The sequence below is a fragment of the Streptomyces sp. NPDC096048 genome, assembly GCF_044763415.1.
Taxonomy (GTDB): Bacteria; Actinomycetota; Actinomycetes; order Streptomycetales; family Streptomycetaceae; genus Streptomyces.
Map to the genome: position 1 here is coordinate 55450 of NZ_JBIWGG010000003.1, position 57040 is coordinate 112489.

The 57040-nt window shown below is 73.3% G+C and carries 52 protein-coding genes, 1 pseudogene and 1 riboswitch (2 of these 54 running past the window's edge); of the genes and pseudogenes, 29 read left to right on the plus strand and 24 right to left on the minus strand.

Annotated elements, in window-relative coordinates; genetic code table 11:
- The 9 genes from ACIQ6R_RS08265 to cobI all read left to right on the plus strand — a co-directional run.
- A protein-coding gene (locus ACIQ6R_RS08265) for an anion permease (RefSeq protein WP_404185281.1) crosses the window boundary here: on the plus strand, positions 1–1226 show its 3' portion. It extends 13 nt beyond the left edge of the window; only the last 1226 of its 1239 coding nucleotides appear in the window; the start codon falls outside the window, past its left edge; the stop codon is at positions 1224–1226.
- A gap of 34 nt (positions 1227–1260) precedes the next feature.
- Positions 1261–1482, plus strand: a complete 222-nt coding sequence (locus ACIQ6R_RS08270; protein WP_404185284.1) for a hypothetical protein — start codon at positions 1261–1263, stop codon at positions 1480–1482.
- 138 nt (positions 1483–1620) lie between these two features.
- Positions 1621–1762: riboswitch (cobalamin riboswitch) on the plus strand.
- 173 nt (positions 1763–1935) lie between these two features.
- Positions 1936–2901 carry a cobalamin biosynthesis protein gene (locus tag ACIQ6R_RS08275; protein WP_404219695.1) on the plus strand — a complete coding sequence of 322 codons (966 nt, stop codon included), beginning with the start codon at positions 1936–1938 and terminating at the stop codon, positions 2899–2901.
- Positions 2902–2932: 31 nt separating this feature from the next.
- Positions 2933–4459, plus strand: coding sequence for a cobyric acid synthase (locus tag ACIQ6R_RS08280; protein WP_404219697.1), 1527 nt, complete (start codon positions 2933–2935; stop codon positions 4457–4459).
- Positions 4456–8109: a cobaltochelatase subunit CobN gene (gene cobN / locus ACIQ6R_RS08285; protein WP_404219699.1), complete on the plus strand. Its 3654-nt coding sequence runs from the start codon at positions 4456–4458 to the stop codon at positions 8107–8109. The genes ACIQ6R_RS08280 and cobN overlap by 4 nt, the downstream gene beginning before the upstream one ends.
- Positions 8106–10127: a putative cobaltochelatase gene (locus ACIQ6R_RS08290; RefSeq protein WP_404219701.1), complete on the plus strand. Its 2022-nt coding sequence runs from the start codon at positions 8106–8108 to the stop codon at positions 10125–10127. Before cobN ends, ACIQ6R_RS08290 begins: the two co-directional genes overlap by 4 nt.
- On the plus strand, positions 10127–10726 hold the full coding sequence (gene cobO, locus ACIQ6R_RS08295) for a cob(I)yrinic acid a,c-diamide adenosyltransferase (protein ID WP_404219703.1): 600 nt from the start codon (positions 10127–10129) through the stop codon (positions 10724–10726). Before ACIQ6R_RS08290 ends, cobO begins: the two co-directional genes overlap by 1 nt.
- Complete coding sequence (locus tag ACIQ6R_RS08300; RefSeq protein WP_404219705.1) at positions 10720–12105, plus strand: cobyrinate a,c-diamide synthase; 1386 nt, start codon at positions 10720–10722, stop codon at positions 12103–12105. The genes cobO and ACIQ6R_RS08300 overlap by 7 nt, the downstream gene beginning before the upstream one ends.
- Positions 12102–12851: a precorrin-2 C(20)-methyltransferase gene (gene cobI, locus ACIQ6R_RS08305; RefSeq protein WP_404219707.1), complete on the plus strand. Its 750-nt coding sequence runs from the start codon at positions 12102–12104 to the stop codon at positions 12849–12851. The genes ACIQ6R_RS08300 and cobI overlap by 4 nt, the downstream gene beginning before the upstream one ends.
- An 11-nt stretch (positions 12852–12862) precedes the next feature.
- On the opposite strand, the gene ACIQ6R_RS08310 is transcribed toward cobI, so the two are convergent.
- Entirely contained in the window at positions 12863–13591 is a 729-nt protein-coding gene (locus ACIQ6R_RS08310; RefSeq protein ID WP_404185308.1) for a ZIP family metal transporter, read from the minus strand.
- 86 nt (positions 13592–13677) lie between these two features.
- On the opposite strand from ACIQ6R_RS08310, the gene cobM reads away from it, so the two are divergent.
- The 6 genes from cobM to cobC are packed head-to-tail and all read left to right on the plus strand — an operon-like array spanning position 13678 to position 20007.
- Complete coding sequence (gene cobM / locus ACIQ6R_RS08315; protein WP_404219709.1) at positions 13678–14523, plus strand: precorrin-4 C(11)-methyltransferase; 846 nt, start codon at positions 13678–13680, stop codon at positions 14521–14523.
- Positions 14520–15752 carry a precorrin-6y C5,15-methyltransferase (decarboxylating) subunit CbiE gene (gene cbiE / locus ACIQ6R_RS08320; protein ID WP_404219711.1) on the plus strand — a complete coding sequence of 411 codons (1233 nt, stop codon included), beginning with the start codon at positions 14520–14522 and terminating at the stop codon, positions 15750–15752. Before cobM ends, cbiE begins: the two co-directional genes overlap by 4 nt.
- On the plus strand, positions 15749–17446 hold the full coding sequence (cobJ, locus tag ACIQ6R_RS08325) for a precorrin-3B C(17)-methyltransferase (RefSeq protein ID WP_404219713.1): 1698 nt from the start codon (positions 15749–15751) through the stop codon (positions 17444–17446). Before cbiE ends, cobJ begins: the two co-directional genes overlap by 4 nt.
- Complete coding sequence (locus ACIQ6R_RS08330; protein WP_404219715.1) at positions 17443–18039, plus strand: precorrin-8X methylmutase; 597 nt, start codon at positions 17443–17445, stop codon at positions 18037–18039. The genes cobJ and ACIQ6R_RS08330 overlap by 4 nt, the downstream gene beginning before the upstream one ends.
- Positions 18036–18953 carry a sirohydrochlorin chelatase gene (locus ACIQ6R_RS08335; protein WP_404185324.1) on the plus strand — a complete coding sequence of 306 codons (918 nt, stop codon included), beginning with the start codon at positions 18036–18038 and terminating at the stop codon, positions 18951–18953. Before ACIQ6R_RS08330 ends, ACIQ6R_RS08335 begins: the two co-directional genes overlap by 4 nt.
- Positions 18925–20007, plus strand: coding sequence for an Rv2231c family pyridoxal phosphate-dependent protein CobC (cobC, locus tag ACIQ6R_RS08340; RefSeq protein WP_404219717.1), 1083 nt, complete (start codon positions 18925–18927; stop codon positions 20005–20007). Before ACIQ6R_RS08335 ends, cobC begins: the two co-directional genes overlap by 29 nt.
- A 202-nt stretch (positions 20008–20209) precedes the next feature.
- Here cobC and ACIQ6R_RS08345 read toward each other — a convergent pair whose 3' ends face one another.
- The 3 genes from ACIQ6R_RS08345 to ACIQ6R_RS08355 form a co-directional block, all read right to left on the minus strand.
- Positions 20210–21166 (minus strand): SCO1860 family LAETG-anchored protein, encoded by a 957-nt coding sequence (locus ACIQ6R_RS08345; protein WP_404219719.1) that lies wholly within the window; start codon positions 21164–21166, stop codon positions 20210–20212.
- 186 nt (positions 21167–21352) lie between these two features.
- The gene (locus ACIQ6R_RS08350) at positions 21353–22450 is read right to left on the minus strand and encodes an amidohydrolase family protein (protein ID WP_404185333.1); all 1098 of its coding nucleotides are present in this window, start codon (positions 22448–22450) and stop codon (positions 21353–21355) included.
- Positions 22451–22494: 44 nt separating this feature from the next.
- Positions 22495–22995: a hypothetical protein gene (locus ACIQ6R_RS08355; protein WP_404219721.1), complete on the minus strand. Its 501-nt coding sequence runs from the start codon at positions 22993–22995 to the stop codon at positions 22495–22497.
- Positions 22996–23163: 168 nt separating this feature from the next.
- Here ACIQ6R_RS08355 and ACIQ6R_RS08360 point away from each other — a divergent pair, with 168 nt between their 5' ends.
- The 5 genes from ACIQ6R_RS08360 (at position 23164) to thpD (ending at position 27939) form a co-directional block, all read left to right on the plus strand.
- Positions 23164–24294 carry a pyridoxal-phosphate-dependent aminotransferase family protein gene (locus ACIQ6R_RS08360; RefSeq protein WP_404220304.1) on the plus strand — a complete coding sequence of 377 codons (1131 nt, stop codon included), beginning with the start codon at positions 23164–23166 and terminating at the stop codon, positions 24292–24294.
- Between the two features lie 329 nt (positions 24295–24623).
- On the plus strand, positions 24624–25139 hold the full coding sequence (gene ectA / locus ACIQ6R_RS08365) for a diaminobutyrate acetyltransferase (protein WP_404185339.1): 516 nt from the start codon (positions 24624–24626) through the stop codon (positions 25137–25139).
- A 133-nt stretch (positions 25140–25272) separates the two neighbouring features.
- Entirely contained in the window at positions 25273–26544 is a 1272-nt protein-coding gene (gene ectB, locus ACIQ6R_RS08370) for a diaminobutyrate--2-oxoglutarate transaminase (protein ID WP_404185342.1), read from the plus strand.
- A gap of 90 nt (positions 26545–26634) precedes the next feature.
- Entirely contained in the window at positions 26635–27033 is a 399-nt protein-coding gene (locus ACIQ6R_RS08375; protein ID WP_404185345.1) for an ectoine synthase, read from the plus strand.
- Positions 27034–27039: 6 nt separating this feature from the next.
- On the plus strand, positions 27040–27939 hold the full coding sequence (gene thpD / locus ACIQ6R_RS08380; RefSeq protein WP_404185348.1) for an ectoine hydroxylase: 900 nt from the start codon (positions 27040–27042) through the stop codon (positions 27937–27939).
- 124 nt (positions 27940–28063) lie between these two features.
- Here thpD and ACIQ6R_RS08385 read toward each other — a convergent pair whose 3' ends face one another.
- From ACIQ6R_RS08385 to ACIQ6R_RS08405, 5 genes are all read right to left on the minus strand, one after another.
- Complete coding sequence (locus ACIQ6R_RS08385; protein WP_404219723.1) at positions 28064–29149, minus strand: aminotransferase class V-fold PLP-dependent enzyme; 1086 nt, start codon at positions 29147–29149, stop codon at positions 28064–28066.
- A 59-nt stretch (positions 29150–29208) separates the two neighbouring features.
- Positions 29209–29922, minus strand: a complete 714-nt coding sequence (locus ACIQ6R_RS08390; RefSeq protein ID WP_404219725.1) for a DsbA family oxidoreductase — start codon at positions 29920–29922, stop codon at positions 29209–29211.
- Positions 29923–29997: 75 nt separating this feature from the next.
- A complete protein-coding gene (locus tag ACIQ6R_RS08395) occupies positions 29998–30282 on the minus strand; it encodes a hypothetical protein (RefSeq protein ID WP_404219727.1) in 285 nt (94 codons plus the stop codon).
- A 37-nt stretch (positions 30283–30319) separates the two neighbouring features.
- Complete coding sequence (locus ACIQ6R_RS08400; RefSeq protein WP_404185359.1) at positions 30320–30928, minus strand: DUF1349 domain-containing protein; 609 nt, start codon at positions 30926–30928, stop codon at positions 30320–30322.
- A 126-nt stretch (positions 30929–31054) separates the two neighbouring features.
- Positions 31055–32584 carry an aldehyde dehydrogenase (NADP(+)) gene (locus ACIQ6R_RS08405; protein WP_404219729.1) on the minus strand — a complete coding sequence of 510 codons (1530 nt, stop codon included), beginning with the start codon at positions 32582–32584 and terminating at the stop codon, positions 31055–31057.
- A gap of 112 nt (positions 32585–32696) precedes the next feature.
- On the opposite strand from ACIQ6R_RS08405, the gene ACIQ6R_RS08410 reads away from it, so the two are divergent.
- The 8 genes from ACIQ6R_RS08410 to ACIQ6R_RS08445 all read left to right on the plus strand — a co-directional run bounded on the left by ACIQ6R_RS08410 (position 32697) and on the right by ACIQ6R_RS08445 (position 40021).
- On the plus strand, positions 32697–33470 hold the full coding sequence (locus ACIQ6R_RS08410) for an IclR family transcriptional regulator (protein WP_404185365.1): 774 nt from the start codon (positions 32697–32699) through the stop codon (positions 33468–33470).
- A 3-nt stretch (positions 33471–33473) separates the two neighbouring features.
- Positions 33474–33944 (plus strand): GNAT family N-acetyltransferase, encoded by a 471-nt coding sequence (locus ACIQ6R_RS08415; RefSeq protein ID WP_404185368.1) that lies wholly within the window; start codon positions 33474–33476, stop codon positions 33942–33944.
- A gap of 78 nt (positions 33945–34022) precedes the next feature.
- On the plus strand, positions 34023–35027 hold the full coding sequence (locus ACIQ6R_RS08420) for a hypothetical protein (protein WP_404219731.1): 1005 nt from the start codon (positions 34023–34025) through the stop codon (positions 35025–35027).
- Positions 35024–36289, plus strand: a complete 1266-nt coding sequence (locus ACIQ6R_RS08425; protein ID WP_404219733.1) for a sensor histidine kinase — start codon at positions 35024–35026, stop codon at positions 36287–36289. Before ACIQ6R_RS08420 ends, ACIQ6R_RS08425 begins: the two co-directional genes overlap by 4 nt.
- The gene (locus ACIQ6R_RS08430) at positions 36286–36969 is read left to right on the plus strand and encodes a response regulator (protein ID WP_404219735.1); all 684 of its coding nucleotides are present in this window, start codon (positions 36286–36288) and stop codon (positions 36967–36969) included. The genes ACIQ6R_RS08425 and ACIQ6R_RS08430 overlap by 4 nt, the downstream gene beginning before the upstream one ends.
- 53 nt (positions 36970–37022) lie before the next feature.
- The gene (locus ACIQ6R_RS08435) at positions 37023–38474 is read left to right on the plus strand and encodes a peptidoglycan D,D-transpeptidase FtsI family protein (RefSeq protein ID WP_404219737.1); all 1452 of its coding nucleotides are present in this window, start codon (positions 37023–37025) and stop codon (positions 38472–38474) included.
- Positions 38475–38612: 138 nt separating this feature from the next.
- Positions 38613–39179: a SigE family RNA polymerase sigma factor gene (locus tag ACIQ6R_RS08440; protein ID WP_404185383.1), complete on the plus strand. Its 567-nt coding sequence runs from the start codon at positions 38613–38615 to the stop codon at positions 39177–39179.
- Positions 39176–40021, plus strand: a complete 846-nt coding sequence (locus tag ACIQ6R_RS08445) for a hypothetical protein (RefSeq protein ID WP_404219739.1) — start codon at positions 39176–39178, stop codon at positions 40019–40021. The genes ACIQ6R_RS08440 and ACIQ6R_RS08445 overlap by 4 nt, the downstream gene beginning before the upstream one ends.
- Here the strand turns inward: ACIQ6R_RS08445 and ACIQ6R_RS08450 are convergent.
- From ACIQ6R_RS08450 to ACIQ6R_RS08520, 15 genes and pseudogenes are all read right to left on the minus strand, one after another.
- A complete protein-coding gene (locus ACIQ6R_RS08450) occupies positions 40008–41162 on the minus strand; it encodes a dienelactone hydrolase family protein (RefSeq protein WP_404219741.1) in 1155 nt (384 codons plus the stop codon). The genes ACIQ6R_RS08445 and ACIQ6R_RS08450 overlap by 14 nt on opposite strands.
- Positions 41146–42267, minus strand: a complete 1122-nt coding sequence (locus ACIQ6R_RS08455; protein ID WP_404219743.1) for a pectinesterase family protein — start codon at positions 42265–42267, stop codon at positions 41146–41148. The genes ACIQ6R_RS08450 and ACIQ6R_RS08455 overlap by 17 nt, the downstream gene beginning before the upstream one ends.
- An 83-nt stretch (positions 42268–42350) precedes the next feature.
- A complete protein-coding gene (locus tag ACIQ6R_RS08460) occupies positions 42351–43682 on the minus strand; it encodes a polysaccharide lyase family 1 protein (RefSeq protein WP_404219745.1) in 1332 nt (443 codons plus the stop codon).
- A gap of 34 nt (positions 43683–43716) precedes the next feature.
- Positions 43717–44517, minus strand: a complete 801-nt coding sequence (locus ACIQ6R_RS08465) for a rhamnogalacturonan acetylesterase (RefSeq protein WP_404219747.1) — start codon at positions 44515–44517, stop codon at positions 43717–43719.
- A gap of 84 nt (positions 44518–44601) precedes the next feature.
- Positions 44602–45966, minus strand: coding sequence for an ABC transporter substrate-binding protein (locus tag ACIQ6R_RS08470; protein WP_404185401.1), 1365 nt, complete (start codon positions 45964–45966; stop codon positions 44602–44604).
- Positions 45967–46056: 90 nt separating this feature from the next.
- Positions 46057–47100, minus strand: a pseudogene (locus tag ACIQ6R_RS08475) (polysaccharide lyase family 1 protein); the annotation flags it as partial.
- 33 nt (positions 47101–47133) lie between these two features.
- A complete protein-coding gene (locus ACIQ6R_RS08480) occupies positions 47134–48711 on the minus strand; it encodes a family 43 glycosylhydrolase (protein WP_404219749.1) in 1578 nt (525 codons plus the stop codon).
- Positions 48708–49553: a PmoA family protein gene (locus ACIQ6R_RS08485; protein WP_404219751.1), complete on the minus strand. Its 846-nt coding sequence runs from the start codon at positions 49551–49553 to the stop codon at positions 48708–48710. Before ACIQ6R_RS08485 ends, ACIQ6R_RS08480 begins: the two co-directional genes overlap by 4 nt.
- Positions 49550–50707, minus strand: coding sequence for a Gfo/Idh/MocA family protein (locus tag ACIQ6R_RS08490; RefSeq protein ID WP_404219753.1), 1158 nt, complete (start codon positions 50705–50707; stop codon positions 49550–49552). The genes ACIQ6R_RS08485 and ACIQ6R_RS08490 overlap by 4 nt, the downstream gene beginning before the upstream one ends.
- Positions 50704–51603, minus strand: a complete 900-nt coding sequence (locus tag ACIQ6R_RS08495) for a carbohydrate ABC transporter permease (protein ID WP_404185413.1) — start codon at positions 51601–51603, stop codon at positions 50704–50706. The genes ACIQ6R_RS08490 and ACIQ6R_RS08495 overlap by 4 nt, the downstream gene beginning before the upstream one ends.
- Positions 51600–52535, minus strand: a complete 936-nt coding sequence (locus ACIQ6R_RS08500) for a carbohydrate ABC transporter permease (RefSeq protein WP_375923626.1) — start codon at positions 52533–52535, stop codon at positions 51600–51602. The genes ACIQ6R_RS08495 and ACIQ6R_RS08500 overlap by 4 nt, the downstream gene beginning before the upstream one ends.
- 95 nt (positions 52536–52630) lie before the next feature.
- Entirely contained in the window at positions 52631–54361 is a 1731-nt protein-coding gene (araD, locus tag ACIQ6R_RS08505) for an L-arabinonate dehydratase (protein WP_404219755.1), read from the minus strand.
- Positions 54349–55257, minus strand: a complete 909-nt coding sequence (locus ACIQ6R_RS08510; protein WP_404219757.1) for a dihydrodipicolinate synthase family protein — start codon at positions 55255–55257, stop codon at positions 54349–54351. The genes araD and ACIQ6R_RS08510 overlap by 13 nt, the downstream gene beginning before the upstream one ends.
- Positions 55254–55922 carry a GntR family transcriptional regulator gene (locus ACIQ6R_RS08515; protein WP_404185424.1) on the minus strand — a complete coding sequence of 223 codons (669 nt, stop codon included), beginning with the start codon at positions 55920–55922 and terminating at the stop codon, positions 55254–55256. Before ACIQ6R_RS08515 ends, ACIQ6R_RS08510 begins: the two co-directional genes overlap by 4 nt.
- A 194-nt stretch (positions 55923–56116) precedes the next feature.
- On the minus strand, positions 56117–56758 hold the full coding sequence (locus tag ACIQ6R_RS08520; RefSeq protein ID WP_404219759.1) for a TIGR03086 family metal-binding protein: 642 nt from the start codon (positions 56756–56758) through the stop codon (positions 56117–56119).
- 140 nt (positions 56759–56898) lie between these two features.
- Between ACIQ6R_RS08520 and ACIQ6R_RS08525 the strand changes: the two genes are divergently transcribed.
- A protein-coding gene (locus ACIQ6R_RS08525; RefSeq protein ID WP_404219761.1) for an MFS transporter crosses the window boundary here: on the plus strand, positions 56899–57040 show its 5' portion. Its footprint extends 1106 nt past the window's final position; the window shows 142 of its 1248 coding nt (coding positions 1–142); its start codon is at positions 56899–56901; its stop codon lies off the right edge, out of view.

A 57040-nucleotide genomic window follows, 5' to 3' on the forward strand; every position in this document is an offset into this window, starting at 1 on the left:
CGCTGATCCTCGCGATTGTGGTGGTAACCGCACTCGCGTTCGATTTCACGAACGGTTTCCACGACACCGCGAACGCGATGGCAACGACCATTTCGACCGGTGCGCTCAAGCCCAAGGTGGCGGTGGCGATGTCCGCCGTCCTCAACCTTGTCGGCGCCTTCCTCTCGGTGGAGGTCGCCAACACGATCTCCAAGGGTCTCGTCGACGAGACCGGCATCCGTCCCGAGGTCATCTTCGCCGCCCTGGTCGGCGCGATCCTCTGGAACCTGCTGACCTGGCTGGTCGGGCTCCCGTCCAGTTCCTCGCACGCCCTCATGGGCGGTCTGATCGGTGCCGCGGTCGCTTCGGCGGGCATCGGCGCGGTCAACGGCGACGCGCTCGTCACCAAGGTGCTCATCCCGGCGATCGCCGCCCCGCTCGTCGCGGGCGTCGCGGCGCTGCTCGGCGCACGGCTGACGTACAGGCTCGGCCGCAAGGCCGACGGCAAGGCCGCCGCCAAGGGCTACCGCGCCGGGCAGATCGCCTCCGCCGGGCTGGTATCGCTGGCCCACGGCACCAACGACGCCCAGAAGACGATGGGCATCATCACCCTGGCCCTGATCGCCGGCGGCGCCCTCGCCCCCGACTCCGACCCGCCCATGTGGGTGATCCTGTCCGCGGGTATCGCCATCGCGCTCGGCACCTACCTCGGCGGCTGGCGCATCATCCGCACCATGGGCAAGGGCCTGACCGACCTCCAGCCGCAGCAGGGCTTCGCCGCCCAGACCAGCGCCGCGACGGTCATCCTGGCCTCCTCCCACCTCGGCTTCTCCCTCTCCACCACGCACTCGGTCTCCGGCGCGGTGATGGGCGCGGGCCTCGGCCGCAAGGGCGGCGTGGTCCGCTGGTCCACGGCCACCCGGATGTTCGTCGCCTGGGGCCTGACCCTGCCGGCCGCGGCCCTGGTCGCCGCGATCGCCGAGTGGGTCTGCGGCCTGGGCGACTGGGGCACCGCGCTCGTCGCCGTCTTCCTGGTCGCCTCCAGCGCCGCCATCTGGAAGATCTCCCGGCGCGAGGTCGTCGACCACACCAACGTCGTCGACGAGCCCGAGCAGGCCGGTGTGGTGACCACGGCGATGGCCGCCGTGTCCCCGCCCCCGGCGGGCGTGACCGAGGACCTGGCCGCGGCCGGTGCCCCGGGCTCCGCGTCCGACTCCAAGGCCCCCTCGGCCACCACCTCCGTCTGAACCCGCGCCCGGGTACGAAGGAAAGCGAACCTCCATGAGCATCGACTGGGCAGCTCTCGGCTCCGTCTTCGGGGTCAGCCTCGTGGCCACCGTGGCCCTGGTGGGCCTGTTCACCCTCGGCATCGTCGGCCTCTCCCGCCAGGAGCGGGCGGCCGGCCAGGGCGGCTCCGCGGCCCTCGCGGTCACCGGCGCGTACGCCTGCTTCGCGGCCTGCGCGGCGGCGGTGGCGTACGGCATCTACCTGATCGTCGCCTGAGCGACCGCGCACACCCCTGAGGCGGGGCGCGGGACGGACTCCGACCGTCCCGCGCCCCGCCTCTTCCCGTGCCGGCGCACACCGCCCGCGTGTGGGGCTTCGCACACTCCCCCGTTGCAGGTCAACGCCAGGTTGACGGGTGTTCGCGGGCCGTGGTGGACTGCCGGAGCCAATACGGCGGCAGGAGAGGAAGCCCGGTGCGAATCCGGCGCGGTCCCGCCACTGTGACCGGGGTACTGCCCCCGGGAGCCAGGAACTCTCACCGCCGGTCTCTTCTAACCAGGGCGCGGACACCCTGAGTGAGGACATATCGCCATGCGCGGCCGCCGTTCCAGGTTCAGCGGTTCCGGACACACCTCTTCCGGACACATCACTTCCGGACGCACCGGTACCGGACGCACCGGTTCCGGGTACACCGGCGACTCGCTCTCCCGCCCCGCGGCCGGTTGAGCCGTGCGCGCCGAACGCGTCTTCGCGTACGGCGCCGCCGCCGGCCTTCTCGGTGACCTCCTCCTCGGCGACCCGCGCCGCGGACACCCGGTCGCCGTGTTCGGCCGTGCCGCCGGTGCCGTGGAACGAGTGCTGTGGCGGGACCACCGGGGCTGGGGCGCGGTGCACACCCTCGTGTGCGCCGGTGGCGCCGCCGCCCTCGGCACCGCCGCCGCGCACGCCGTACGCCGCTCCCCCGCCGCCTCCGTCGCGCTGACCGGCGCGGCCACCTGGGCCGTCGTCGGCGGCACCTCGCTCGCCCGCGAGGCCCGGGCCGTCGGCCGTGCCCTGGAGGCCGGCGACATCGAGGCGGCCCGCGCCCGGCTGCCGCACCTGTGCGGGCGGGACCCGCAGGCGCTGGACGCCGACGGGATCGCCCGGGCCGTCGTGGAGTCCGTTGCCGAGAACACCTCGGACGCGGTGGTGGGCGCCCTGGTGTGGGGCGCCGTGGGCGGGGTGCCCGGACTGCTCGGCTTCCGGGCCGTGAACACCCTGGACGCCATGGTCGGCCACAAGTCCGCCAGGTACCGGCGGTACGGCTGGGCCTCGGCCCGCCTCGACGACCTCGCGGGCTGGCCGGGCGCCCGTCTGACCGCCGTACTGACCACCGTGGCCGGCGGCGATCCGCGCGGCGCCGTACGGGCCTGGCGCGCCGACGCCGCTCGGCACCCGAGCCCCAACGCCGGGCCCGTGGAGGCCTCGTTCGCGGGCGCCCTGGGCGTGCGGCTGGGCGGGACGCTCTCCTACGGCGGCCGGGTGGAGCACCGGCCCGTCCTCAACGGGGCCGCCGGGCGCGCCGTCCGGGCCGGTTCCGGCGACATCGACCGGGCCGTTCGGCTCTCCCGGCGCGTGGGCTGGCTGGCGCTCGGCGTGTGCGCGGGCGTGCGGCTGTTCGTGCGCGGGGCCGTCAGGAAGGGACGTACGACGTGAGCGGTCGCCTCCTCGAGAAGGGACGTACGTCATGAACGGTGGCCTGCTCGTCGCCGGCACCACCTCCGACGCCGGCAAGAGCGTCGTCACCGCCGGGATCTGCCGCTGGCTGGTGCGGCGGGGCGTCAAGGTCGCGCCCTTCAAGGCGCAGAACATGTCGCTCAACTCCTTCGTCACCCGCGAGGGCGCCGAGATCGGGCGGGCGCAGGCCATGCAGGCCCAGGCGTGCCGCGTGGAGCCGACCGCGCTGATGAACCCGGTGCTGCTCAAGCCGGGCGGCGAGCGCAGCAGCCAGGTCGTGCTGCTCGGCAAGCCGGTCGGTGAGATGAGCGCCCGCGGCTACCACGGCGGTCGGCAGCGGCAGTTGCTCGGCACGGTGCTCGACTGTCTGGCCGAGCTGCGGGGCACGTATGACGCGGTGATCTGTGAGGGGGCGGGCAGTCCGGCCGAGATCAACCTGCGCCGGACCGACATCGTGAACATGGGGATCGCCCGGGGTGCCGGGCTGCCCGTGGTGGTGGTGGGCGACATCGACCGGGGCGGGGTCTTCGCCTCGTTCTTCGGGACGGTGGCGCTGCTCGCGCCCGAGGACCAGGCGCTGGTCGCCGGGTTCCTCGTCAACAAGTTCCGCGGTGACGTCTCGCTGCTGGAACCGGGTCTTGAGATGCTGCACGGGCTCACCGGGCGGCACACGTACGGCGTGCTGCCCTTCCGGCACGGGCTCGGCATCGACGAGGAGGACGGGCTGCGGCCCGCTTTCAGATCAAACACAGCCCTGCGCGGGACGGTGCGGGAGTCCGTCGTCGCGCCGCCGGTCGGCGAGGACGTGCTGCGGGTCGCCGTCTGCGCCGTCCCGCTGATGTCCAACTTCACGGACGTCGACGCGCTCGCCGCCGAACCCGGTGTCGTGGTGCGGTTCGTGGACCGGCCGGAGGAGCTGGCGGACGCGGACCTCGTGATCGTGCCGGGGACGCGCGGGACGGTCCGGGCGCTCCGGTGGCTGCGGGAGCGGGGGCTCGCGGACGCCATCGCGCGCCGGGTCGCCGACGGCCGGCCCGTGCTCGGCATCTGCGGCGGTTTCCAGCTGCTCGGCGAGCACATCGAGGACGAGGTCGAGTCGCGTGCCGGGCACGTCGACGGGCTCGGACTGCTGCCCGTGCGGGTGCGGTTCGCCCGCGAGAAGACCCTCACCCGACCGGTCGGCGAGGCCCTCGGCGAGCGCGTCGAGGGGTACGAGATCCACCACGGGGTCGCCGAAGTCACGGATGGTGAAGCCTTCCTGGACGGCTGCCGGGTCGGCCAGACCTGGGGCACGCACTGGCACGGCTCGCTGGAGTCGGACGGCTTCCGGCGGGCGTTCCTGCGCGAGGTGGCCGCCGCCGCGGGCCGCCGCTTCGTACCGGCCCCCGACACCTCCTTCGCCGCGCTGCGCGAGGAGCAGCTCGACCGGCTCGGCGACCTGATCGAACAGCACGCGGACACGGACGCGCTGTGGCGGCTCATCGAGTCCGGCGCGCCACGAGGTCTGCCTTTCATTCCACCGGGAGCGCCCGCATGAGCACAGTGTTGTTGTTGTCGACCGCCGACACGGACCTGCTGGCGGCCCGAGCGTCCCAGGCCGCCTACCGGATCGGCAACCCGACCCGGGTCGACGTACGGGAGGAGCTGCCGGGGCTCGTCGAGGGCGCGGACATCGCCGTCGTACGCCTGCTGGGCGGCAAGCGCGCCTGGGAGGACGGGCTCGCCGCGCTGAAGGCCGCCGGTGTCCCGACCGTCCTGCTGGGCGGCGAGAGCGTGCCGGACGCGGAGCTGATGGCCGAGTCGTCGGTGCCGGCCGGGGTGGTGGCGGAGGCGCTGCGGTACCTGGTCGAGGGCGGGCCCGCCAACCTCACCCAGCTCGCCCGGTTCCTGTCCGACACCGTGCTGCTGACCGGCGAGGGCTTCGACGAGCCGGAGAAGATGCCGGAGTACGGCGTCCACGGCTCCCGGGCCGTCGTGGAGGGGCGCCCGACGGTCGGCGTGCTCTTCTACCGCGCCCACCAGCTGAGCGGCAACACCGCCTTCGTCGACACGCTGTGCGACGCGATCGAGGCGCACGGCGCCAACGCGCTGCCCGTGTACTGCGGTTCGCTGCGCGGCGCGGATCCCGGGCTGTACGAGCTGCTGGGCCGGGCCGACGCCCTGGTCGCCACCGTCCTCGCGGCCGGCGGCACGCACGCCTCGCAGGCCTCGGCCGGCGGCGACGAGGAGGCCTGGGACATCGGCGCGCTGGCCGACCTGAACGTCCCGGTGCTGCAAGGGCTCTGCCTCACCTCCTCCCGCGCCGCCTGGGAGGCGTCCGACGCCGCCCTCTCCCCCATGGACGCGGCGATGCAGGTCGCGATCCCGGAGTTCGACGGACGCCTGGTCACGGTGCCGTTCTCCTTCAAGGAGCAGGGGCCGGACGACGTACCGGTCTACGTCGCCGACCCCGAGCGGGCCGGGCGGGTCGCCGGGATCGCCGTACGGCACGCGGTGCTGAAGCACAAGGCGAACGCCGACAAGAGGCTGGCGCTGGTCTTCACCGCGTACCCGACCAAGCACTCCCGCGTCGGCAACGCGGTAGGGCTGGACACCCCGGCGTCCGCGGTCCGGGTCCTGGACGCGCTGCGGGACGCCGGGTACTCGCTCACCGAGTACCCCGCCGGCGGCGACGAGTTGATCCACCGGCTCATCGAGGCCGGCGGCCACGATGTCGAGTGGCTGACGGAGGACCAGCTGGCGGCGGCGCCCGCGCGGGTGCCGCTGGCCGACTACCGGGCGTGGTTCGAGAAGCTGGACCCGGAGCTGCGGGAGGGCATGCGGGAGGCGTGGGGGGAGCCGCCGGGCTCGCTGTACGTCGACGGGGACGACATCGTGCTCGCGTCCCTCCGGTTCGGGAACGTCGTCGTGATGATCCAGCCGCCGCGCGGCTTCGGCGAGAACCCGATCGCGATCTACCACGACCCGGACATGCCGCCGTCGCACCACTACATGGCGGCGTACCGCTGGCTGGACAGCAGTTTCGGCGCCGACGCGATCGTGCACATGGGCAAGCACGGCACGATGGAGTGGCTGCCGGGCAAGGGCCTCGGGCTGAGCGCGGGCTGCGCGCCGGACGCGGTGCTGGGCGACCTGCCGCTGATCTACCCGTTCATCGTCAACGACCCCGGTGAGGGCACGCAGGCCAAGCGGCGCGGGCACGCGACGGTGGTCGACCACCTCGTCCCGCCGATGGCGCGCGCCGACACGTACGGCGACCTGGCCAAGCTGGAGCAGCTGCTCGACGAGTACGCGCTCGTCTCCGACCTGGACCCGGTCAAGGCGCCGGCGGTGCGCGCGCAGATCTGGACCCTGGTCAAGGCGGCCGAGCTCCATCACGACCTGCACGTGGACGACCAGCCGGACGACGACGCGTTCGACGAGTTCGTCATGCACATCGACGGCTATCTGTGCGAGATCAAGGACGTGCAGATCCGCGACGGCCTGCACATCCTGGGCGGCGGCCCGGTCGGCGAGCCGCGCGTGAACCTGGTGCTGGCGGTGCTGCGCGCCTCGCAGGTGTGGGGTGGGCAGGCGAACGCGCTGCCGGGCCTGCGGGCGTCGCTGGCCGAGCACTTCGGGCTGGTGGAGAAGGAACTGCTGGCCGAGCCGGGCGCACCGGTGAAGGTGCCGGTGGAGCTGACCGACCTGGTGGAGGGGCCGGCGCGCTCGGCCGCCGACGCGGTCGATCTGCTGGAGCAGTTGTGCCGGCGGTTCGCGGAGGGCATGGAGTCCCGGGACTGGGCCGTCACGGCCGTCCCCGCCCTGGTGCGGGAGGTGCTGGGCGCCGAACTCCCCGAGGCCGTCGCGGTGCTGGAGTTCGCGTGCCGGGAGGTCGTACCGCGGCTCGCCCGGACGACGGACGAGATCGGGCACATCCTGCGGGCCCTGGACGGCGGTTACGTCCCGGCCGGGCCGTCCGGGTCGCCCACGCGCGGGCTGGTCAACGTGCTGCCGACCGGCCGGAACTTCTACTCCGTCGACCCCAAGGCGATCCCGTCCCGGCTGAGCTGGGAGGTCGGCCAGTCCCTGGCGGACTCGCTGATCGCCCGTTACCTCCAGGACACCGGCGAGTACCCGAAGTCCGTCGGCCTCACGGTGTGGGGCACGTCCGCCATGCGCACCCAGGGCGACGACATCGCCGAGATCCTGGCGCTGCTCGGCTGCCGTCCGGTCTGGGACGACGCCTCGCGCCGCGTCACCGGCTTCGAGATCGTGCCCCCGGCCGAGCTGGGCCGGCCGCGCGTCGACGTCACGGTGCGCATCTCGGGCTTCTTCCGGGACGCGTTTCCGCACGTCGTGGGGCTGATCGACGACGCGGTGCGGGCGGTGGCGGAGCTGGACGAGACCGCCGAGCAGAACTACGTGCGCGCGCACGCCGACGCGGACACCGCCGAGCACGGCGACCGGCGCCGGGCCACGGCCCGCATCTTCGGCTCCAAGCCGGGCGCGTACGGCGCCGGTCTGCTGCCGCTGATCGACGCCCGCAACTGGCGCTCCGACGCGGACCTCGCCGAGGTGTACGCGGTGTGGGGCGGCTACGCCTACGGGCGGGGGCTCGACGGGCGCGCGGCGCGCGGGGACATGGAGACGGCGTTCCGGCGGATCGCGGTCGCGGCGAAGAACGTGGACACCCGCGAGCACGACCTCGTCGACGCCGACGACTACTTCCAGTACCACGGTGGCATGGTCGCCATGGTGCGGCACCTGACGGGGACGAGTCCGGAGGCCTACGTCGGCGACTCGGCCACCCCCGACCAGGTGAAGACCCGGACGCTGGGCGAGGAGACCCACCGGGTCTTCCGGGCCCGGGTGGTCAACCCGCGCTGGATGGCGGCGATGCGGCGGCACGGCTACAAGGGCGCCTTCGAGATGGCGGCCACCGTGGACTACCTCTTCGGGTACGACGCCACGGCCGGGGTCGTGGACGACTGGATGTACGAGAAGCTCAGCGCCGAGTACGTCTTCGATCCGGAGAACCGGGACTTCATGAAGAAGTCCAACCCGTGGGCGCTGCGGGGCATCACGGAGCGGCTGCTGGAGGCCGCCGACCGCGGCCTGTGGGCCGAACCGGACGCGGAGACGCTGGAGCGGCTGCGCGCCACCTATCTGGAGCTCGAGGGCGACTTGGAGGGCGACGAGAAGTGAGCACCCCGTTCCCGTTCACGGCCGTGGTCGGCCAGGACGACCTGCGCCTCGCGCTGCTGCTGAACGCCGTCTCCCCGGCCGTCGGCGGCGTGCTGGTGCGCGGCGAGAAGGGCACCGCCAAGTCCACGGCGGTGCGCGCGCTGTCGGCGCTGATGCCGGAGGTGGACGTCGTCTCCGGGTGCCGGTTCTCCTGCGATCCGGACGCGCCCGACCCCGGCTGCCCGGACGGCCCGCACGAGCCGGGGGCGTTCGCGTCCCGCCCGGCGCGCATGGTGGAACTGCCCGTCGGCGCCTCCGAGGACCGGCTGGTCGGCGCCCTCGACATCGAGCGGGCGCTCGCGGAGGGCGTGAAGGCCTTCGAACCGGGCCTGCTGGCCGACGCGCACCGCGGGATCCTGTACGTCGACGAGGTCAACCTGCTCCACGACCACCTGGTCGACCTGCTGCTGGACGCCGCCGCGATGGGCGCCTCGTACGTCGAGCGCGAGGGTGTGTCGGTGCGGCACGCCTCGAAGTTCCTGCTGGTGGGGACCATGAACCCCGAGGAGGGCGAGCTGCGGCCGCAGCTGCTCGACCGGTTCGGGCTGACCGTCGAGGTAGCGGCCTCGCGCGAGCCCGACCAGCGGGTGGAGGTCGTACGGCGCCGGCTCGCCCACGACGACGACCCGGCCGGCTTCGCCGCGCGCTGGGCCGACGAGGAGGCCGCCGTACGGGCGCGGATCGTGGCGGCGCGGGAACTGCTGCCGTCGGTGCGGCTCGGCGACGGGGCGCTGCGGCAGATCGCGGCGACCTGTGCCGCCTTCGAGGTGGACGGCATGCGGGCCGACATCGTGATGGCCCGGACGGCGACCGCGCTGGCGGCCTGGGCCGGGCGGACCGACGTACTGGCGGAGGACGTACGGCAGGCCGCTCTGCTGGCCCTCCCCCACCGGCGGCGGCGCAACCCGTTCGACGCCCCGGGTCTTGACGAGGACAAGCTCGACGAGACGCTGGAGGAGTTCGGCGGGCAGGACGGTGGCGGGGACGACGGGGACGGTGGCGGGGACGACGACCCCGATCCCGGTCCCGGTGGTCCCGGTGGGCAGCCGGAGCCCGACGACGCCCCGCGGGGTGACGGTGACGCCGCCGCGCGCCCCGAGGCCGGGGAGGGCGGGGAGCCGCAGCCCTCCGGTGGTGCCGGTGAGCAGTCGCCCGCACGGGCCGCCGAGCCGTTCCGTACGAAGGTGCTGAGCGTGCCCGGACTCGGCGAGGGCGCCGCCGGGCGGCGTTCGCGGGCGCGGACCGAGCACGGGCGGACCACCGGGGCCCGCCGGCCCGAGGGGGCGCTGACCAAGCTGCACCTGGCGGCGACGGTGCGGGCGGCGGCGCCGCACCAGCGGGCGCGGGGCCGGTCGGGGCGCGGTCTGGTGGTGCGCCGGGACGACCTGCGGCAGGCGACGCGTGAGGGGCGTGAGGGCAACCTCGTGCTGTTCGTCGTGGACGCCTCCGGGTCGATGGCGGCGCGGCAGCGGATGAGCGCCGTGAAGGGCGCCGTGCTGTCGCTGCTGCTCGACGCCTACCAGCGGCGGGACAAGGTCGGGCTGGTGACGTTCCGGGGTTCGGCCGCCGAGGTCGCGTTGCCGCCGACCTCGTCGGTGGACGCGGCGGCGGTCCGGCTGGAGTCGCTGCCGACGGGTGGGCGTACGCCGCTGGCGGCCGGGCTGCTGCGCGCCCATGAGGTGCTGCGGGTGGAGCGGCTGCGGGATCCCGCGCGGCGGGCGCTGGTCGTGGTGGTGACGGACGGACGGGCCACGGGTGGCCCCGAGCCCGTCGCGCTGGCCTCGCGGGCGGCGCGGCTGTTCGCCGCCGAGGGCGTGGCGTCGGTGGTCGTGGACTGCGAGTCGGGTCCGGTGCGGCTGGGGCTGGCCGGGCACCTCGCCGGTGAGCTGGGCGGCACGGCGGTGACGCTGGACGAGCTGCGGGCCGACTCGATCGCCGGTCTGGTGAAGGACGTGCAGAGCGACAGGAGGGCCGCGTAGTGCCGCAGGGAAAGCCGTCGGTAGTACCCGACGATGGACTGACGACCCGTCAGCGCCGCAACCGGCCGCTGGTGGTCGTGCACACCGGCATCGGCAAGGGCAAGTCCACCGCCGCCTTCGGGCTGGCGCTGCGGGCCTGGAACCAGGGGTGGCCGATCGGGGTGTTCCAGTTCGTCAAGTCGGCGAAGTGGAAGGTCGGCGAGGAGAACGCGCTGCGGGTGCTGGGCGCCAGCGGCGAGGGCGGGTCCGTCGACTGGCACAAGATGGGCGAGGGCTGGTCCTGGGTCCAGCGCGACGCGCAGATGGACAACGAGGAGAAGGCCCGGGAGGGCTGGGAGCAGGTCAAGCGGGACCTGGCCGCCGAGACGTACAAGCTGTATGTCCTGGACGAGTTCGCCTACCCGATGCACTGGGGGTGGGTCGACACCGACGAGGTCGTGTCCGTGCTGCGGGAGCGGCCCGGGACCCAGCACGTCCTGATCACCGGGCGGAACGCCCCGGAGAAGCTGGTGGGGTTCGCCGACCTCGTCACCGACATGTCCAAGGTCAAGCACCCGATGGACGCGGGACAGAAGGGGCAGAGGGGCATCGAGTGGTGACCTCGCCCTCCGTTCCCCGGCTGGTCCTCGCCGCGCCCTCCTCGGGCAGCGGCAAGACCACCGTCGCCACGGGGCTGATGGCCGCGCTCACCGCGCGCGGGCTCGCCGTGTCGCCGCACAAGGTCGGGCCCGACTACATCGACCCCGGGTACCACGCACTCGCCACGGGGCGGGTGGGGCGGAACCTGGACGCCTACCTGTGCGGGGCGGAGCTGGTGGCTCCGCTGTTCCTGCACGGGGCGCGCGGCTGCGATCTCGCGGTCGTCGAAGGTGTGATGGGGCTGTACGACGGTGCCGCCGGGGAGGGTGAGCTGGCGTCCACCGCGCACGTCGCCAAGTTGCTGCGGGCGCCCGTCGTGCTGGTCGTGGACGCGTCGTCGCAGTCACGGTCGGTGGCGGCGCTGGTGCACGGGTTCGTGTCCTGGGACCCGGAGGTGCGGGTCGGGGGCGTGATCCTCAACAAGGTCGGGTCGGATCGGCACGAGGCGCTGCTGCGGGAGGCGCTGGACTCCACCGGGGTGCCGGTGCTGGGGGTGTTGCGGCGGGCCGCGCGGGTGGAGACGCCGTCGCGGCATCTGGGGCTGGTGCCGGTCGCCGAGCGGGGTGCTGAGGCGGTCGCGGCCGTCGCGGCGATGGCGGCGCTGGTCTCCGACGGATGTGATCTTGAGGCGTTGGTCCGGTTGGCGCGGGCTGCCGGGCCGTTGCCAGGGGGCGCCGCCCCCTGGACCCCCGGGCCTTCGCCCAGCCACCGCCCGGCCCGGCCCGCTGAGAAGTCGCCGCCGCGTATCGCCGTTGCCGGCGGGGCCGCGTTCACGTTCTCCTACGCGGAGCACTCCGAGCTGCTCGCCGCCGCCGGGGCCGAGGTCGTCACCTTCGACCCCCTGCGGGACGAGGGACTCCCCGACGGGACCGCCGGGTTGGTCGTCGGGGGCGGGTTCCCCGAGGTGTACGCCTCCGAGCTGTCCGCCAACGAGCCGCTGCGCGAGGCCGTCGCCGAACTGGCGCTGAGCGGTGCTCCCGTCGCCGCCGAGTGTGCGGGGCTGCTCTACCTGTGCCGGGAGCTGGACGGGATGCCGATGTGCGGGGTGCTGGACGCGTCCGCGCGGATGGCGGAACGGCTGACGCTGGGTTACCGGGACGCCGTGGCCGTCGCCGACAGTGCGCTGGCCGTCGCGGGGACGCGGATGCGGGGGCACGAGTTCCACCGGACCGTGGTGGAGCCGGGGGCCGGGGCCGCGCCGGCGTGGGGGATGCGGGCGCCCGAGCGGCGCGTCGAGGGATTTGTGGAGCGCGGTGTGCACGCGAGCTATCTGCACACGCACTGGGCGTCCGAGCCCGGTGTCGCCCGTCGGTTCGTGGAGAGGTGCCGGACGTCATGAGCAGCAGGCTGATCGGGGTGGGGGTCGGGCCCGGGGACCCCGAGCTGGTGACCGTCAAGGGGGTCAACGCGCTGCGGGCCGCCGAGGTCGTCGTCGTGCCCGTCATGGCCGCGTCCGACGGAAAAGACGGCGGGGAGCCGGGACGTGCGGAAGCCACCGTGCTGCACTACGTGGGCGCCGAGAAGGTCGTGCGGGTCGTGTTCGCGCTGAACGAGCGCACCGACCGGGTCCGGCGCGAGGCCGCCTGGGACGCGGCCGGGGAGCGGGTCGCCGCGCTGCTCAGGGAGCACGGCAGCGTCGCCTTCGCCACCATCGGCGACCCCAACGTGTACTCGACCTTCACCTATCTCGCGCAGACCGTCGGCGAGCTGGTGCCGGGCACCGTCGTGGAGACCGTGCCGGGGATCACCGCCATGCAGGACCTCGCGGCCCGGTCGGGTGCCGTGCTGACGGAGGGCACCGAGCCGTTGACGCTGGTGCCGGTGACGGCGGGCGCGGCCGTGCTCAAGGACGCGCTGAACGGCCCCGGCACGGTCGTCGCCTACAAGTTCGGCCGGCAGGCCGCCGAGGTCGCCGAGGCGCTGCGGGAGACCGGGCGGCTGGACGACGCCGTGTGGGGGTCGGCGCTGGGGCTGCCGGAGGAATCCGTACAGGCGGCCGCCGAGCTGGACGGCGGGCCGCTGCCCTATCTCTCGACGCTCATCGCGCCCGCGCGGCGCGAGGGCGGGCGGGGCGGCAAACTGTGAACCAGGGCTCGTCACTCCGCCACACCCACCACCAGCCAGATGAACGCCGCGCCCGCCACCGTGCACAGCAGGGTCGAGCGGGCGGGGTGCTCGTGATGGGCCTCGGGGAGGATCTCGGCGGCGGCGAGGTAGAGCAGTACGCCGCCGAACAGGCCGAGATAGGCGCCGAGTACGCCCTCCGGGATCGAGAAGAGAAGGGTGGAGGCGGCACCGGCCACGGGCGCCACGGCGTCGGCGAACAGCATCGCGATCGCGCGACGGCGGGCGTTCCCGTACAGGCTGGTGAGCGTGTAGGTGTTGAAGCCGTCCGCGAAGTCGTGGGCGATCACGGCCATCGCGACCGCCGTGCCCATGCCGCCGCCGACCTGGAAGGCCGCGCCGATCGCCACGCCGTCCATCGCGCTGTGCCCGACCATCGCGGCGGCGGCCGTCAGGCCCACCTGGGGCGAACGCTGCCCGTGCTCGTCGGCGCCGTGCGCGGCGCGGCGGGCGGCCAGCAGGCGTTCCACGAGGTGCGCGAGCAGGAATCCGGCGACGAAGAGCAGCAGTGCCTCGGGCACGCCGAACACCTCGTCGCCCGCCGCCTCCAGGGCCTCGGGCAGCAGGTCGAGGCCGACCACGCCCAGCATCAGGCCGCCGGCCAGGCCCAGGACCAGGTGGCGCCGGTCGGTCACGCGCTGTGCCGTCCAGCCGCCGGCCAGCGTCATCAGGAACGCGCCGAGCGCGACGAAGACCGCCATGGGCCCTTGCTATCCGATCAGAGCGCGCATCCGCGCGCACGACAGCGGCAACCGCAGTAAATATGCGTAGGAAAGGACCCCATCCCATGGCTTCCGTGGCTTCCGAGGCTTCCGCGGCCGACGTATCCTCCGGCAAGGTGACCTTCGTCGGTGCCGGTCCCGGCGCCGCCGACCTGCTGACGTTCCGCGCCGCGCGTGCCATCGCCGAGGCCGATGTCGTGATCTGGGCGGCGAGCCTGGTCCAGGCGGAGGTCCTCCAGCACGCGCGCGAGGACGCGGAGGTCCTGGACTCGGCGACGATGTCGCTGGAGGACGTCGTCGCCGTCTACCGGCGGGCACGCGAGGAGGGACTGCGGGTGGCCCGCATCCACTCCGGCGACCCGGCCCTGTGGGGCGGCACGCAGGAACAGATCGACCGGTGCGCGGAGATCGGTATCGCGACGGAGATCGTGCCCGGCGTCTCCGCCTTCTCCGCGGTCGCCGCGCTCGCACAGCGGGAGCTGACCATCCCGGAGGTCGCGCAGTCCGTCGTCCTCACCCGGCTCGGCGGCGGCAAGACGCCGATGCCGCCCGGGGAGGAGGTGCGCGAGTTCGCGAAGCACGGCACGACCATGGCGATCTTCCTGTCCGCGGCCCGCAGCGGCCAGCTGGTGCGGGAGCTGCTGGAGGGCGGCTACCCGACCGAGACCCCGGTGGTCGTCGCCTATCAGGCCACCTGGCCGGAGGAGTTGGTCGTGCGGTGCACGATCGGCACGCTGGAGGAGACGGTCAAGGAGCACAAGCTCTGGAAGCACACCCTCTTCCTGGTCGGCCCGGCCCTCGACGCGCACGGCACCCGCTCGCACCTGTACCACCCGGGGCACTTCCACGGGTACCGGAAGGCCGACCCTCAGGCTCGCAGGGAGCTGCGCACGCGGGGTGCGAGCACGTGATCACGGTGGTGGGCATGGGGGCCGGGACGCCGCCTTTCGAGGACGTCGCCGCCGGGGCCGAGCTGGTCGTCGGCGGGCGGCGCCATCTGGACGCCGTACGGCTGCCGGAGGGGGCCGAGCGGCTCGTGCTCGGGGCGTTGGCACCCGCCCTCGACACGGTCGCGGAGTACGTCGCCGAGCGGCGGCCGGTCGTCGTACTGGCCTCCGGGGACCCGGGGTTCTTCGGCATCGTGCGGGCGCTGGCCGAGCGGTTCGGGCCGGAGCGGCTCGATGTGCGGCCCGGTGTCTCCTCCGTGGCCGCCGCGTTCGCGCGGGCCGGGCTGCCGTGGGACGACGCCGTGGTGGCCAGCGCGCACGGGCGGGACCTGCGGACGGCGGTGCACCTGTGCCGGTCGCATCCGAAGGTCGCCGTGCTGACCGGCCCCGGGGCGGGGCCGGCGGAGCTGGGCGCCGCGCTCGGGGACGATCCGCGGGTCCTCGTCGTCGCCTCCGCGCTGGGCTCGGCCGAGGAACGCGTGGAGCGGGTGACGCCCGCCGAGGCCGCCGCCCGGGACTGGGGGACGGCGGTGAGCGTGGTGCTGTGCCTGGACGAGGCGCGAGCGCTGGGACCGGTACGGACCGTCGCCGGGCCGCGTCCGGGGCCCGCCGGGTGGGCGCTGGAGGAGGCCGAGTTCGCCCACCGCGACTCGATGATCACCAAGTTCGAGGTGCGGGCGCTGGCGCTGGCGCGGCTCGGTCCGCGGCCCGGCGACCTGGTCTGGGACGTCGGGGCGGGCTCAGGGTCCGTGGCCGTGGAGTGCGCGCGGCTGGGTGCCGCCGTCACGGCCGTCGAGAAGACACCGGACGGAGTGGAGCGGGTCCGTGCCAACGCCGCCGCGCACGACGTCGACGTCCGGGTCGTGCACGGGGCGGCGCCCGCGGTGCTGTCCGGGCTGGACGACCCCGACGCCGTGTTCGTCGGCGGCGGCGGGCGGGAACTGCCCGCGATCGTCGCCGCCTGCGCGCGGCGCGCCCGGCGGATCGCGGTCGTCGCCATGGCCGCGCTGGACCGGGTGCCGGCGGCCCGTGCGGCGCTGCTCGACGCCGGACTGGAGTGCGACGGGGTGCTTTTGCAGTCCTCGCGCCTCGCGCCGCTGCCGGGGGACGTGACCCGGCTGGCGGCGACCAATCCCGTTTTCCTGCTGTGGGGCACCAGGCCCCGCACCCGTACCGAAGGAGTGGGCCAGTGATCGGCCTCATTTCCGCCACCTCGGCGGGCGCGGCCGCGCGGGACCGGCTGGCCGCCGCGTGGCCGGACCGCACGCGCGTGTACGGGGGTCCCGTCGCGGACGCCGTACGGACCGCGTTCGCCGAGTGCGAGCAGCTCGTGTGCTTCCTCGCCACGGGGGCCGTGGTCCGGCTCGTGGCACCGCTGCTGGGCGACAAGCGGACCGACCCCGGTGTGGTGTGCGTCGACGAGGGCGGGCGGTTCGCCGTGTCGCTGGTCGGCGGCCACGGCGGCGGCGCCAACGAACTCGCCGTCGCGGTCGGCGGGGTGCTGGGTGCCGAGCCGGTGGTGACGACGGCGACGGACGCCGTGGGGCTGGCCGGGCTGGACACGCTCGGGCTGCCCGTGGAGGGCGATGTCGCCTCCGTCTCGCGGGCTCTGCTGGACGGCGAACCGGTGGCGCTGCGGGCGGAGGTGCGGTGGCCGCTGCCGCCGCTGCCGGTCGCCGAGGACGGGGCGTACACGATTCGGCTGACGGACCGTGTGGTGGAGCGGGCCGAACGCGAGGCCGTCCTGCGTCCGCCGTCCCTGGTCGTCGGCGTCGGCGCCTCCAAGGGCGCGCCGGTGGACGAGGTGCTCGCACTGGTCGAGGCGGCGCTGCGGGACGCCGGGCTGTCCGCCGCGTCGGTCGCCGAGCTGGCCACCGTGGACGCCAAGGCGGAGGAGCCCGGGATCGTCGGGGCGGCCGAGCGGCTGGGCGTGCCCCTGGTGACGTACTCCGCCGGGGAGCTGGCGGGCGTGGAGGTGCCCAACCCCTCCGACGCCCCGCTCGCGGCCGTCGGCACCCCGTCGGTCGCGGAGGCGGCGGCACTGGTGCGCGGCGGCGAACTGCTCGTGCCCAAGCGGAAGTCGGCGGCGAGCCCCGCCATGGCGACCTGTGCCGTCGTACGGCGGCCGGGGCGCGGGCGGCTCGCGGTGGTCGGGCTCGGGCCGGGCGCCCGGGACCTGGTGACTCCGCGCGCGCAGGCCGAGTTGCGGCGGGCTTCGGTGCTGGTCGGCCTCGACCAGTACGTCGACCAGATCCGCGACCTGCTGCGGCCGGGCACGCGCGTCCTGGAGTCGGGGCTCGGCGCCGAGGAGGAGCGGGCCCGGACGGCCGTCGAACAGGCCCGGCGCGGGCACGCCGTGGCGCTGATCGGCAGCGGGGACGCCGGGGTGTACGCCATGGCCTCGCCCGCGCTGGCGGAGGCGTCCGACGACATCGACGTGGTCGGGGTGCCGGGCGTGACGGCGGCGCTGGCGGCCGGGGCGATCCTGGGCGCGCCGCTCGGCCACGACCACGTGTCGATCAGCCTGTCCGACCTGCACACGCCGTGGGAGGTCATCGAGCGGCGGGTGCGGGCGGCGGCCGAGGCGGACATCGTCGTGACGTTCTACAACCCGCGCAGCCGGGGCCGGGACTGGCAGCTGCCCAAGGCGCTGGCGATCCTCGCGGAGCACCGGGAGCCGGTGACTCCGGTCGGGGTCGTGCGCAACGCGTCGCGCGCCGACGAGTCCAGCCGCCTGACCACGCTCACCGCTCTCGACCCGGCGACGGTCGACATGATGACCGTCGTGACGGTGGGCAACACCGCGACCCGTCGGATCGCCGGGCGCATGGTGACGCCGCGCGGCTACCGCTGGCAGGAGACGTCGTCCCAGGAGGAGCCGAAGTGAGCCGTGTCGTGCACCCCATCGAGCAGGAGTCCTTCCGGCGGCTGCGCGCCCGGCTGGACACCTCGCACTTCCCGCCGCTGACCCGGGCGGTGGTGGAGCGGGTCATCCACTCCGCCGCCGACCTGGAGTACGCGTCCGACCTCGTCATGGGCGAGGGCGAGCTGGCGAAGGCGCATGCCGCGCTGCACGCCGGGGCGCCGGTCGTCGTGGACGTGGAGATGGTCGCGGCGGGGATCACCCGGCGGGAGACCGTGTGCCGGCTGAAGGACGCCGTCGCGGGCCCCGGGCTGACGCGTTCCGCGCACGCGATGCGGCTGGCGTACGAACAGGTCGGGCCCGGTGCGCTCTGGGTGATCGGCTGTGCGCCGACCGCGCTGGAGGAGCTGCTCACCCTGGACGCGTCGCCGGCGCTCGTCATCGGTCTGCCCGTCGGCTTCGTCGGCGCGGCCGAGTCCAAGGCCGCGTTGCGGGAGAGCGGGCTGCCCGCCGTCAGCAACGTGTCCGAGAAGGGCGGGTCGGCGGTCGCCGCGGCCGCGCTGAACGCCCTGCTGTACCACCCCATTCCGTCCGAGGAACCCGAGGAGAAACTGTGACGACCCCGCCCGCCCTGCTCATCGCCGGACACGGCACCCGGGACGAGGCCGGAGCCGAGGCGTTCCGCGACTTCGTGCGCGAGCTGGGCCGCCGCCACCCCGAACTGCCCGTCGCGGGCGGCTTCATCGAGCTGTCCCCGCCACCGCTGGGCGAGGCGGTCGCCGAGCTGGTCGAGCGCGGTGTGCGCCGGTTCGCCGCGGTGCCGCTGATGCTGGTGTCCGCCGGGCACGCCAAGGGCGACATCCCGGCGGCGCTGTCCCGCGAGAAGGAGCGGCACCCCGGCATCTCGTACACGTACGGGCGTCCGCTGGGCCCGCACCCGGCGCTGCTGCGGGTGCTGGAGCGGCGGCTGGCGGAGGCGGTCGACCCGTCCTGGGACCCCGCCGAGGTGACCGTGCTGCTGGTCGGGCGCGGTTCGACGGACCCGGACGCCAACGCCGAGGTGTTCAAGGCGGCGCGGCTGCTGTGGGAGGGGCGCGGGTACGCGGCCGTGGAGACGGCGTTCGTGTCGCTGGCGAAGCCGGACGTGCCGGGCGGCCTGGACCGGTGCGTGCGGCTGGGGGCGCGGCGGGTCGTGGTCCTGCCGTACTTCCTGTTCACCGGCATCCTCCCGGACCGGGTCCGGCACCAGACCGAGGAGTGGGCCGCCGCGCATCCGGAGACCGAGGTGCGGTCGGCGGACGTCATCGGGCCCGAGCCGGAGCTGCTGGACCTGGTGTGGGAGCGGTACGAGGAGGCCGTCAAGGGCGATCTGCGGATGAACTGCGACTCGTGCGTGTACCGGATCGCGCTGCCGGGGTTCGAGGACAAGGTGGGACTGCCGCAGCAGCCGCACTTCCACCCCGACGACGACGGCCACCACCACCACGGGCACCATCACGGGCATGGACACGCACACTCCCATGCGCACTGAGGCCGACGGTCCTGATCTGCGGCACCACGGGGACGCCGAGGTCCGCGACGGCGGCTCGGCCCTGGTGGACCTCGCGGTGAACGTCCGCGCGGACACGCCCCCCGCCTGGCTGCGCGAGCATGTCGCCGCCTCGCTCGGCTCCCTCGCGGCCTACCCGGACGGGCGGGCCGCGCGGGCGGCGGTGGCGGCGCGGCACGGGCTGCCGGTGGAGCGGGTGCTGCTGACGGCGGGTGCCGCGGAGGCGTTCGTGCTGCTGGCGCGGGCGCTGAAGGTGCGCCGGCCGGTCGTGGTGCACCCCCAGTTCACGGAGCCGGAGGCGGCGCTGCGGAACGCGGGGCACACGGTCGACCGGGTGCTGCTGCGGGAGGCGGACGGCTTCCGGCTGGACCCGGCGGCCGTCCCCGAGGACGCCGACCTGGTGGTGATCGGCAACCCGACGAACCCGACGTCGGTCCTGCACCCGGCGGCCACGGTCACGGAACTGGCCCGTCCCGGGCGGACGCTGGTCGTGGACGAGGCGTTCATGGACGCGGTGCCGGGCGAGCGGGAGGCGCTGGCCGGGCGTACGGACGTGCCCGGGCTGGTGGTCCTGCGCAGCCTCACCAAGACGTGGGGGCTGGCCGGGCTGCGCATCGGCTACGTCCTGGCGGCCCCGGAGACGATCACCGACCTGGAGCGCGCGCAGCCGCTGTGGCCCGTGTCCACGCCCGCGCTCGCGGCGGCCGAGGCGTGCGTGGCTCCTCAGGCTCTGGCGGAGGCCGCCCACGCCGCCCACCGCGTCGCCGCGGACCGGGGCCATCTCGTCGCCGGGCTGGCGGAGTTCACCGACGCCGGGGTACGGGTCGTCGCCCCCGCCGAGGGCCCCTTCGTCCTCGTCCGCCTCCCGGACGCCGCCGCGGTGCGCCACCGGCTGCGCGCTCTCGGGTACGCGGTACGACGCGGGGACACGTTCCCGGGGCTGGGCGAGGAGTGGCTGCGCCTGGCGGTACGCGACCGGACGACGACGGACGGCTTCCTGCGCGCGCTGCGGCGGGCGGTGGCGGAACCGGCCTGAGGCGGCCGGCCCCGCCCCGGAGTACCGCCGGCCCGGCGTCCCCGCCTCCCCCCGGCCCCCCCGACCCCCGGCCGCGCCCATCCGCACCCCGTCCGGCCCCTGCCGCCGCCCGCGCGAGCCCCCTGGCCGCGTCCGCGCCGCCCCCCTACGGTCAGCTTCCGCGGTCAGCCCCCACGGTCAGCCCCGCGGTCAGCCCCCGCGGTCAGCCGCGCCTGCGGCGGGCCAGGACGAGGGATCCGCCGCCCGCCAGGACCAGCGCGGCGGCGCCCGCGGCGATGTACGGGGTCGCCGAGCTGCCGCCCGTCTCGGCGAGGTCCGCCTCGGCGCGGGCGCCCTGGGCCTTCACGTCGGCCGCCGGTTCGGCGTCCTGCTCGGTGTCCTGCTGCGCGGGCGGCTCCTCGGCCTTCGCCGGCGGCTGCCCGGTCTCGGCCGCCGGGGCCGCCGGGGCCTCGCAGGTCGCCTTCGCCAGGGTCAGGGTGCCGTCGACCTCGGCGACGTTCAGGTCGAGGGGGTTGACGGACACCTTGAGTTCGAGCGCGGTGGCGGCGGCCGTACGGGATGTGGTCTCCGTCCTGGAGAGGTCGAGCCGCACCTCCCCGACGCCGGGCACCTTCACCTGCGTCGTCCCGCCCGTGGTCAGCGTGACCTTCTTGCCGAGGACCGTCACCGCGCCCAGCAGGTTCGCGTCGGCGACCGGCTTCTTCCCGGCCTCGCAGGTCGCCACGGAGGTGACCTGCTCGACCTCGACCACCGACAGCAGCGGCAGACCGGGGACGTGGAGCCTCGCGCGGGCCAGGTTGGTGTACCCCTCGCTCTTCGCCGCGGTCGCCGTCGCCTTGGCCTCGGCCACGTCGGCGCGCAGGACGCTGAAGGGCTTGCCGCCGTCGACGCCGTCCAGCCGTGCGGTCAGCGCGGTCTTCTGGGCGGTCTCGGGCGCGTGCACCTCGTTGAGGGTGACCGCGAGCGGGACGTTCACGGTCTTGTTGAGCAGGGACACGTCGAGCCCGGTGCGCAGGACGGTGGCGCTCGCGCGGCCGTGGTCGCCGGTCGCGTGTGCGGTGCCCGCGCCGGCCAGCACGGCGGGGCCGGCGGCCAGCGCCGTGGCCGCCGCGACGGTGACGAGGCGGCGTGCGGGCATGCGGAAGGTGTTGCCGTTCAAGGTGGTGGGACCCCCAGTGAGACATGCGTGCGGGACACGCATGAGCGACATGCTTGGGACCCGGAAAGAATGTCCCCGCGCACGCCGAACCGTCAGCGATCCCGGGGCACTTCACCCCTTCGTGGGGTTTCCGCGTGCCCATTCGAATCTCCGCGCACGGGCGTTCCCCGGCCTCACCCGCGTCGGCTAACCGACGACCCGCCCGTTCAGCACCACCCGGCGCGGAGCGGCGAGCACGCGCACGTCCGCGCGCGGGTCCGCGTCGAACACCACCAGGTCCGCCGGCGCGCCCTCGTCCAGCCCGGGACGCCCGAGCCAGCCGCGGGCGGCCCAGGTCGTCGCGGCGAGGGCCTCGACGGGCGGGATGCCGGCGGTGACCAGTTCCGCGACCTCCGCCGCCGCCAGGCCGTGGGCCAGGGAGCCGCCCGCGTCGGTGCCGACGAAGACCGGGATGCCGGCGTCGTAGGCGTTGCGCACGGTGTCGTAGCGGCGTTCGTGGAGTCGGCGCATATGGGCCGACCAGCGCGGGAACCTGGACTGGCCGCCGTCGGCGAGCGCGGGGAAGGTGGCGATGTTGACGAGGGTCGGCACGATGGCGACGCCCCGCTCGGCGAAGAGCGGGATGGTGTCGTCCGTCAGGCCCGTGGCGTGCTCGACGCAGTCGATGCCGGCCTCGACCAGGTCGCGCAGGGAGTCCTCGGCGAAGCAGTGCGCGGTGACGCGGGCGCCGAGCCGGTGGGCCTCGGCGATCGCGGCCTCGACGGCGCCGCGCGGCCAGCACGCGGACAGGTCGCCGAGGTCGCGGTCGATCCAGTCGCCGACCAGCTTCACCCAGCCGTCGCCGCGCCGGGCCTCCTGGGCGACGTACGCGACGAGGTCCTCGGGCTCGACCTCCCAGGCGTAGTCGCGGATGTAGCGGCGGGTGCGGGCGATGTGCCGCCCGGCCCGGATGATCTTCGGGAGGTCCTCGCGGTCGTCGATCCAGCGGGTGTCGGAGGGGGAGCCCGCGTCACGGATGAGGAGGGTGCCCGCCTCGCGGTCGGTCAGCGCCTGCTTCTCGGCGACGTCCTCGGGGACGGCCCCGTGCCGGTCGAGGCCGACGTGGCAGTGCGCGTCGACCAGACCGGGCAGTGCCCAGCCCTCGACGGTGCGGACGTCGGCGGCCCCGGCCGGGCGGTCGTACGAGACCCGGCCGTCGATCACCCACAGCTCGTCGCGGACGTCCTCGTCCCGCGGTCCGACGAGCACCCGACCCTTCACGTGCAGCACCGTGCGATCGCTCATGCCCGCACCTTAGACCGGGCTGCGGGGGTGTTCGAAGGCCCGGTCTACCGGCCGTCGCTCCGTGCTGCCGCGCGGGCGCGGAGCTCGGTCGCGTACCCGGCCGCGACGGCGCCCGCCACGGCCGTCAGGGCCAGGGCGGCGACGCCGGGGTTGACGTAGCCGGGGACGTCGTCGGAGTCGTATCCGTCGCCGTCGGCGGTCTCGCAGCGGAAGCGGAGGGGCAGGTAGGAGGCCGAGTAGTCGACGACCCGGGCGGACAGCTCCGGATGCTCGCTCGTGCGGCAGGGCCGCGACGGCGCGGATCCCGTGCCGCCGTCCTCCGCCTCCATGACCGCGAGAGCCACACACAGCGCGCCCCAGACGTACAGCAGGGCGGCCGCCGCACCGGCACACCCCGCCAGTACGCGGAACCCCCCACCGGGGCGGACGGGCGCGGAAGCGGCACCGCCCGCCCCGGGGGCAGGGCTGACGTACGTGCCGGGGCGGCGGGCGAGGACGACGGCGGTCACGACCGCCACGAGGACGAGCAGCAGGAGAGCGGACACGGCCCGAGTCCACCAGGCGGACGATCACCACCGCTGTGGCGGAAGCCACAATTCCGGGCGTGGGGGTGTCGCAACGGATGCCCTCCGACGCGAGTGGCGCCAGGGGCCGTGGTTACTCTCGACTCCGTACGTGCCGTACACCTGCCCGTGAGCGAAGAGAGCAGCACAGTGACCCACCCCTTCCTGGACCTCGCCCCGCTGAGCGCCGGCCGTTTCGCCGCGATCGAGGACCGGGTCGCGCGCCTGCTCGGCACCGGCCAGGACGTCGTGATCATGCAGGGCGAGGCGCTGCTGCCGCTGGAGGGCGCCATCCGCGCCGCAGCCGGGCCGGGCACCGTGGCACTGAACGTCGTCACGGGGCCGTACGGGCAGACCTTCGGGAACTGGCTGCGGGACTGCGGCGCGACCGTGCACGACCTCTCCGTGCCGTTCCACACGGCCGTGTCCGCCGGGCAGGTCCGCCATGCCTTCACCGAGCACCCGGAGATCGACTTCGTGTCCCTGGTGCACGCCGAGGCGGCGACCGGGAACACCAACCCGGTCGCGGAGATCGGCGAGGTGGTCCGGGCGCACGGCGCGCTGTTCTACCTGGACGCCGTGGCCTCCGTGGGCGCCGAGCCGGTGCTGCCGGACGAGTGGGGCGTGGACCTGTGCGTGATCGGCGCGCAGAAGGCGATGGGCGGTCCGGCGGGCGTGTCGGCGGTGTCGGTGAGCGAGCGGGCGTGGGCGCGGATGGCCGCGAATCCCGGGGCGCCGCGCCGGTCGTACCTGTCGCTGCTGGACTGGAAGGAGCGCTGGACCGACGGTGGGCGCAAGGCGCTGCCGCACGCGCCGGCGCAGCTGGAGATGCTCGCGCTGGAGGCGTGCGTGGAGCGCATCGAGGCGGCGGGCCTCGGGACGGTGATGGGGCGGCACGCGTCGGCGGCGGCGGCCACACGGGCCGGCGCGCTCGCGCTGGGCGGCGGTCTGGAGCCGTACGTGTACGAGGCCACGGACGCGGCGCCGGTGGCGACGACCCTGCGGGCGCCGGCGGACGTCGACGCGTCCGAGCTGGTGGCCCGGGCCCTGGAGTCCGACCCGGCGCTGCCGCTGGCCGCGGGCGGGGGCGCGCTCGCGGCGGAGATGATCCGCGTCAACCACTACGGTCCGGACGCGACGCGGGGGGCCGTGCAGGGGTGTCTGGCGGCACTGGGTGCCGCGCTGGCCGAGAGAGGCCTGAAGGCCGATCCGGAGGCGGCTCGGCGGGCCGCCGAGGACGCCTGGGACCGGCCGGCCGGACCCAACCTTTCGGAAGCATGAATTCAGGGGAATTCCCGACGCTCACACAAACAGAATTAAGTAATTACACTCAGCACAGCTTCCCGTATTCTTCTGCCCGCTTTTCCGAGACCTAAACACGCGGATTCCACGAGCCCCGATCTTCACATTTCGGGCACGTCTCGCACGGGTTACGCGATTGTGACCCGATCCACATGCTGCCCGTTTTGTGGCCTATGGGCGGGTCAAACTCTGACATACCGCCGCCAGCTCGCGCGGAAGCACGCGCCCGCGTGATAACACATGACGCGCCCATACGTAACCCCATGCGGCGATGCAATTTCGAATTTCGCTGGGTAAATTCAATTCGCATGACTGCCGCGCAAGCAGACCTGCAAATCGACCGTCCGAGAGTGGCCGACGGGGCCGCCCTGTGGCGGATAGCGAGGGATTCGAAGGTCCTCGACCTGAACTCGTCCTACAGCTATCTGCTCTGGTGCCGGGACTTCGCCGCCACGTCGGCCGTCGCCCGGGACGGGCACGGTGTGCCGGTCGGCTTCGTCACCGGGTACGTACGCCCGGACCGGCCGGACACGCTGCTCGTGTGGCAGATAGCGGTGGACGAGGCGTACCGCGGGCGCCGGCTCGCCGCCTCCCTGCTCGACGGGCTGGCCGCCCGGACCGTCGCGGAGCTCGGCCTGACCACCGTGGAGACCACCATCTCACCCGACAACACCGCCTCGCAGCGGCTGTTCACCTCGTTCGCCGAGCGCCACGGCGCCCGGCTGGAGCGCGAGGTGCTGTTCGACACGGGCCTGTTCCCCGACGGGCCGCACGAGCCCGAGGTGCTGTACCGCATCGGACCCCTGACCGCGGCCGGCCGCTGACGCCCGGCTCCCGGGCGATCCGGCCACCCCGGACCGTCCGGCTCCCCAAGACTTCCCGGCCGGGACCGCACCGGTTCCGCCGGATTCGTACGACCTTCCTCTCCCACCCTCACCCAACGAGGAGCGATTCGTCGTGACCATCACCCAGCCCGACCTCAGCGTCTTCGAGACCGTCGAGTCCGAGGTGCGCAGCTACTGCCGCGGCTGGCCCACCGTCTTCGACCGTGCGCTCGGCAGCCGCATGTACGACGAGGACGGCCACGAGTACCTCGACTTCTTCGCCGGAGCGGGCTCGCTCAACTACGGGCACAACAACGCCGTCCTGAAACGCGCGCTGATCGACTACCTGGAGCGGGACGGCGTCACGCACGGTCTCGACATGTCGACCACCGCCAAGCGCCGCTTCCTGGAGACGTTCCAGAACCTGGTGCTCCGGCCGCGTGACCTGCCGTACAAGGTCATGTTCCCGGGCCCGACGGGCACCAACGCCGTGGAGTCCGCGCTGAAGCTGGCGCGGAAGGTGAAGGGGCGCGAGTCGATCGTGTCGTTCACCAACGCCTTCCACGGCATGTCGCTGGGCTCGCTCGCCGTGACCGGCAACGCCTTCAAGCGGGCCGGCGCCGGCGTCCCGCTGGTGCACGGCACGCCCATGCCGTTCGACAACTACTTCGACGGCACGGTCGAGGACTTCATCTGGTTCGAGCGGCTGCTGGAGGACCAGGGGTCCGGCCTGAACAAGCCGGCCGCCGTGATCGTCGAGACGGTGCAGGGCGAGGGCGGCATCAACGTCGCCCGGGCCGAGTGGCTGCGGGCCCTGGCCGACCTGTGCGCGCGGCAGGACATGCTGCTCATCGTCGACGACATCCAGATGGGCTGCGGCCGTACCGGCGCCTTCTTCTCCTTCGAGGAGGCGGGCATCACGCCGGACATCGTCACCGTCTCCAAGTCGATCAGCGGCTACGGCCTGCCCATGGCGCTGACCCTGTTCAAGCCCGAGCTGGACGTCTGGGAGCCGGGCGAGCACAACGGCACCTTCCGCGGCAACAACCCCGCGTTCGTCACGGCGACCGCCACGCTGGAGGCGTACTGGGCCGACGGCTCGGCGATGGAGAAGCAGACCCGCGCCCGCGGTGAGCAGGTCGAGCAGCACATGATCGCCATCACCGAGGAGAACCTCGCCGACGTCAAGGAGTACCGCGGCCGCGGCCTGGTCTGGGGCCTGGAGTTCCACGACAAGGACCGTGCGGGCCGGATCGCCAAGCGCGCCTTCGAGCTGGGGCTGCTCATCGAGACGTCCGGCCCCGAGAGCGAGGTCGTCAAGCTGCTCCCGGCGCTCACCATCACGCCCGACGAGCTGGACGAGGGCATGAAGACCCTCGCGCGGGCCGTGCGCGAGACCGCCTGACCGCACCACTGCTTCCGGCGCCTTCGGCCCGTGCGGCCGAAGGCGCCGGGGACCCTTGCACACCCTTCACCTAGGAGGCATCGCAACACCGTGATCGTCCGTTCGTTCAAGGAGATCGAAGGCACCGACCGGCACGTGAAATCGGCGTCCGGCACCTGGGAGAGCAAGCGCATCGTCCTCGCGAAGGAGAGGGTCGGTTTCTCCGTCCACGAGACGATTCTGTACGCGGGTACGGAGACGTCCATGTGGTACGCGAACCACATCGAGGCCGTCGTCTGCACCAAGGGCGACGCCGAGTTGACCGACCGCGAGACCGGGAAGACGTACCACATCACCCCGGGCACGATGTACCTCCTCGACGGCCACGAGCGGCACACGCTCAAGGTCAAGGAGGACTTCCACTGCATCTGTGTCTTCAACCCGCCCGTGACCGGACGGGAGGATCACGACGAGAACGGCGTCTACCCGCTGCTCACCGAGGAGGTGTGAGTCACCGTGACCATCACGACCACGAACGTCACCGATCTCTATCCCACCCGCGGCGCCACCGAGGTGGCGACTCCCCGGCAGGACCCGGTCGTCTGGGGCTCCCCGGACACGCCCGGTCCCGTCTCGGCCGGTGACCTGCAGGCGCTGGACCGCGACGGCTTCCTCGCCATCGACCAGCTCATCGGACCGGACGAGGTCGACGTCTACCGGCGCGAGCTGGAGCGGCTCACCACCGACCCGGCCATCCGCGCGGACGAGCGCTCGATCGTGGAGCCGCAGTCCAAGGAGATCCGGTCCGTCTTCGAGGTGCACAAGATCAGCGAGGTCTTCGCCAAGCTGGTGCGCGACGAGCGGGTGGTCGGGCGGGCCCGGCAGATCCTCGGCTCGGACGTCTACGTCCACCAGTCGCGGATCAACGTCAAGCCCGGCTTCGGAGCCAGCGGCTTCTACTGGCACTCGGACTTCGAGACCTGGCACGCCGAGGACGGCCTGCCGAACATGCGGACGATCTCGGTCTCGATCGCGCTCACCGAGAACTACGACACCAACGGCGGTCTCATGATCATGCCGGGGTCGCACAAGACGTTCCTCGGGTGCGCGGGGGCCACGCCGAAGGACAACTACAAGAAGTCCCTGCAGATGCAGGACGCGGGGACGCCGTCCGACGAGGCGCTGACGAAGATGGCCTCGGAGTACGGCATCAAGCTGTTCACCGGCAAGGCCGGCTCGGCGACCTGGTTCGACTGCAACTGCATGCACGGGTCGGGCGACAACATCACGCCGTTCCCGCGCAGCAACGTGTTCATCGTGTTCAACAGCGTGGAGAACACGGCCGTCGAGCCGTTCGCGGCACCGATCCGGCGGCCGGAGTTCATCGGCGCACGGGACTTCACTCCGGTGAGGTGACCCGCGGCTGAACCCGGGCAGGGGCCTCTCCGTGTGGGACGGGAGGCCCCTGCCCGATGCTGTCCCGGCCCGGCTGTCCCGGCCCGGTTTTCCCGGCCCCGGCGTCCCGGCCGTCCCGGTCGTCTCAGCCCGCCAGCACGTCCAGCAGCCGGTCGACGTCCGCCGCCGTGTTGTACAGGTGGAAGGCGGCCCGCAGATTGCCCGCCCGGTCCGAGACCTGCACGCCGGCCCGGCTCAGCCCGCCCTGCCGGTGGCCGAGTCCGGGCACGGACACGATCGCGGAGCCCGGCGCGGGCACCGGCTCGTGGCCGAGCGAGCGCACCCCCTGCCGGAACCGGTCGGCGAGGGCGGTGTCGTGGGCGTGCACGGCGTCCACGCCCAGCTCCTCGACCAGGGCCAGGGAGTGCCGGGCGCCGGTGTAGGAGAGGACGGCCGGGCTCTCGTCGAAGCGCCGTGCGGAGTGCGCGAGTTCCTCGACGGGCCCGTAACAGCTGTCCCAGGGACGCTCGCCCGACGCCCACCCGGCGAACAGCGGCGTGAGTCCGCCGAAGTCCTCCGGTACGACGAGGAAGGCGACGCCCCGGGGGCAGAGCACCCACTTGTAGGCGACGGCGGCCACGTAGTCGAAGTCGTCGGCGGCCAGCGGCAGCCACCCGTTGGACTGGGAGGCGTCGACCAGCGTCCGCGCGCCGTGCGCCCGGGCGGCGTCCCGCAGCGCCGCGAGGTCGGCGATCCGCCCGTCGGCGGACTGGACGGCGCTGACCGCGACGAGCGCGGTGTCCGGGCCCACCGACTCGGCGATCCGCTCCAGCGGCACGCTGCGCACCTTCAGGTCACCGCGCGTGTGCAGGGGATTCACCAGGGAGCTGAAGTCGGCTTCAGCGGTGAGGACTTCGGCGCCCGCGGGCAGCGAGGCGGCGACGAGCCCGCTGAACGTGGCGACCGAGGCGCCGGCCGCGACCCGGGTGGCGGGCACCCCCACGAGCCGGGCGAAGGCGGACCGGCACGCCTCGACGTCCGCGAACATGTCGAGCGGCTGCCCCTGGGCCGCGGACGCCGCCGCGTCACGCATCGCGACGAGGGTCCGGGCGGGAAGCAGGCCGGTGCTGGCGGTGTTCAGGTACGTGGTCTTCGGGGCGAACTCGGTGCGGACGAGGTTCTCGAAGCTCTCCATGGCACCATCGTGCGGCTCCGCGACCTCCCCGTCCATCGCGTATTTCTACGCGGTTCCTCCAAGCGTCGCTTATGCGACCGTCCCCACCTGCGGTTTCAGTCCTGCGGGACCGCGCACCCGTCCGGGCCGCACGCCTCGGCGCCCCCGTCGTCGATCACCTTCAGCGGCGTGCGCCCGCCCCACGCCCGGGTCAGCGCCTGGGCGAAGACCTCGGCGGGCTGGGCGCCGGAGACGCCGTACGCCCGGTCGAGCACGAAGAACGGCACGCCCGTGGCCCCGAGCCGCGCGGCCTCGTCCTCGTCGGCACGCACCTCGTCGGCGTAGGCGGCGGGGTCGGCGAGCACCTCGCGGGCGGCGTCCTCGTCCAGGCCGACGGCGACGGCCAGCTCCACGAGCCGCTCGTCGTCGTCGAAGACGGAGCGCTCGTCGGCGAAGTTGGCCCGGTAGAGCGCGTCCAGCAGCGCCTCCTGCCGACCCCGCTCCTTGGCCAGGTGCAGCAGCCGGTGCATGTCGAAGGTGCTGCCGTGGTCGCGGCCCCGGGTGCGGTACTCCAGACCCTCGGCGGCGGCCTGCGTTCCGAGATGGTCCTCACCGGCGTGCGCCTGCGCCTCGCTCATGCCGTACTTGGCGGTGAGCATCGTCAGCACGGGCTGGACGTCGTCCTTGGCCCGCCCCGGGTCCAGCTCGAACGACCGGTGGACCACCTCGACGCCGTCACGGTGCGGGAAGGCCGCCAGCGCCTTCTCGAAGCGGGCCTTGCCCACGTAACACCACGGGCAGGCGATGTCGCTCCAGATCTCGACGCGCATGTCTCGGCTCTTCTCCAGGTCGTACGGGTGCGGAGGACTTCCCCGCCCCGTACGTGAACCTTCAACCAGTCGGTCTCATTCCCCGGGCACGTCGAAGCGCAGGACCAGGTGGTGGTCGCCCTCGGCGGGCGGGTTCTCCGGGTCGGGGACCCGGCCCCGGTGAGCGTAGAAGGCCCGGGCTCGTCCGTTGTCGACGTGTACGTCCAGGACGGGCTCCCCGACCCGGTCGAATCCGTCGTCGGGGAGCCCGTCCGGGCAGTACGTCGCCCGGGCCCGGGCGGGCAGGGCGGCCACGGCCTCCGCCTGGGCGGGCAGGACGGTACGGATCACCCGGCTCCCGGTCACACGTTCGTCGATCATGCAACGCAGGACGCGGGAGCCGGGTCTTCCGGTCGCGTCAGCCGCCGTCGCGCAGGTCCGCCGGCCAGGCCGGCCGGAACTCCAGGTGGTCGTACGTCACCTCGCACCCCTCCCCCGTGGGCGCCTGCGCCAGGAACCCCACCAGGGCCGCGCCGGTCTCCTTCTCGTCGCCCAGGGTGAACAGCCGGACGAAGGTCCAGCGTTCGCCGTCGAGGGAGGCGTGGAAGGCGAAGGCCCGTCCGGTCCGGCTGACCCGCAGCCAGACGGAACCACCCTCCACCGTGAAGGAGTTGCAGTCGTCGGAGTGCCCCCGGGTGACCACCGTGCAGACGGTGGGCACGTCCGGGGAGTACTCCAGGCACAGCTTGGCCCAGGCCCGCTCCCCGACGTGGACGTAGAGGACCCCGGCGTCGAAAGCGCCGTTGAACCCGACCGTGACGCGGGCGATCAGCTGGAAGTCGCCGTCGGGAGCGCCCAGCAGCCGGGGCGCGTCGGAGGCGGACTCCAGCACCTCACCGGTGGGCGGCACGAACCGGTCCTGCCGGGGGCCGGCCGACCCGGTGAGCACACCGTCCTTGTAGGACCAGTTGCCGTCGGGACCATAGGGACGGAGGGAGAAGGGCAGTTCGGATATCTCGATGTCCATCTGCGAATGATCTCCGGTCCGTGCGGATACGCAGGGGCGCGGGGCCGCATCGACTCGCGGCCCCGCCGCGTGGGCGCGACCGGCCGAGTCGGCGCCGCGGCGGCGGACCGACCCGCGCCCGCGGTGCTATCGCTCCAGAACCCCGTTGAACCGCCGAGGCAGCCCCAGCGGATTGTCATCCCGCAGCTCCGGCGGCAACAACGCCTCAGGCGCCCCCTGATAGGCGACCGGCCGCAGCCACCGCTCGATGGCCGCGCCCCCCACCGACGTGGACGTCGACGTCGTGGCAGGGTACGGCCCCCCGTGCTGTTGAGCCGCGGCGACCGCGACCCCCGTCGGCCAGCCATTGACCAGCACCCGCCCCGCTAGCGGCGTCAGCTCCGCGAGAATCTCCGCCCCGCGCCCCCGACCCGCCGCCTCCTCGGCGGACAGCTGAACCGTCGCCGTGAGGTTCCCCGGCAGCCGCGACAGCACCCCCCGCACCTCGGCCTCGTCCTCGTAGCGGGCCACCACGGTGACCGGCCCGAAGCACTCCTCCAGGAGCAGGTCGTGCTCGCCCTCCGCCGCCAGCCGCCCGGCCGGCACCGTGAGGAACCCGGCGGCGACGGTGTGCTCGCCGCCCGAGCCCGGCGTCACCGGGGAGTCCACGTCGGGCAGCGCGGCGCGCTCGGCGACGCCGGCGACGAAGTTGTCCCGCATGCGGTGGTCGAGCAGCACGCCGGCGTCGGTGTCGCTGACCGCGTCCGTGAGGGACTTGACCAGGCCGTCACCGGCGGCGCCCGACGGCACCAGGACCAGGCCGGGCTTCACGCAGAACTGGCCGACGCCCAGCGTCATCGAACCGGCCAGCCCCGCGCCGATCGCCTCCGCCCGCTCGGCGGCCGCCGCCTCGGTGACGACGACCGGGTTCAGCGAGCCCAGCTCGCCGTGGAAGGGGATCGGGACGGGGCGCGCCGCCGCCGCGTCGAACAGCGCGCGGCCACCGCGCACGGATCCGGTGAAGCCGGCCGCCGCGACCAGCGGGTGCCCGATCAGTTCGACGCCCGCCTCGAAGCCGTGCACCAGGCCGACGACGCCTTCCGGGAGGTCGTGCCGGGCGGCGGCCCGGCGCAGCACCTTGGCGACCAGCTCGGACAGGGCCGGGTGGTCGGGGTGGGCCTTGACGACGACGGGGCAGCCGGCCGCGAGGGCGCTCGCTGTGTCGCCGCCGGGGACGGAGAAGGCGAAGGGGAAGTTGGAGGCCGAGTAGACGGCGACGACGCCGAGGGGCACCTTGTAGCGGCGCAGGTCCGGGATCGGCGGGGTCGCGGTGTCGTCGGGGTGGTTGACGACGACACCGAGGAACTCGCCCTCGTCGACGATGCCGGCGAAGGCCCGCAGCTGGTAGCAGGTGCGGGCGAGTTCGCCGGTGAGCCGGACCGGGCCGAGCGCGGTCTCCGCGTCGGCCACCTCGACGAGGGTGCTCTCGGCCGCCTTCAGCTCGTCGGCGGCGGTGCGCAGGAAGGCCGCGCGCACCCTCCGGTCGGCGAGGGCGTCCCGGGCGGCGTGCGCGGCGCGGACGGCGGCGTCCACCTCCTGGGCCGTGGCTTCCACCGCGACCTGTTCACGCTGCTTCCCGGTACGGGGGTCGACACTCCAGACTGGTGCTGCTGCCACCGCGGGTCCCTTCACGTGCTGTACCTGGAACTCGTTCGATATACTGAACGCTGTCTCTACTGATGAATATGCTGTCGAGACTATTTCCCGTCGAACGAAGGGGTCAAGGGCGATGTCGGCTGTCGAGACGGGGGGCGGAGCGCAGGTCAAGTCCGCGGTGCGGACGGTTGAACTGCTCGAGTACTTCGCCGGACGCCCCGGTATGCATTCCCTCGCGTCGGTCCAGGAGGCCGTCGGCTATCCCAAGTCCAGCCTCTACATGCTGCTGCGCACGCTGGTGGAGCTGGGCTGGGTGGAGACGGACGCGACCGGCACGCGGTACGGCATCGGCGTACGGGCGCTGCTGGTCGGCACGTCGTACATCGACGGCGACGAGGTGGTCGCGGCGGCGCGGCCGACGCTGGACCGGCTCTCCGACGACACGACCGAGACCATCCACCTCGCGCGGCTGGACGGCACGAACGTCGTCTACCTCGCCACCCGCCAGTCGCAGCACTACCTGCGGCCGTTCACCCGGGTCGGCCGCCGGCTGCCCGCGCACTCCACGTCGCTGGGCAAGGCGCTGCTGAGCACGTACACCGACGAGCAGGTCCGCAAGCTGCTCCCGGACACGCTGCCCGCGCTGACCGAGCACACGATCACCGACCGGGAGCGGCTCATCGAGGAGCTGCACCAGGTGCGGGAGCAGGGCTTCGCCGTGGACCGCGAGGAGAACACGCTGGGGCTGCGCTGCTTCGGCGTGGCGGTCCCCTACCGCACCCCCGCGCGGGACGCGATCAGCTGCTCGGTGCCGGTGGCGCGGCTGACGCCCGCGCACGAGCAGATGGTGAAGGACGCCTTGTTCGACGCGCGGGACCGGCTGACGCTCGCCACGCGTAGGCTCTGATCCATGCACATCGCTCTGCGCGAGGTTCACGACAGCGATCTGCCCGTCTTCTTCCGGCAGATGAACGATCCCGAGGCCCTGCGCATGGCGGCCTTCACCCCCGAGGATCCGGCGGACTGGCACGCCTTCGAGACCCACTGGAGAAAGATCCGGGCCTCGGTCGATGTCGTCAGGACGATCCTCGGCGACGGTGACGTCATCGGCAGCGCGGCGGTGTACGGGGAGCCGGGCGAACGCGAGGTGACGTACTGGGTGGACCGGGCCTACTGGGGCCGGGGCGTGGCCACGGCGGCGCTGCGCGTGCTGCTGGCCGAGGTGCCGGACCGCCCGCTGTACGCGCGGGCGGCGGCGGACAACGCCGGGTCGCTGCGTGTCCTGGAGAAGTGCGGCTTCCAAGAGAGCGCCCAGGCCCGGGGGTTCGCCCCTGCCCGGGGCGAGGAGATCGACGAGGTCGTACTCCACCTCGCGGGCTGACCGGCTCCGCCGCGCGGCGGAGGCGGATCGTCGGTGCGCAGGAGGTGCCCGGGGGTGTCCGCGCGGGAGCGTGGAGGCATGACGCAGACGCTCGCCCCCACGCCCTCCCCGCCCGCCTCGGCCCCCGGCCCCGCCCGGGCCCGCCGGCCGCTGCGGGCGGTCGCCGTCCTCGCCTGTCTGCCGTACCTCGCGCTCAAGGTCGCCTGGATCGCGGGGAGTCGGGTCGGGATCCCGGAAGGCAGCGTCCTGCTGGACCACCGGGTCACCATGGTCCTGGCCAACGGGCTCACGCTGCTGCTGGACAGTTGTGTGATCGTGCTGGCCCTGATGCTGACCCGGCCGTGGGGTCTGCGGGTGCCCGCGTGGCCGCTGGCGTTCCCGGTGTGGGTCGCCGGGGGGCTGCTCGCGCCGATCATGGCGGGGTTCCCCCTGCAGCTCCTCACCCGGGCGCTCGGCGGCGACACCGCGACGGCGTCCGGCCCGGGACGCGAGGCCTTCCTCCACCCGTGGGTGTTCGTGATCGTGTACACCGGGTTCATCGTGCAGGGACTCGCCCTCGGGGGGCTGTTCGTGCTCCACGCGCGTGACCGCTGGGGACGTCTGTGGCGCGGGCGGGTGGGGGAGCTGCCGGCCGGCGTCGTCCGGGCGCCGTACCAGGCGGTCGCTCTCGTCGCGGCGATCCTCGCGTCGTTCCCGCTCGCCGTCCGGCTGTACTGGGCGTGCGGCGGCACGGCGGGGCTCGGGGCCGGGGACCGCACCAGTGACTTCCGGGCGCTGGAGGGCATGCACGTCGCCTTCCTCCTCGCGGCCGTCATCGGCACCCTGCTGCTCGCCTTCCGCCGCGCCCGCGTCCTGCCGGTCACGGTGCCCCTCGCTTGGGCCTGGGTCTGTTCCGGCGCCGCGGCCTGCTGGGGCGGCTGGGTGCTGCTCGCCGCGCTGATGCCGGCCGACGATCCCACCGACCGCCCGGCACCGCTGATGATGTTCGCCTACGCTGGCCAGATGACCGTCGGTCTCCTTCTCGCCTCGGTCGGCGCCCACTTCCTCGCCCGGCGGTCGGCCACGGCCCGCAGGCTGCCGTGACCGCTCTCGCCCGGTTCCTGTTCGGCCGGCGGGCGCGCCTGCGGTGGATCCACCTGATCCTCGGCGGCGCGCTCGCCATGCCGTACGTCCTCGTGGGCTCGGTCGTCGTCGGCCCCGTCGCCGGGGACGCGGACGTCTTCCGCTCGCTGTCCCTGCAACTGGCCTCGTTCGCCTTGGGGTTGCCGCTCGCCGCCGTCACTTCGCTGTTCCCGCTGACCCGCCCGCTGGAGGCCGGCGTCGTGCGGTGGCTGTGCGGCGTGGACGCCGACCGGCTCGCCTACGGGCCCGCCCGCACCAAGGGCGAGAAGGGGCGGACGGCGGCCTGGTTCACGCTGCACCTGGGGGCCGGCGGCATCATCGCGGGGATGTCGCTCGCCGTGCCGCCGTTCGCGGCCGCGCTGATCGCGCTGCCCTTCGTACCGGCGCTGCGCGACGACCGGATGGGGCTGCCCGGCGTCCTCCAGCACGTCTGGGCACTCGCGCTGGCGCCGGTCGCGGGCGCCGCGATGCTGGTCGCCCTCGCCGGCTGCGCCGTGGGGTGCGGCGCGTTGCTGGCCCGCTGGGCGCCCGCGCTGCTCGGCCCGTCCCCCGAGGACCGGGTCGCGGCGGCCGAGGCACGCGCCGCCGACCTCGCCGTCCGCAACCGGCTCGCGCGCGAGCTGCACGACTCCGTCGGCCACGCCCTGAGCGCGGTCACCCTTCAGGCGAGCGCGGCCCGCCGGCTCCTGGACACCGACCCGGAGTTCGCCCGCGAGGCGCTCGCCGCGATCGAGGACACCACCCGCCGCACGGTCGGCGAACTCGACGCCGTACTGGGCGTCCTGCGGGACGGCGACGCGCCCGGCACCGCGCCTGCGCCGACGCTCGCCGCCGACCTCGACGGGCTGCTGCGCCGCACGCGCGCGGGCGGGCTGCGGGTGGCGGCCACCGTCGCCACCGACCCGGAGGCGCTTCCGCCGCTGGTCTCCCGCGAGGCCTACCGGATCGTGCAGGAGGGGCTGAGCAACGCGCTCAGGCACGCGGGCGGACAGGTCCCCGTGGCGCTGCGCGTCGACGTGCTGGACGATCACCTGCGGATCACCGTCGAGAATCCCCTCGTCGAGGCCTGCGGGACCGGCGGCACATCGCGCCGCACCGGTGGCGGCCACGGACTGCGCGGCATCGCCGACCGGGCCCGGCTGCTGGGCGGCGCGGCCGAGGCGGGCAGCGTCGAGGGGGCGTGGCGGCTCCACGTACGACTGCCGCTGAAGGGAACCGTATGACCCCGCCCGAAGGAGACCGTGTGGCCCGCCCGCCGATCCGGATCGTCCTGGCCGACGACGAGCGCATGGTCCGCACCGCCCTGCGCGCCATCCTCTCCGCGGAACCGGACCTGGAGGTCGCCGGCGAGGCGGCCACCGGCGCCGAGGCCGTCTCCGTCGTCCGGGAGACCCGGCCGGACGTGGTCCTCATGGACGTCCGCATGCCCGAGGTCGACGGCATCCGCGCCACCGAGCAGATCCTCGCCACCCTCGACGAGCCGCCCCGCGTCGTGGTCGTGACCACCTTCGAGAACGACTCCTACGTCTACGACGCGCTGCGCGCCGGGGCCGCCGGCTTCCTGCTCAAGCGCGCCGACGCGGACACGCTCGTCCAGGCCGTACGGCTGGTGGCGCACAGCGACACGCTGCTGTTCCCGGCGGCGGTACGGACGCTGGCGGCCGAGCACGCGCGCGCGAACCCCGCCCGGCCGGCCTGGGTGGCGCGGCTCACCGGACGCGAGGGCGAGGTGCTGCGCCTGATGGCGACCGGGCTGACCAACGCGGAGACGGCGCAGCGCATGGGGGTCGGGCCGGCCACGGTGAAGACCCATGTGGCGTCGGTGCTGGCGAAGACCGGCGCCCGGGACCGCACCCAGGCGGTCATCCTGGCCTACGAGGCCGGCTTCATGAACGGAAGATGAGAAATCGGGGCGGACGGAACGATTCGCTCCCGCCCGTTCGTCTTCCCAGTGGGATGAACAAGACGATCAGGCGCGCATCGGTCTTCACGCTGCTCCTGGTGTTCGCTCTGCTGATCAGAGCGACCTGGGTGCAGTTCTACGAGGGCCGGGCACTCGCGGACGACAAGGAAAACCGGCGGAACGCGATCGAGACGTACGCGGAGCCGCTCGGGAACATCATCGTGGCCGGCCGGTCGATCACCGGCTCGGCGCCGACGGAGGGCGGTGACCTCGCCTACAAGCGCACGTACGAGAAGGGCAAGCTGTACGCGGCGGTGACGGGCTACGCCTCGCAGGCGTACGCGCCGACGCAGTTGGAGGGCATCTACCAGGACGTGCTCAACGGCACCGACCCGCGGCTGAAGACGGTGATGGACACGATCACCGGCACCCGGGCCGAGCCGGGCAACGTGGTCACGACGATCGACCCGGAGGTGCAGAAGGCCGGGTTCGAGGCGCTGGGCGAGACCAAGGGCGCCGCCGTCGCGATCGACCCGAAGACGGGCCGGATCCTGTCGGTCGTGTCGACCCCGTCGTACGACCCGACGTCGCTGACCGACGCCAACACCGCCGGTGAGGCCTGGGAGAGGCTGACCAGTGACCCGGACAAGCCGCTGACCAACCGCGCGCTGCGCCAGCCGCTGCCGCCGGGCTCGACGTTCAAGCTGGTGGTGGCGGCCGCCGCGCTGGAGGACGGGCTGTACGGGTCGGTGGACGAGGAGACCGACAGCCCGGACCCCTACACGCTGCCGGGCACCGTGACGGACCTGACGAACGAGAACCCGAACGCGCCCTGCGAGGACGCCACGATCCGCACCGCGCTGCAGTACTCGTGCAACAACGTCTTCGCGAAGATGGCCGTGGACCTCGGCCAGGACAAGCTGCGGGCGATGGCCGAGAGGTTCGGCTTCAACGACGAGTCGCAGGACGTGCCGGTGCGGGCGTACACCAGCGTGTACCCGAAGGACATGAACAAGTCGTCGACGGCCCTGACGGGCATCGGCCAGTTCGACGTGACGGCGACCCCGCTGCAGATGGCGATGGTCTCGGCGGCCCTCGCCAACGGCGGCGAGCTGGTCTCCCCGCACATGGTGTCCCAGATCACCGACAGCGGCGGCGACATCCTGGAGGACACCGACCCGGACTCGAAGCGGATCGTCTCCTCCTCCACCGCCGAGCAGCTCCGGTCGGCCATGGAGACCGTCGTGGAGAAGGGCACGGGGTCGAACGCGCGGATCTCCGGCGCGACCGTGGGCGGCAAGACGGGCACGGCACAGCACGGCGAGAACAACAGCAAGACCCCGTACGCCTGGTTCACCTCGTACGCCAAGTCCGACTCCTCGGACAAGGAGGTGGCCGTGGCGGTCATCATCGAGCAGTCCGACGCGGCCCGTTCCGAGGTCAGCGGCAACGGCCTGGCGGCCCCGGTGGCCAAGGCGATGATGGAGGCGGCGCTCAAGGGCTGACTCCCCCGGGCCGTTCGGTCTCCCATACGGCGTTCGACGCACCGCACGGCGGCGCGTCGGACGCTGCTACAGTGCCGGACTCCGGCCCGGCGCACGGCTGTTCGACGCCGGGGAAGCCGCTGCGAGGAGAGTCCGCCCGTGGGGACAGTCGTCGACGACGCCGCCGCCGCGGAGTTCCACGCCTTCTTCGAGCGCCACTACGCGGAACTCTCCCGGCTCGCCCAGCTGCTGACCGGTGAGCCGGACGCCGCCGACGACCTCGCCGCGGACGCCCTGCTGGCCCTGTGGCACCGCTGGGACCGGGTCCGCGCGGCCGACCGTCCGGTGGCGTACGCGCGCGGTGTCGTCGCCAACCTCGCCCGCACCCGGGTCCGCACCGCCGTGCGGGAGCGCAGAAGGGTCGCCCTGTTCTGGTCGCAGCGCGAGGAGAGGACGGAGAACCCGGACGTCGCGGGTGTGGTGGACGTCCAGGAGGCACTGCGCCGACTGCCGTTCCGCAAGCGGGCGTGCGTGGTGCTGCGGCACGCGTTCGACCTCTCCGAGAAGGACACGGCGCTCGCCCTGGGCGTCTCGGTGGGTACGGTGAAGAGCCAGACGTCGAAGGCGATGGCCGAACTGCAGCGGTCACTCGGCACACGGACGGCTCCGAAACAGGTGCACGCGGCGATCGCGCGCAGCGGTGGGGCCGCGGGAAGGAACCGATGACCGGGCGGCGAGGTGTGGACGAGGAGCTGCGCGCCCGGCTGCACGAGGCGGCCAGGGCGCACGAGCCCGACCGGGCGCGCATCCTGACGCGGGTCGAGCGCGGCATGGCCGACCAGGGCCAGGCCCGCCCCGGCCGCCACGGGGCGATGCGTCCGCCGCTGCTGGGCTGGGCCCGGGTGGCCGGTGCCACGGCCGCGGTGGCGGGCGTCCTGGCGGTCGGCGGTTACGCGGTCGCGTCCGCGGTCAAGGACGACGCTCCCCCGCAGCGTGCGGTCGTCACCTCGCCGACCCCCACGCCGTCACCGGAGGCCGCCACCAGCCGGGCGCCCGCCCCGCCGGCCGACCCGACGCCGAGCGCCCCGCCCGGGACGGGGACCCCGGACACCCCCGCCTCCTCCCGGCCGCCGGCCGCGACCGGGGGCGCGACCGCCCGGCCGCCGGTCTCCGCCGTCGAGGACGGCCCGCTGTGGTCGGACGGCGCGGTGGACCCGCACAGCAACGACTTCTGGGCCCAGAGCAACATCACCCTGAGGACCGGTGAACCGCTGACCGCGCTCACCGTCGAGCTCCGGGTGGCGCAGACCGGCGGGGTCGCGTCCACCGGCGCCTGGCGGTCGCTGCCGGAGGAGGACTTCACGTTCACGGTCGAGGAGCGGGACGGTTCCCTCGCCTACCGGTGGACGCTCAAGCGGGGCCGCACGGTCCCGGCGGGCGAGTGGATGTTCGCCGGCCAGTACGACCACGACCGCGGCGGCCGGGACGCGGGCCGCGACCGGTACTCCGCGACGGCCACCGCCGGGTCCGAACGGCTCTCGGTGCGGGGCGACTTCACTCTTTCGTGAACAAGCCCCGAGGACGCGGCACCCCTCCCTCCCCGGGCGGTCGGGCCGGTGCGGCGAGGACCGACTCCAGCCATCCGAAGGCCTCGTCCTGCATGCGCAGCGGGAAGGCGTGGCCGACGTCCGGCCAGGTCTCGGTGCGCAGCCGGTCGGCGGCGCCGCGGGAGTGCCAGACGGCGCGCAGCCTGGCGTAGGCGGTGCGGACGCCCTCGGCGGTGAACAGGCGGTCCTGCTCGCCGCCGAGGAACAGCATCGGCCTGGGCGCGGCGATGCTCGCCACGTCGGGGAGGTCGAGGTACCGGGCGAGTCCGGGGTGCAGCATGTGGAACGCAGACTGCCCGCGCAGGGTGTTGTTGCCGGGCACCATCATCTCCTTCAGACCGGTCATCCAGCACACGCTCACCGCGGCGGCGACGAAGTCGCTGAGGGCGGCGGTCTGCCAGGCGCGGTAGCCGCCCATGGAGAAGCCGACGGCCGCGACCCGCCGGGCGTCCACGCGGTCGAGGGAGGCCAGGAAGCCGGCGGCGCGCTCGTCCTCGCGGGCCAGGAGCCCGGCGAGGGAACTGCCGAGGTGGAAGAGGTTGCCGGCCAGGGCCTGTTGCCGGGTGTAGGTGAGCGGTTCGCGGTCTCCCCAGCCCAGGGCGTCCGCGCAGAGCACGGCGTAGCCGCGCCCGGCCAGTTCGTCGCCGAGGAAGCGTCCGTCGAAGTGCCGGTCCGCCCAGTCCTCGGCGGCGGCGAGCCGGGAGTCGTCGTACCAGGGCCGGACCAGTTTCTCCTTGCCGATGTCGAAGCGGGAGCCGTGGTCGTGCAGGAGCAGGACGGCCGGGAAGGGCCCGGCGCCGTGCGGGGTGAGCAGGGCGCCGCGGACCCGCCCGTAGCGGGTGAGGGAGAGGGTGACCAGTTCCCGCGTGTATCCGTCGCCGTCCGAGCGGGCGGTGAACTCCGGGGCGTACGGCGTGTCGTCCTGCCGGCCCACGAGGAGGTGGTCCTCGACCGTCGCGCGGGCCGCCCGCCGCCACGCCTCGAAGTCGCGTTCCGGCGAGCTGCCCCAGGCGAGCGGGAAGGTCAGTTCGGCCCTGAGCGCCGGATGGAAGCCGGGCAGCGGACCGCTCGGGTCGTCGGGCAGGTCACCGGTGGCGGTCATACGGCCGCCAGTCGCCGAGGTACGCCTCCCGGGTGTGCGACGCGGCCTCGGCGCGGGTGAGCCGGGGCCGGTTCTCCGGGACGGTGACCGCGGCGCCGGGGCCGGTGTTGCGGTACTCCCGGAAGCGCTGCTCCTGCCAGGGGTGCGCGTCCCGCATGTTGGCGTAGGGCGCGACCGCGTCGATGCCCGCGCCGAGGTGGGTCTCGCGCACGGTGAGCATCGGGCGGGCGGAGGTGTCGGAGCTGGGCACCCAGGGGCGGGCCAGCTTGTAGTAGCCGTCGGGGGCCTCGCTGCTGACGCGGCCGCGCGTGACGAGGTAGCCGCGCGGGTTGGCGCCCGCCGTGGACGGGGCGAACACGAAGCCGTGGGGGGCGCCGGACAGGTCGGCGCGGACCAGGGTGCGGAAGTGGCAGCCCTCGTAGACGGCCGTCGCCCGGCCGAAGACGAAGTCGACGTCGCCCTCGACGTAGCAGTGGGCGTAGTACTGGTGGGCGAAGTGGCCGAGGTCGCGGGTGTCGGCGTAGAGGGTGTCCTGGTGGCCGAGGAAGCGGCAGTCGTGGAACGCCGAGCGGTCGCCCTGGACCTTGATCGCGACGGCCTGGGTGCCGGTGAAGCCGGGGTGGTCGGCGCGCAGCCAGTCGTTGGCGAAGGTGATCCGGCGGGCGGTGAAGCCGTCGGCCCGCACGGTGGTGGTGGCGGAGCCGCTGGTGCCGTAGGTGCCGGAGCCGTCCGGTTTGGGGGTGCCGGCCGCGTTGTCGAAGACGATGACGACGTCGCGGGGGTCCGCGCCGGCGCCGAGCCAGGTCGTTTCGGTGCGGTCGGCGTCGACGGAGACCGTCTCGCGGTAGGTGCCGGGGGCGATGACCAGTGTCCAGCCGGGGCCCTCGGCCGCGGTGACGGCGGCCTGTACGGAGGTGAAGTCGCCGCGTCCGTGCAAGTCGACGTACAGGGTCTTCGGGGTGCGGCGGGCGGCCGGGGAACCGTACCTGCCGAAGGGGCGCGGTCGGGTGCCGGCGACGGCGGGGCCTGCCGCGAGGCCGAGGGCGGCGCCCGCGCCGGCGGTCGTCAGGAGGAAGCCTCTGCGGGACAGGGCGGGTCGGTGCATGCCGGTGCTCCTTCGGGTGCGCTTGCGTGGCGGGTGCGGGAGGGCCGGGGCGGTGCGGGCGCCCCGGCCCTCGGTTCTGAGGGTCAGCGCAGGCGGCCGGCGCCCGCGCCGTGGTCGACGACGAAGGGGACCGCCCAGGCCGGGAGGACCTTGGTGCGCAGGGTGGGCGTCCAGCCCGCGCCGGACCGCAGGGGCGTGCCCGGGTTCGCCGCGTTGTGCGCGGCGATCAGGTCGGTGCCGCGGCCGTTGACGCGGTTGTGCGCGGCGGTGAGGGGCGAGTCGTTCCACCTCTTCAGCACCTTCGCGGGGCTGACGCCGTCCGGCAGGGTGAAGGCGTTGTGCTCGGCGACGAGCTGGGACTCCTTGCCGACGCCGAAGCTGTAGGCGTAGTCGTCGCCCGCCACGAAGTGGTTGTTGTAGACGTCGACCTGCCCGAACCGCACCCGCGGGGCGCGCTCGACGAGGTCCTTGAAGAGGTTGTGGTGGAAGGTCGTCCGCAGGTGCCCGCGGTCTCCGGCGGCGGTGGACTCGCTGTCGCTGTTGCCGATGAGGATCGTCTTGTCGTGCTCGGTGAAGACGTTCCAGGAGGCGGTGACGTAGTCGGCGCCGCGCACGATGTCGAGCTGGCCGTCGTGCTGCTGGTACAGCATGCCGAAGTAGGTGGGCGCCGCGCTGTCGGGGTGCTCGCCGTCGGTGAAGGTGTTGTGGTCCAGCCAGACGTGGGTGGAGCCGTACACGACGGCGCTGTCGTACTCGGAGTTCCAGTTGCCCTTGTCGCCGTCGGTGGGGTCCCACTGCGGGAAGCAGTCGACGGGGCTCTCGAAGGTCAGGTTGCGGACGATGACGTTGTCGACGCCCTTGATCTGGAGACTGGCGCCCTTGAGGCCGGCGTTGCGCCCGACGCCGATGATCGTGGTGTTCGCGGGGACGTTCGCCTTGATGGCCTGGTTCTGCCGGTCGGCGGAGATGCGGCGCAGTCCCTCGGGGCTGTCCTCGGGCTCGTCGCTCAGGTCGGTCTCCAGGCCCCAGCTCTGCGGGGAGTACTTCTCCAGGTAGGCGCCGAAGTCGTAGCCGGGCGCGGCGAAGGCGTCGCAGCCCTCGGAGACGGCGTCGATCGTGCCCTTCACCTTGATGATCCTGGGCGCGCTGCCGCCGGCGGCGAGGGCGGCCTTGAACTCGGCCCAGGTGGCGACGGTGTACACGTGCTCCGCGTCGGCGGCGGCCCCGCCGGTGGTGCCGGTGCCGTGGGAGGCCCAGCCGTCGTTGGCCGGCAGGGTCTGCCGGGCGGTGTCGCGGGGGTGGTGGTCGGGGCGGGCCTGCGCGGTGGTGCCGGTCAGGGTCAGTACGAGGGCGGTGCAGCCGGCCAGCGCGGCGGTTCGCTTTATGGCATGCTCATGCCATCTCGATGTGCTCATGGTGCGACTCTCCCTTTTCCGTGGGTCGGGGGTGCTACGCGGTGGCCGAGGCCGGCCAGTTGATCCAGGACTCGGGGATGTCCTCGTCCAGCCGGCGCACGTCCCGGTGCGCCAGCACCCGCGTGCGCTGCGATTCCCGCGCGACGAGCCGGGCGACGGCGATCGCGCCGGGCGGGTTGAAGTGGGTGTTGTCCTGCTCGGTGGCGGTCCAGTTGAAGTACGCCTTGGTGCCCTCGAAACCGAGCCGCTGCCACAGCGCGAGCGACAGCGCCTGTACGTCGAGCAGCGCCACCCCCTCCTGCCGCGCGAGCGCCCGCATCGCCGCCGGGTACTCCCCGTGGCTCGGCCGCGCGTCGCCCGCCGCGTCGAACCGGCGCCGCTCGACGGGCGTGGCCAGCACCGGCCGCGCCCCGCGGGCCCGGGCACCGTCGACGTACAGCCGGAGGTAGTCCTGGTACGTCGTCCAGGGCTCGGTGTAGCGGGTGGGGTCCTCGTCCTTCTCGTCGTTGTGCGCGAACTGGACGAGCAGGAGGTCACCGGGCCGGATCGCGTCGAGGACGGCGTCCAGCCGCCCTTCGTCGACGAAGCTCTTGGAACTGCGTCCGTTCACGGCGTGATTGGCCACACCGAGGCCCTTGCGGAGGAAGAACGGCAGCGCCATCCCCCACCCGGTCTCCGGCGCGGCGTCGGCGTACTTCTGCGCGGCGGTGGAGTCGCCGGCGATGTGCAGGGTGCGGGGGCGGTGTCCGCCGGCTCGGGCGGTGCCGGTGGCGGCGAACACGAGGGGAACAGCGGAAACGGCAGCCGAGGTGACCTGTCTGCGGGTGAGTGACACGCCGGAGCGCCTTTCGGGAGAGGGGGCGGACAGGGACGGCCCGCGGCCTGCGACACACGGGCCGCCCCACGGCGAAGCAGAGGACTAACCCATCTGCTCCGTCCACTCGGCCTGCGCCTCGTTCAGCTGCTCGGCCATCGTGTCGAGGAACGCCTTCGCGCTCATCTTGCCGAGCAGCACCTTCTGCAGGTTCGGCTCGTTGTCCGCCTTGGAGATCGTGTTCCAGTCCGGCAGGTAGTACGGCAGCTGGACGATGGTCGTCGACCCGTCGTTCAGCGCCTGGGCCGCCAGCTTCGTCGGCTCCGCCTTCTGGATCCACGCGGCCTTCGCGGCCTCCGTGTGCGACGGCACCTGCCCCGCCGACTCGTTGAACTTCGAGTTCTGCTCGGGCGAGGTGGCGAACTCGATGAACTTCCAGGCGGCCTCCTTGTTCTTGGAGCTCTTGAACACGCCGAGCCCGTCGACCGGGTTGGACACCTGGACCCGCTTGCCGGAAGCGCCGACCGGCTGCGGAATGCCGCGGAACTTCTCGACGCCGAGCGCCTTCACGTGATCCTGGTAGGAGCCCAGGTTGTGGTTGAGCATGCCGATCGTGCCGGAGTCCCACTGGGCGACCATCTTGGCGAAGTCGTTGTTGACGTCGGCGGCCGGCGTGGCCTTCTTGTAGAGGGCCGCGTACTTCTCCAGCGCCTCGACGTTCTTCGGGTCGTTGACGGTGGTCTTCTTCTTGCCGGCGTCCCAGAACGAGGTGATGCCGGACTGCCCGTACATCGCGTCGAGCGCCTGCGCGATGGAGCCGGAGCCGCCGCGGATGGTGTAACCGAACTCGTTCTTGTCCTCGTCGGTCAGCTTCTCCGCGGCCTCGTAGAACTTGTCCCACGTCGTCGGCGCGTCCAGCCCGGCCTTGTCGAACAGGTCGGTGCGGTAGTAGAGGACGCCGTTGTTCGCGGAGGTCGGCACCGAGTACAGCGTGCCGTCGCCGCCGCCGGCCGCCTTCAGGGACTCGACCATGTCCTTGTTGAGCTTGCCGCCGAGGGAGGACTTGGCGAGCCGGTCGTCCAGCGGCTCCAGGGCGTTCTGGGCCGAGAACCCGGCGAGCATCGCCGCGCCGACACCGCCGACGTCCGGCAGTCCGCCGCCCTGGATGGCGGTGTCGACCTTGGACTGGTACTCGGTGGCGGCGATCCCGACGTACTCCACGTCGATGTCCGGGTTCGCCTTCTCGAAGTCGGCGATGATCTGCTTCCAGACGGCCGTACGGATACCGCCGTTGTTGTCCCAGAAGACGATCTTTCCCTTGCCGCTGCCCTCGGCTCCCTTGTCGCCGCCCGCCCCGCTGCCGTCGTCACCGCAGGCGGTGGCGGTCAGCGCGAGCACGGCCCCCAGGGCGACGGCGGCGGAGGTCCGGCGCCTGCCTGTGCTTCTGCTGCTGCGCATGCTGATCTTCATTGGTCGGCTCTCTTCTTCTGGATCCAACGGAGGGTTGAACGGAGCGGTGAACGGAGCGGTGAACGGACTGGACACGTGGGGGAGTCAGTGGGTGCCGAGCTGCTTCCGCGGCCCCGAGAAGCGCTTGACCAGCGCCGGAACGGCGGCCGCCGGGTCGAGCCGGTAGTCGTAGAAGTCATCCGGTTCGAAGGCGTCGCCCCAGGCGTCGTGCCGGCCGGTCGTGTCCTTCAGGATCGATCCGCGCTGCACCAGTTCCGCGGTGGCGTCCGCCTGGTAGGGGTGCTGGACCCCGTCGTAGTAGCTGTTCTCGATGACCATCCGCGTCGCGCCGCGTGCCCAGTTCCCGTACGTCCACAGCGGGTCGCCGTCGGCCACCTGCGCGGAGAGGTAGTTGTTGTACAGGTGCGCGTAGGCGCAGTTGTCGGCGGACGGGTTGCGCTGCTTGGTGCCGGTGAACCAGTTGTGGTCGATGGTGATCTGGGTGCGGACGTTGTCCGTCCAGCCGATGCCGAGCGCCTTGTTGTGGTTCTCGAACCGGTTGTAGGAGACGGTGATGTACTCGCTGTCCCTGCGGATGTCGAGCAGGCCGTCGCCCATGTGCGTGAGGCGGTTGTGGTCGATCCAGACGTGGTGGACGGAGTCCATCTGGATCGCGTCGAAGTCGGTGGTCTTGCCGTCCCAGTCGCCCTCGACGTAGCTGTCGCGGATCGTGAGGTTGCGGATGATCACGTTGTGCGTGCCCGGATCGAGGTGCAGCTCGCCGTGGACGATCTCGCCCGTGTCGCCGACGCCGACGATCGTCTTGTCGGAGCCGACCACGATGTCCGCGCCGAAGGGCGCGACCGCGATCGAGCCCGCCACCCGGATGACGTACGGCTCCTCGGCCGCCGCGTACTTCGCCAGCGCGGCCTGGTCGGTGACGGTGACGACCCTGCCGCCCGCACCACCGGTGGTGCCGCCGGCCAGGGAGGCGAAGCCGTGCGCCCGGTCGGCCAGGCGCGGCGCCCCCGTCTCACGGGCCGGGGCGGCCTGTGCCTCCCCGACCGTCCCGAGGGCCAGGGCGGCGACCAGACCGAGGACGGTGGCCAGGATCCTGCCGGTTCCCGGCAGGCGCTCGCTACGGAGGTGCGTCATTGCGACTCCCAACAGGCGTACGGGTGGGGCTGGTCAACGGGGTCCGGTCCGGAACCGCGTGAAGGTGGCCGCGCCGGCGTCCCCCCGGCCGACGGGCGCGAGCGCGAACAGGCCGAGCAGGGCGCCGACCCAGCGCCACGGGGTGGCGGCGAAGACCTGGCCGGTGGGGCGCGGCCCGTCGCCGAGATCGTAGGAGAAGCGGCAGCGTGCCCCGGGGCCGGCCTCGATCCGCAGCCGTGCCCGGCCCTCGGGCGCGGGGCGGGGGTGGTCGGCGTCCCGCTCGGCCTCGGCCACCGGCTCGGCGAACCGGTGCACCAGGTGCACGGTCCCGTCCGCGCCCCGCTGGAGCCCGATCCAGCGGTAGGCGTCGCCGAGCACCGCGAGCCCGGCCCGCGCGCCCGGCTCCTCGCTGTCCAGGCGCAGCTCCACCTCGATGGCCGCGGGGTCGCCGGGCAGCCGCTGCGTGAGCACGTTCGGCAGTCTGCGCAGGTCGTGCGCGTCGGCCGAGCGGACGCAGGCGAGCCGCAGCCCGTCCCCGGAGTGCCGGGTGGCCCAGCCGTCGCGGGGGTTGGCCGTCCACGACCACTGGCGGCCGAACCGTCCGCCGGGGAAGTCGTCGTCGGTCGCGGGCGCGGCGGGCGGCTGCGGCGGCAGCGCGGGACGCGGGTGCTCGGTGACCGGGGCCCCGTCGTCGCCCAGCACCGGCCAGCCGTCCGGGCCCCACCTCATCGGCTGGAGGTGGACCACCCGCCCGTACGCGCCGCGCTGCTGGAAGTGCAGGAACCAGTCCTCGCCGGTCGCGGTGCGTACCCAGCCGCCCTGGTGGGGGCCGTTGACGTCGGTGTCCTTCTGCTCCAGGACGACCTTCTCCTCGTACGGCCCGAAGAAGTCGCGGGAGCGGAAGGCGCCCTGCCAGCCGGTCTCCACTCCCCCGGCGGGTGCCAGGATCCAGAACCAGCCGTCGTGCCGGTAGAGCTTGGGGCCCTCCAGGGTGAACCAGCCGGGGAGCCGGTCGGCGTCGACGATCACCTCGCCCTCGTCGAGGAGTCCGGTGCCGTCGGGGCGCATACGGTGGCCGGTGAGGCGGTTCTTGATCCCGGAGCGGGACCTGGCCCAGGCGTGCACGAGGTGGGCCTCGCCGGTCTCGTCGTCCCACAGGGGGCAGGGGTCGATCAGTCCCTTGCCGGCCTTCACCAGGTGGGGCGCGGTCCACGGGCCCCGGATGTCGGAGGCGTTGACCTGGAAGATCCCGTGGTCGGGGTCGCCCCAGAAGATCCAGAAGCGGCCCGCGTGGTGGCGCAGGGACGGGGCCCAGACGCCGCAGTCGTGGCGGGGCGTCGCGAACGCCTCCGCCGGCTCCAGGCGGTTCAGGGCGTGCCCGACCAGGGTCCAGTCGACCAGGTCGCGGGAGTGCAGGAGCGGCAGGCCGGGGACGCGGCCGAAGCTGGACGCGGTCAGGTAGAAGTCGTCGCCGACGCGCAGGACGTCCGGGTCGGACCAGTCGGCGTTCAGGACGGGGTTGGTGTACGTCTCCGAGGTCCCGGACGCGGTTTCGTGTGCGGGGTCGGACGCGGTCTCGTGTCCGGTCTCGGATGCGGTCCCTGAGGTCACGGGCTCACCGCCTTTCGTACGAGGGTGGTGGCGCCGTCGGCGTCGAGTCGGCCGTCGGCGACGACGGTGACGATCCGGCGGACGACGGTGTCGCCGGGGGCGACCGTCAGTCGTTCGTCGTACGCGAGGGAGGAACCGACGCCCGGGTACTCCTCGGTGCGCACGAACCACGGGTCGCGGCGGGTCTGCTCCGTGGCCCCGGCGAACACCAGCGACCAGGTGTCGCCGGTCAGGGCGAGCCAGTCGGCGCGGGTCCCGTGGATCTCCCGCTCGCCCTCGCGGTCGGCGGTGAGGACCCGAGGGGCCGCGCTCTCCTTGCGGGCGCGCCAGAAGAAGCCGCCGTAGGCGGCGCCGGGGCGCCCGTTGGTGGCGGGGCTGCCGATGGTGAGCGGGTCCGGGGTGACGTTGGTGAGGGAGAAGGTGAAGTCCAGCGCCCAGGCCGTGGCCGTGAGTCCGGTGGCCGCGACGGTGCGGCGCTCGCGCAGCAGCTCGGTGCCGGCGGCGACCCAGCGCAGCTCCTCGACGAGGCCGTCGGGGTCGCGGAGCTGGAAGGCGACGTGCCGCTGGGCGCCGTGGTTGTCCAGCTCGGTCGGGCCCCGGTCGCGGACGTAGGTGCGCCCGCCCCAGAAGTTGTGCCCCTCGACGTCGGGAACGGCGACACCGACGCCGAGGTGGTGGGGGTGGTCGGCGGGGCTGAACTCGGTGACGGCGGTGCCGGCCAGGGTGGTGACGGGGTGCAGGTAGGGGCGCGGGGAGAGCCGGGGCGGCAGTTCGGGCCGGGTGACGTACCGGGCGACGGGGCGGCCCGCCACGCGCAGCACCGGGGAGTCGTGGCCGGTCATCGGGTGCTCACCTCGCATCGCGGGTGCTCCGTGCGCGGCGCCCAGGGCGCGCCCAGTTCGGAGTAGAGGGAGAGGGTGTCGGCGGCGGCTGCCACGAAGGAGTCGACGCCGGGGACCACGCGGCGGCTCTCGCCGGGGACACGGCGCCAGGCGGCGTCGGGCAGCGGCTCCGGGTCGGGGGCCCGGCGGATCGCCTCCACGACCCGCATGAAGGCGCCCGTCTCGTCCGGCGGGACCAGCAGGGCGGCACCGGTGGTGAGGTGCGCGACCAGGTTCTCCAGCAGGTCGGTACGGCCGTGGTGGTACTCCTCGGGGCCGTGGCCGCCGCGCTGGAGCAGGACGCGGTCCTGCTTGTACCAGAAGGTGATGCGGCCGCTGCTGCCGTGCACCAGGACGTACGGCTCGTCGGGCCGCTCCGCGCACAGGGTCGCGGCGACGGTGACGCGACGGCCCCGGGTGGTGGTGACGCGGACGCAGGAGGTGTCGTCGGCCTCGATGTCGTTGGCGTGCGCCAGCTCGGTCTCGATGCCGGTGACGTCCTCGGCGCGGGTGCTGCCGCCGAGCGCGAGGGCGGTGGCGACGGCGTGGGCGAGGGGGTTGGTCAGCGCGCCGTCGATCACGTCGGCGCCGTCCAGCCGCCGCCGGCCCGCCCAGGGCGCCCGGCGGAAGTAGGCCTCGTCGCGCCCCCACGCCCCGGCCCCGCCGATGCCCAGCACCTCGCCGATCGCGCCCTCGGCGACCAGCGCGCGGACGGCCGGCACGGCGTGCGACCCCAGCGACTGGAACCCGATCTGGCAGGCGACGCCGGCCTCGGCGACCCCGTCGGCCATGCGGCGGAACTCCGCGTACGACGGAGCCGGTGGCTTCTCCAGCAGCAGGTGGACGCCCCGGCGGGCGGCGGTCAGCGCCAGGTCGGTGTGGGTGGGGATCGGCGTGCAGATCACGGCGATCCGGGCGCCGGTGGAGTCGAGCAGGGCGCCGAAGTCGGCGGACTGCTCGGGCACCTCCCCGCCGGCCTCCGCCTCGCTCAGCGGGGTCAGCTCGCAGATGCCGGCCAGCCGGACCAGTCCGGCCCGCTCCAGGCGGCGGATGTTGGCGATGTGCCAGCGGCCGTGGCCGCGGGCGCCGGCGAGGACTACGGGAACGGCGCTCACCCCTTCACCGCCCCCGCGCTGAAGCCGGTGATCAGCCACTTCTGGATGAAGGCGAACACGAGCACCACGGGCACGGCCGCGATGATGCCGCCGGCGGCGAGCGCCCCGAGGTCGACGCTGTCCGCGCTCATCAGGGTGTTGAGGCCGACCGGGATGGTCTGCTTGTCCTGGTTGTTGAGGAACATCAGGGCGAACAGGAAGTGGTTCCAGGAGTGCACGAAGGCGAAGGAGCCGACGGCGATCAGGCCCGGCCGCAGCAGCGGCAGGACGACGACTAGGAAGGCCCGCATCCGGCCGCAGCCGTCGACCCAGGCGGCCTCCTCCAGGGAGTACGGCACGTTCTTGATGAAGTTGCTGATCAGGATCATCGACAGGGGCAGCTGGAAGACCGTCTCGGCGATGATGACGCTGCCGAGCGAGTTGATCATCTGCAGTTCGGCGAAGATCTCGAAGAGCGGGACCAGCAGCAGTGCGCCGGGCACGAACTGGGAGCAGAGCAGGGCGAGCATGAAGGCCCGCTTGATCTTGAAGTCGAACCGGGCGAGGGCGTAGCCGCCGGTCAGGGCGACGAGCGTGGTCATCACCAGGGTCGCGAGCCCGACGTACACGCTGTTCTCGAAGAAGGTGCCGAAGCTCCGGTCGGTCCACACCTTCTCGAAGTGCTCGAAGGTCATCGGCCAGGGCACGAGCGAGGTCGAGCCCGCCGGGCGCAGCGCGAAGAGCAGGATCCAGTAGAACGGGATCAGGGTGAAGACCAGGTAGACGCCGAGCGGGAGATAGATCTGCCAGCGGGGGACCTCGTCCCAGGCGGGGCGGCGCTTCTTCGCCTGCCGCGGCGGCTCGTGGTCGGCCCGCGCGGGCGCGGGAGCGGGCGCGGTGGCCTCCTTGGTGATCACTTGTTCTCGCCTCCGAACTTGCTCAGCCGCAGATAGACGATCGAGCAGAAGAGCAGGATCACGAACGCGACCGTGGTGAGGGCCGACGCGTAACCGAAGTCGTGGGCGTCGACGCTGGTGTTGGCGATGTACAGCGGCAGTGTCGTGGTCACTCCCGCGGGTCCGCCGCCGGTCAGGGTGTAGAGCAGGTCGACGTTGTTGAACTCCCACACCGCGCGCAGCAGCGTGGACAGGATGATGGCGTCCTTCAGGTGCGGCAGTGTGATGTGCCAGAACTGCTTGAGCCGGCTCGCCCCGTCGACCTCGGCGGCCTCGTACAGGTCCTTCGAGACGGACTGGAGGTCGGCGAGGATGAGGATCGCGAAGAAGGGCACGCCGCGCCACAGGTCGGCGACGACCGCCGCGGAGAACACGGTCGAGGTGTCCGACAGCCAGCTGGTGCCGTAGTCGCCGATGCCCATGTCGGCGAGGTAACGGGTGATGCCGGTCTGGGAGTTGTAGAGCAGCACCCAGATCGCGGAGGTCAGCACGCCGGAGACGGCCCAGGGGGAGAAGACCAGGGCACGCCCGATGCCCCGGCCGACGAAGGTCTGGTTGACGATGAGCGCCAGGGCCAGGCCGAAGAGCAGTTGCAGTCCTACCTCGACGAAGACCCACTTGGCGCTGAAGACGAGGGTGTCCCAGAACATCGGGTCGTCGGTGAAGATCTTGACGAAGTTGTCGAAGCCCGCGAAGCCGTTCCGCCACGGCTTGGTGGGGTTGTACTCCTGCAGGCTGTAGTAGAAGACGCTGATGACCGGGTAGGCGATGAAGCCCAGCATCAGCAGGGCGGCCGGTGCGATCAGCAGGTACGGGAGCCTGCGCGGTGTGGCGGAGGCACGGCGCCGCCGGGGTGGCGCGGGCGGTTTCGCCACGGCTGCGGCTTGGGCCATGACAGTTCTCCGTTCTGGTACGTCGTGCGTGGGTCGTGCAGGAAGCGCTTTCTCTGCGTGCAGGGGTGTGCGGAGGTGTTCGTGTCGTGCGGGGTTCAGCCGGCGTACGGGTCCTGCACCCTGCCCGGGCGGGCCAGGAACTCGAAGTCACAGCCGGTGTCGGCCTGGGTGATCTGTTCGTTGTAGAGCGCGCCGTAGCCCCGCTCGTAGCGGGCGGGCGGTGGTGTCCACGCGGCCCTGCGGCGCTCCAGCTCCTCGTCGTCCACGTGGAGTCGCAGGGAGCGGCCCTCGACGTCGAGGGTGATCAAGTCGCCGGTGCGCACCAGGGCGAGCGGTCCGCCGACGTACGACTCGGGCGCCACGTGCAGGACGCACGCGCCGTAACTCGTGCCGCTCATGCGGGCGTCGGAGATCCGGACCATGTCCCGCACGCCCTGCTTGAGCAGGTGGTCGGGGATGGGCAGCATCCCGTACTCGGGCATGCCCGGGCCGCCCTTGGGGCCGGCGCCCCGCAGCACCAGCACGCTGTCCGCGGTGATGCCCAGGGCCGGGTCGTTGATGGTGCGCTGCATCGTCCGGTAGTCGTCGAAGACGACCGCGCGGCCGGTGTGCTCGAGCAGGTGCGGCTCGGCGGCGATGTGCTTGATGACGGCGCCGTCGGGGCAGAGGTTGCCGCGCAGGACGGCGACCCCGCCCTCGGCCGCGACGGGGTTGTCGCGGGTCCGGATGACGTCGTCGTTGTGGACGAGGGCGCCGTCCAGCTGCTCCCGCATCGTGTCGTGCGACACCGTGGGCCGGTCCAGGTGGAGCAGGTCGGTGATGCGGGAGAGGAAGCCGGGCAGGCCGCCGGCGAAGTGGAAGTCCTCCATCAGGTACGTCTGTCCACCGGGGCGGACGTTGGCCAGCACCGGGACCGTGCGGGCGATGCGGTCGAAGTCGTCGAGGGTGAGGGTGACCCCCGCGCGGCCCGCCATGGCGATCAGGTGGATCACGGCGTTGGTGGAGCCGCCGAGGCCGAGCACGGTGGTGACGGCGTCCTCGAAGGCGTCGGCCGTGAGGATGTCGCTCAGCTTGCGGTCCCGGTGGACCAGTTCGACGACGCGCAGACCGGCCGCCGCCGCCATCCGGTCGTGCCCGGAGTCGACGGCCGGGATGCTGGAGGCGCCCGGGACCGTGACGCCGAGGGCCTCGGCGGCTGCGGTCAGCGTGGACGCCGTACCCATCGTCATGCAGTGACCGGGCGAGCGCGCCAGGCCGCTCTCCAGTTCCTGCATCTCGCAGTCGCCGACGATGCCGGCCCGCTTGTCGTCCCAGTACTTCCACATGTCGGTGCCGGAGCCGAGGGTCTCGCCGCGCCAGTGGCCGGGGAGCATGGGCCCGGCGGGCACGAAGACGGCGGGCAGGTCGACGCTGGCGGCGCCCATGAGCAGGGCGGGGGTGGACTTGTCGCAGCCGCCCATCAGCACGGCGCCGTCGACCGGGTAGGAGCGCAGCAGCTCCTCGGTCTCCATGGCGAGCAGGTTGCGGTAGAGCATCGGGGTCGGCTTCTGGAAGGTCTCGCTGAGTGTGGAGACCGGGAACTCCAGCGGGAAGCCGCCCGCCTGCCAGACGCCCCGCTTGACCGCCTGGGCGCGGTCGCGCAGGTGGACGTGGCAGGGGTTGATGTCGGACCAGGTGTTGAGGATCGCGATGACCGGCTTGCCGAGGTGCTCCTCGGGCAGGTAGCCGAGCTGGCGGGTGCGGGCGCGGTGGCTGAAGGAGCGCAGGCCGTCCGTGCCGTACCACTGATGGCTGCGGAGCTGCTCCGGGGGCCTCACGCCGACCACCCCGCGGCTATGGCGGCGACCTCGGCCCGCTCGTCCTCGGGCAGCGGCTTGCTCGGCGGGCGGACCTCCCTGCGGCACAGGCCCAGCGAGGCGAGGGCCTCCTTGACCACGGTGACGTTGTTGGCGGAGCCGTTGGCGGCGCGCAGTTCCTCGAAGCGGCGGATCTGCTCCCAGACCTTCATCGCGGCCGTGTAGTCGCCGGACCGGAGCGCTTCGATCATGTTCAGCGAGACGGCCGGGGCGACGTTCACAAGACCCGAGGTGAATCCGGTGGCACCCGCGGAGAAGTACGAGGGCGCGTACGGCTCGGCCAGCCCCGCGATCCACACGAAGCGGTCGAGGCCGGCGTCGCGGGCGAAGGCGGCGAACCTGGCGGCGTCCGGGACGGCGTACTTCACGCCGATGACGTTGGGGCAGGCGTCGGCGAGTTCGGCGAGGCGGGCGCCGGTGAGCTGGGCGTTGCGGATGTAGGGCACGACGCCCAGCGCGGGTACGGCCTCGGCGATGGCGCGGTGGTAGTCGACCCAGCCGCCCTGGGAGACGTAGGGGTGGACGGGCTGGTGGACCATCACCATGGAGGCGCCCAGGTCCCGGGCGTGCCGCGCGGAGGCGACCGCGGTCGGCACGTCGTGGCCGACGCCGACCAGGACCTCCGCGCGGTCGTCGGCCTCCTCGATCGTCAGCTCGGTGACGAGGCGGCGCTCGGCCGGGGTGAGGGCGTAGAACTCGCCGGTGTTGCCGTTCGGGGTGAGGGTCGTGATGCCACCGTCGAGGAGACGACGCAGCAGGGCCCGGTGGATGGCGGGGTCGACGGTGCCGTCCTCGGCGAACGGGGTCACCGGGATCGCCACCACGTCGGCCAGGGCCGCCCGCTGGGTCTCGAACGTCGCTGTCATGCCTGACCGTCCTCTTCCTGGGCCGCCGTCCCCGCTTCGGGGAAGGCCCGCTCGACGAACGACGCGATGTGCGCGTGCAGGGCGCGGGCCGCGCCGTCCGCGTCACCGGCGAGGGCGAGGCGCAGGATCTCCTGGTGCTCGCCGGCCTCCCGCTCCCAGGAGGGGTCGGCGGCCCAGGCGACGGCGGAGACGAGGGCCGCCTGGTCGCGGACCTCGTCGAGCATCCGGCCGAGCAGCGGGTTGCCGCACGGCACGTACAGGGCGCGGTGGAACTCCCGGTTGGCGAGGGACCGTTCGGCGGTGTCCGTGGCCCGGTCGGCCCGGGTCAGCGCGTCGGTCGCCGCGTCCAGGGAGGCCCCGCGGCGCACCGCGCGCTTGAGCGCCTCGGGCTCCAGGAGCAGCCGGACGTCGTAGACCTCGCGCGCCATGTCCGCGTCCACCATGCGCACGGTGACGCCCTTGTACTGGTTCATCACCACCAGTCCGGTGCCGGCCAGCGTCTTGAGCGCCTCGCGCACCGGTGTCTTGGACACCCCGAACTGTGCGGCGAGGTCGGTCTCGACCAGGGCCTGACCGGGCGTCAGCCGGCCGGTGAGGATGCGGCGTTTGATCTCCTCCAGCACGTACTGCGTGCGGGAGGGGATCGGCGTGGGCACAGAGGTCATGCGCGCCTCTCGGAATCTCGCGTCGGATGCGCGTCTCGGATGCCGCGTGCCGGATCCGATGGGATCTCTCGCGTATCTGATCTCGCGTATCGCGTCTCATATATGACGTACGAAGTACGACGCGTTGAAGGTAAGAGGGGCGCGGGGCCACGTCAATGCTTCTGACAGAGGAAGTTGAGGTCGCGGTGCTCTCCCTAGGCGGGCCGCGTCCAGCCCGGGTCGCGCCCGCTCAGTCCCACGGCCCGGTCCAGCAGCGGGGCGTCGTCGGGAACGGGGACGACGGGGCCGAACATGCCGGCGTCCCGGTCGGGCTCCTCGGCGGCGGCGGAGAGCAGGCCGTACGACGCCTGGAGGGCGGCCGGGTCGGGGCGGTACTCCTGGCCGGTCGCGCGGGCCAGGTCCCAGCCGTGGATCACCAGTTCGTCGGCCACCACGGCACCGGCCACCTCGCCGGGCAGGTCGACGCCACCGGCCCGGGTCATGCCGCTCCAGGCTCCGGGGGCGCGCCATGCCTCGGCGAGCCGGCCGAGCACCTCGGCCAGTTCCTCGCGCCAGCCGGGCCCGATGTCCGGCACGGCCGCTTCGGGGCTGGTGTCGGTGGTGGCGCCGAGGTCCTTGCGCGCGGCGTCGCGGAAGGCGGTGGCCAGGCCGGTCAGATGGCCGAGCAGGTCGCGGACCGCCATGTCCGGGCACGGTGTCGGGTCCGCGAGCCGCGCGTCGCTCACACCGTCGGCGAGGCGTGCCAGGACCCGGACCTGCGGGCCGAGGTCGAGGGTGGGGGTGGTGGTGGGAGTGGGTGTGGCGGCGGTGATGGGAGTGGGGGCGTCGTGGGTCATCGGGTGCTCCTCGGGAACGCGTGGCCGGCTCTCTGCGGAGGTAGACCGATTCCGGCCGTGAAACTCATCGGCCGCCGCACCGGCCGCTGAGGCACCTGCCCGATGCCCGCCCCTCCGCCTTAGATCCACGATGACCAGGCATGACGCCAAGGAACGCACAGACGAGGAAGACGACGCGCGGGGCCTGGCCCGTGGTCCGCGTCCTGCGCGACCGCGACGCGGGCCTGTATCTCGCCGGGGTGGTGGTGTCCGGCTTCGGCACCTCGGCGCTGTGGCTGGCCT

Bases quoted from the DNA above. Each gene is read 5' to 3' on its own strand.
- ACIQ6R_RS08270 (WP_404185284.1), top strand. From the start codon at position 1,261: ATGAGCATCGACTGGGCAGCTCTCGGCTCCGTCTTCGGGGTCAGCCTC.
- ACIQ6R_RS08280 (WP_404219697.1), top strand. From the start codon at position 2,933: ATGAACGGTGGCCTGCTCGTCGCCGGCACCACCTCCGACGCCGGCAAG.
- cobN (WP_404219699.1), top strand. From the start codon at position 4,456: ATGAGCACAGTGTTGTTGTTGTCGACCGCCGACACGGACCTGCTGGCG.
- cobI (WP_404219707.1), top strand. From the start codon at position 12,102: ATGAGCAGCAGGCTGATCGGGGTGGGGGTCGGGCCCGGGGACCCCGAG.
- ACIQ6R_RS08310 (WP_404185308.1), bottom strand. From the start codon at position 13,591: ATGGCGGTCTTCGTCGCGCTCGGCGCGTTCCTGATGACGCTGGCCGGC.
- cobM (WP_404219709.1), top strand. From the start codon at position 13,678: ATGGCTTCCGTGGCTTCCGAGGCTTCCGCGGCCGACGTATCCTCCGGC.
- cobC (WP_404219717.1), top strand. From the start codon at position 18,925: ATGGACACGCACACTCCCATGCGCACTGAGGCCGACGGTCCTGATCTG.
- ACIQ6R_RS08350 (WP_404185333.1), bottom strand. From the start codon at position 22,450: ATGAGCGATCGCACGGTGCTGCACGTGAAGGGTCGGGTGCTCGTCGGA.
- ectA (WP_404185339.1), top strand. From the start codon at position 24,624: ATGACTGCCGCGCAAGCAGACCTGCAAATCGACCGTCCGAGAGTGGCC.
- ACIQ6R_RS08385 (WP_404219723.1), bottom strand. From the start codon at position 29,149: ATGGACGGGGAGGTCGCGGAGCCGCACGATGGTGCCATGGAGAGCTTC.
- ACIQ6R_RS08390 (WP_404219725.1), bottom strand. From the start codon at position 29,922: ATGCGCGTCGAGATCTGGAGCGACATCGCCTGCCCGTGGTGTTACGTG.
- ACIQ6R_RS08395 (WP_404219727.1), bottom strand. From the start codon at position 30,282: ATGATCGACGAACGTGTGACCGGGAGCCGGGTGATCCGTACCGTCCTG.
- ACIQ6R_RS08400 (WP_404185359.1), bottom strand. From the start codon at position 30,928: ATGGACATCGAGATATCCGAACTGCCCTTCTCCCTCCGTCCCTATGGT.
- ACIQ6R_RS08410 (WP_404185365.1), top strand. From the start codon at position 32,697: ATGTCGGCTGTCGAGACGGGGGGCGGAGCGCAGGTCAAGTCCGCGGTG.
- ACIQ6R_RS08415 (WP_404185368.1), top strand. From the start codon at position 33,474: ATGCACATCGCTCTGCGCGAGGTTCACGACAGCGATCTGCCCGTCTTC.
- ACIQ6R_RS08420 (WP_404219731.1), top strand. From the start codon at position 34,023: ATGACGCAGACGCTCGCCCCCACGCCCTCCCCGCCCGCCTCGGCCCCC.
- ACIQ6R_RS08430 (WP_404219735.1), top strand. From the start codon at position 36,286: ATGACCCCGCCCGAAGGAGACCGTGTGGCCCGCCCGCCGATCCGGATC.
- ACIQ6R_RS08435 (WP_404219737.1), top strand. From the start codon at position 37,023: ATGAACAAGACGATCAGGCGCGCATCGGTCTTCACGCTGCTCCTGGTG.
- ACIQ6R_RS08445 (WP_404219739.1), top strand. From the start codon at position 39,176: ATGACCGGGCGGCGAGGTGTGGACGAGGAGCTGCGCGCCCGGCTGCAC.
- ACIQ6R_RS08450 (WP_404219741.1), bottom strand. From the start codon at position 41,162: ATGACCGCCACCGGTGACCTGCCCGACGACCCGAGCGGTCCGCTGCCC.
- ACIQ6R_RS08455 (WP_404219743.1), bottom strand. From the start codon at position 42,267: ATGCACCGACCCGCCCTGTCCCGCAGAGGCTTCCTCCTGACGACCGCC.
- ACIQ6R_RS08460 (WP_404219745.1), bottom strand. From the start codon at position 43,682: ATGAGCACATCGAGATGGCATGAGCATGCCATAAAGCGAACCGCCGCG.
- ACIQ6R_RS08470 (WP_404185401.1), bottom strand. From the start codon at position 45,966: ATGAAGATCAGCATGCGCAGCAGCAGAAGCACAGGCAGGCGCCGGACC.
- ACIQ6R_RS08485 (WP_404219751.1), bottom strand. From the start codon at position 49,553: ATGACCGGCCACGACTCCCCGGTGCTGCGCGTGGCGGGCCGCCCCGTC.
- ACIQ6R_RS08500 (WP_375923626.1), bottom strand. From the start codon at position 52,535: ATGGCCCAAGCCGCAGCCGTGGCGAAACCGCCCGCGCCACCCCGGCGG.
- ACIQ6R_RS08510 (WP_404219757.1), bottom strand. From the start codon at position 55,257: ATGACAGCGACGTTCGAGACCCAGCGGGCGGCCCTGGCCGACGTGGTG.
- ACIQ6R_RS08515 (WP_404185424.1), bottom strand. From the start codon at position 55,922: ATGACCTCTGTGCCCACGCCGATCCCCTCCCGCACGCAGTACGTGCTG.
- ACIQ6R_RS08520 (WP_404219759.1), bottom strand. From the start codon at position 56,758: ATGACCCACGACGCCCCCACTCCCATCACCGCCGCCACACCCACTCCC.